Annotated in this window: 50 protein-coding genes (2 of these 50 only partly in view); 27 read left to right on the forward strand and 23 right to left on the reverse strand. The window is 72.6% G+C overall.

Annotated elements, in window-relative coordinates; genetic code table 11:
- The 4 genes in view from hutU to hutI are tightly spaced (at most 38 nt apart) and all read left to right on the forward strand, a layout consistent with a single transcriptional unit that may run on beyond the window.
- A protein-coding gene (gene hutU / locus PV343_RS23435; RefSeq protein ID WP_319148914.1) for a urocanate hydratase crosses the window boundary here: on the forward strand, positions 1-1,517 show its 3' portion. 148 nt of this gene lie to the left of the window's left edge; 1,517 of the gene's 1,665 nt are visible here — the last part of the coding sequence; the start codon falls outside the window, past its left edge; it ends in the stop codon at positions 1,515-1,517.
- Positions 1,514-2,731, forward strand: a complete 1,218-nt coding sequence (locus tag PV343_RS23440; protein ID WP_319148915.1) for an allantoate amidohydrolase — start codon at positions 1,514-1,516, stop codon at positions 2,729-2,731. Before hutU ends, PV343_RS23440 begins: the two co-directional genes overlap by 4 nt.
- The gene (locus PV343_RS23445) at positions 2,728-4,065 is read left to right on the forward strand and encodes a formimidoylglutamate deiminase (protein WP_319148916.1); all 1,338 of its coding nucleotides are present in this window, start codon (positions 2,728-2,730) and stop codon (positions 4,063-4,065) included. The genes PV343_RS23440 and PV343_RS23445 overlap by 4 nt, the downstream gene beginning before the upstream one ends.
- Positions 4,066-4,103: 38 nt before the next feature.
- Entirely contained in the window at positions 4,104-5,279 is a 1,176-nt protein-coding gene (gene hutI, locus PV343_RS23450) for an imidazolonepropionase (RefSeq protein ID WP_319148917.1), read from the forward strand.
- Between the two features lie 26 nt (positions 5,280-5,305).
- On the opposite strand, the gene PV343_RS23455 is transcribed toward hutI, so the two are convergent.
- Both PV343_RS23455 and PV343_RS23460 read right to left on the reverse strand, forming a co-directional pair.
- Positions 5,306-6,847 (reverse strand): RICIN domain-containing protein, encoded by a 1,542-nt coding sequence (locus tag PV343_RS23455; RefSeq protein ID WP_319148918.1) that lies wholly within the window; start codon positions 6,845-6,847, stop codon positions 5,306-5,308.
- Positions 6,848-7,157: 310 nt separating this feature from the next.
- Entirely contained in the window at positions 7,158-8,060 is a 903-nt protein-coding gene (locus PV343_RS23460) for an RNA polymerase sigma factor SigF (RefSeq protein WP_319148919.1), read from the reverse strand.
- 246 nt (positions 8,061-8,306) lie between these two features.
- Here PV343_RS23460 and PV343_RS23465 point away from each other — a divergent pair, with 246 nt between their 5' ends.
- The 6 genes from PV343_RS23465 to PV343_RS23490 all read left to right on the forward strand — a co-directional run bounded on the left by PV343_RS23465 (position 8,307) and on the right by PV343_RS23490 (position 13,746).
- The gene (locus PV343_RS23465; protein WP_020940471.1) at positions 8,307-8,684 is read left to right on the forward strand and encodes an STAS domain-containing protein; all 378 of its coding nucleotides are present in this window, start codon (positions 8,307-8,309) and stop codon (positions 8,682-8,684) included.
- Between the two features lie 304 nt (positions 8,685-8,988).
- Positions 8,989-9,558, forward strand: coding sequence for an ATP-binding protein (locus tag PV343_RS23470; protein ID WP_319148920.1), 570 nt, complete (start codon positions 8,989-8,991; stop codon positions 9,556-9,558).
- Between the two features lie 214 nt (positions 9,559-9,772).
- Complete coding sequence (locus tag PV343_RS23475) at positions 9,773-10,468, forward strand: LPXTG cell wall anchor domain-containing protein (RefSeq protein WP_319148921.1); 696 nt, start codon at positions 9,773-9,775, stop codon at positions 10,466-10,468.
- A 28-nt stretch (positions 10,469-10,496) separates the two neighbouring features.
- Complete coding sequence (locus PV343_RS23480; RefSeq protein WP_319148922.1) at positions 10,497-11,354, forward strand: hypothetical protein; 858 nt, start codon at positions 10,497-10,499, stop codon at positions 11,352-11,354.
- A 20-nt stretch (positions 11,355-11,374) separates the two neighbouring features.
- The gene (locus tag PV343_RS23485) at positions 11,375-12,442 is read left to right on the forward strand and encodes a hypothetical protein (RefSeq protein WP_319148964.1); all 1,068 of its coding nucleotides are present in this window, start codon (positions 11,375-11,377) and stop codon (positions 12,440-12,442) included.
- A gap of 2 nt (positions 12,443-12,444) precedes the next feature.
- Positions 12,445-13,746 (forward strand): hypothetical protein, encoded by a 1,302-nt coding sequence (locus PV343_RS23490; RefSeq protein ID WP_319148923.1) that lies wholly within the window; start codon positions 12,445-12,447, stop codon positions 13,744-13,746.
- A gap of 72 nt (positions 13,747-13,818) precedes the next feature.
- Here PV343_RS23490 and PV343_RS23495 read toward each other — a convergent pair whose 3' ends face one another.
- Positions 13,819-15,324 (reverse strand): oligopeptide:H+ symporter, encoded by a 1,506-nt coding sequence (locus tag PV343_RS23495; protein ID WP_319148924.1) that lies wholly within the window; start codon positions 15,322-15,324, stop codon positions 13,819-13,821.
- A 491-nt stretch (positions 15,325-15,815) separates the two neighbouring features.
- On the opposite strand from PV343_RS23495, the gene PV343_RS23500 reads away from it, so the two are divergent.
- Positions 15,816-16,493, forward strand: coding sequence for a response regulator transcription factor (locus tag PV343_RS23500; RefSeq protein ID WP_020940464.1), 678 nt, complete (start codon positions 15,816-15,818; stop codon positions 16,491-16,493).
- Positions 16,494-16,534: 41 nt separating this feature from the next.
- Positions 16,535-17,812: an ATP-binding protein gene (locus tag PV343_RS23505; protein ID WP_319148925.1), complete on the forward strand. Its 1,278-nt coding sequence runs from the start codon at positions 16,535-16,537 to the stop codon at positions 17,810-17,812.
- 37 nt (positions 17,813-17,849) lie between these two features.
- On the opposite strand, the gene PV343_RS23510 is transcribed toward PV343_RS23505, so the two are convergent.
- Positions 17,850-18,353 carry a GtrA family protein gene (locus tag PV343_RS23510; RefSeq protein ID WP_319148926.1) on the reverse strand — a complete coding sequence of 168 codons (504 nt, stop codon included), beginning with the start codon at positions 18,351-18,353 and terminating at the stop codon, positions 17,850-17,852.
- Positions 18,354-18,534: 181 nt separating this feature from the next.
- On the opposite strand from PV343_RS23510, the gene PV343_RS23515 reads away from it, so the two are divergent.
- The 3 genes from PV343_RS23515 to PV343_RS23525 are packed head-to-tail and all read left to right on the forward strand — an operon-like array spanning position 18,535 to position 21,388.
- Positions 18,535-19,674, forward strand: a complete 1,140-nt coding sequence (locus tag PV343_RS23515) for a 5-(carboxyamino)imidazole ribonucleotide synthase (protein ID WP_043475678.1) — start codon at positions 18,535-18,537, stop codon at positions 19,672-19,674.
- A complete protein-coding gene (purE, locus tag PV343_RS23520; protein WP_078614717.1) occupies positions 19,671-20,195 on the forward strand; it encodes a 5-(carboxyamino)imidazole ribonucleotide mutase in 525 nt (174 codons plus the stop codon). The genes PV343_RS23515 and purE overlap by 4 nt, the downstream gene beginning before the upstream one ends.
- A 5-nt stretch (positions 20,196-20,200) precedes the next feature.
- Entirely contained in the window at positions 20,201-21,388 is a 1,188-nt protein-coding gene (locus PV343_RS23525) for a dipeptidase (protein WP_319148927.1), read from the forward strand.
- Between the two features lie 186 nt (positions 21,389-21,574).
- Here PV343_RS23525 and PV343_RS23530 read toward each other — a convergent pair whose 3' ends face one another.
- Together PV343_RS23530 and PV343_RS23535 are read right to left on the reverse strand one after the other, a co-directional pair.
- Positions 21,575-21,961: a VOC family protein gene (locus tag PV343_RS23530; RefSeq protein WP_319148928.1), complete on the reverse strand. Its 387-nt coding sequence runs from the start codon at positions 21,959-21,961 to the stop codon at positions 21,575-21,577.
- A 15-nt stretch (positions 21,962-21,976) separates the two neighbouring features.
- Positions 21,977-22,336 (reverse strand): VOC family protein, encoded by a 360-nt coding sequence (locus PV343_RS23535; RefSeq protein WP_319148929.1) that lies wholly within the window; start codon positions 22,334-22,336, stop codon positions 21,977-21,979.
- A 125-nt stretch (positions 22,337-22,461) separates the two neighbouring features.
- Here PV343_RS23535 and PV343_RS23540 point away from each other — a divergent pair, with 125 nt between their 5' ends.
- Entirely contained in the window at positions 22,462-22,968 is a 507-nt protein-coding gene (locus PV343_RS23540) for a CGNR zinc finger domain-containing protein (RefSeq protein ID WP_319148930.1), read from the forward strand.
- Between the two features lie 110 nt (positions 22,969-23,078).
- Here the strand turns inward: PV343_RS23540 and PV343_RS23545 are convergent, their stop codons facing one another.
- Positions 23,079-24,422: a UDP-glucose dehydrogenase family protein gene (locus PV343_RS23545; protein ID WP_319148931.1), complete on the reverse strand. Its 1,344-nt coding sequence runs from the start codon at positions 24,420-24,422 to the stop codon at positions 23,079-23,081.
- Positions 24,423-24,602: 180 nt separating this feature from the next.
- On the opposite strand from PV343_RS23545, the gene PV343_RS23550 reads away from it, so the two are divergent.
- Positions 24,603-25,760, forward strand: a complete 1,158-nt coding sequence (locus tag PV343_RS23550; protein ID WP_319148932.1) for an acyl-CoA dehydrogenase — start codon at positions 24,603-24,605, stop codon at positions 25,758-25,760.
- A 197-nt stretch (positions 25,761-25,957) separates the two neighbouring features.
- Positions 25,958-26,320: a four-helix bundle copper-binding protein gene (locus PV343_RS23555; protein WP_020940453.1), complete on the forward strand. Its 363-nt coding sequence runs from the start codon at positions 25,958-25,960 to the stop codon at positions 26,318-26,320.
- 75 nt (positions 26,321-26,395) lie between these two features.
- On the opposite strand, the gene PV343_RS23560 is transcribed toward PV343_RS23555, so the two are convergent.
- The 5 genes from PV343_RS23560 to PV343_RS23580 all read right to left on the reverse strand — a co-directional run bounded on the left by PV343_RS23560 (position 26,396) and on the right by PV343_RS23580 (position 31,366).
- Positions 26,396-27,670 (reverse strand): ABC transporter permease, encoded by a 1,275-nt coding sequence (locus PV343_RS23560; protein WP_319148933.1) that lies wholly within the window; start codon positions 27,668-27,670, stop codon positions 26,396-26,398.
- The gene (locus PV343_RS23565) at positions 27,667-28,377 is read right to left on the reverse strand and encodes an ABC transporter ATP-binding protein (RefSeq protein ID WP_319148934.1); all 711 of its coding nucleotides are present in this window, start codon (positions 28,375-28,377) and stop codon (positions 27,667-27,669) included. The genes PV343_RS23560 and PV343_RS23565 overlap by 4 nt, the downstream gene beginning before the upstream one ends.
- Positions 28,374-29,846: a peptidoglycan-binding protein gene (locus PV343_RS23570; RefSeq protein ID WP_319148935.1), complete on the reverse strand. Its 1,473-nt coding sequence runs from the start codon at positions 29,844-29,846 to the stop codon at positions 28,374-28,376. The genes PV343_RS23565 and PV343_RS23570 overlap by 4 nt, the downstream gene beginning before the upstream one ends.
- Before the next feature lie 23 nt (positions 29,847-29,869).
- Positions 29,870-30,826, reverse strand: coding sequence for a hypothetical protein (locus PV343_RS23575; protein ID WP_319148936.1), 957 nt, complete (start codon positions 30,824-30,826; stop codon positions 29,870-29,872).
- A gap of 93 nt (positions 30,827-30,919) precedes the next feature.
- The gene (locus PV343_RS23580; protein WP_319148937.1) at positions 30,920-31,366 is read right to left on the reverse strand and encodes a hypothetical protein; all 447 of its coding nucleotides are present in this window, start codon (positions 31,364-31,366) and stop codon (positions 30,920-30,922) included.
- Positions 31,367-31,708: 342 nt separating this feature from the next.
- Here PV343_RS23580 and PV343_RS23585 point away from each other — a divergent pair, with 342 nt between their 5' ends.
- Positions 31,709-32,179: a DUF2690 domain-containing protein gene (locus PV343_RS23585; protein WP_319148938.1), complete on the forward strand. Its 471-nt coding sequence runs from the start codon at positions 31,709-31,711 to the stop codon at positions 32,177-32,179.
- Positions 32,180-32,242: 63 nt separating this feature from the next.
- Here the strand turns inward: PV343_RS23585 and PV343_RS23590 are convergent, their stop codons facing one another.
- On the reverse strand, positions 32,243-33,865 hold the full coding sequence (locus tag PV343_RS23590) for an LCP family protein (protein WP_319148939.1): 1,623 nt from the start codon (positions 33,863-33,865) through the stop codon (positions 32,243-32,245).
- 686 nt (positions 33,866-34,551) lie between these two features.
- Complete coding sequence (locus PV343_RS23595; RefSeq protein WP_319148940.1) at positions 34,552-35,868, reverse strand: LCP family protein; 1,317 nt, start codon at positions 35,866-35,868, stop codon at positions 34,552-34,554.
- Positions 35,869-35,987: 119 nt separating this feature from the next.
- Between PV343_RS23595 and PV343_RS23600 the strand changes: the two genes are divergently transcribed.
- Positions 35,988-36,536, forward strand: coding sequence for an acyl-CoA thioesterase (locus PV343_RS23600; RefSeq protein WP_319148941.1), 549 nt, complete (start codon positions 35,988-35,990; stop codon positions 36,534-36,536).
- A 5-nt stretch (positions 36,537-36,541) separates the two neighbouring features.
- On the opposite strand, the gene PV343_RS23605 is transcribed toward PV343_RS23600, so the two are convergent.
- Positions 36,542-37,915, reverse strand: coding sequence for an LCP family protein (locus tag PV343_RS23605; RefSeq protein WP_319148942.1), 1,374 nt, complete (start codon positions 37,913-37,915; stop codon positions 36,542-36,544).
- A gap of 251 nt (positions 37,916-38,166) precedes the next feature.
- Between PV343_RS23605 and PV343_RS23610 the strand changes: the two genes are divergently transcribed.
- On the forward strand, positions 38,167-39,201 hold the full coding sequence (locus PV343_RS23610) for a glycosyltransferase family 2 protein (protein WP_319148943.1): 1,035 nt from the start codon (positions 38,167-38,169) through the stop codon (positions 39,199-39,201).
- 75 nt (positions 39,202-39,276) lie between these two features.
- Here the strand turns inward: PV343_RS23610 and PV343_RS23615 are convergent, their stop codons facing one another.
- The 3 genes from PV343_RS23615 to PV343_RS23625 form a co-directional block, all read right to left on the reverse strand.
- Entirely contained in the window at positions 39,277-41,043 is a 1,767-nt protein-coding gene (locus PV343_RS23615) for an LCP family protein (protein ID WP_319148944.1), read from the reverse strand.
- Between the two features lie 229 nt (positions 41,044-41,272).
- Entirely contained in the window at positions 41,273-42,427 is a 1,155-nt protein-coding gene (locus PV343_RS23620; RefSeq protein ID WP_319148965.1) for an LCP family protein, read from the reverse strand.
- Between the two features lie 197 nt (positions 42,428-42,624).
- Positions 42,625-43,380: a TIGR03089 family protein gene (locus tag PV343_RS23625; RefSeq protein ID WP_319148945.1), complete on the reverse strand. Its 756-nt coding sequence runs from the start codon at positions 43,378-43,380 to the stop codon at positions 42,625-42,627.
- 476 nt (positions 43,381-43,856) lie between these two features.
- On the opposite strand from PV343_RS23625, the gene PV343_RS23630 reads away from it, so the two are divergent.
- Positions 43,857-44,939 (forward strand): NDP-sugar synthase, encoded by a 1,083-nt coding sequence (locus PV343_RS23630; RefSeq protein ID WP_319148946.1) that lies wholly within the window; start codon positions 43,857-43,859, stop codon positions 44,937-44,939.
- Positions 44,940-45,037: 98 nt separating this feature from the next.
- On the opposite strand, the gene PV343_RS23635 is transcribed toward PV343_RS23630, so the two are convergent.
- The 4 genes from PV343_RS23635 to PV343_RS23650 form a co-directional block, all read right to left on the reverse strand.
- A complete protein-coding gene (locus tag PV343_RS23635; RefSeq protein ID WP_319148947.1) occupies positions 45,038-46,048 on the reverse strand; it encodes a DNA-3-methyladenine glycosylase family protein in 1,011 nt (336 codons plus the stop codon).
- Positions 46,049-46,167: 119 nt separating this feature from the next.
- Positions 46,168-47,475, reverse strand: a complete 1,308-nt coding sequence (locus PV343_RS23640) for a coenzyme F420-0:L-glutamate ligase (protein ID WP_319148966.1) — start codon at positions 47,473-47,475, stop codon at positions 46,168-46,170.
- Positions 47,476-47,501: 26 nt separating this feature from the next.
- Positions 47,502-48,461, reverse strand: coding sequence for a 2-phospho-L-lactate transferase (gene cofD, locus PV343_RS23645; protein WP_020940439.1), 960 nt, complete (start codon positions 48,459-48,461; stop codon positions 47,502-47,504).
- Positions 48,462-48,494: 33 nt separating this feature from the next.
- On the reverse strand, positions 48,495-48,995 hold the full coding sequence (locus PV343_RS23650) for a cysteine dioxygenase (protein ID WP_319148948.1): 501 nt from the start codon (positions 48,993-48,995) through the stop codon (positions 48,495-48,497).
- A 630-nt stretch (positions 48,996-49,625) separates the two neighbouring features.
- On the opposite strand from PV343_RS23650, the gene PV343_RS23655 reads away from it, so the two are divergent.
- From PV343_RS23655 to PV343_RS23665, 3 genes are all read left to right on the forward strand, one after another.
- On the forward strand, positions 49,626-49,889 hold the full coding sequence (locus PV343_RS23655; RefSeq protein ID WP_003975777.1) for a WhiB family transcriptional regulator: 264 nt from the start codon (positions 49,626-49,628) through the stop codon (positions 49,887-49,889).
- Positions 49,890-50,080: 191 nt separating this feature from the next.
- Positions 50,081-53,770: a glycosyltransferase family 2 protein gene (locus PV343_RS23660; protein WP_319148949.1), complete on the forward strand. Its 3,690-nt coding sequence runs from the start codon at positions 50,081-50,083 to the stop codon at positions 53,768-53,770.
- Positions 53,767-55,287 (forward strand): DUF5719 family protein, encoded by a 1,521-nt coding sequence (locus tag PV343_RS23665; protein ID WP_319148950.1) that lies wholly within the window; start codon positions 53,767-53,769, stop codon positions 55,285-55,287. The genes PV343_RS23660 and PV343_RS23665 overlap by 4 nt, the downstream gene beginning before the upstream one ends.
- A 52-nt stretch (positions 55,288-55,339) precedes the next feature.
- On the opposite strand, the gene PV343_RS23670 is transcribed toward PV343_RS23665, so the two are convergent.
- The gene (locus PV343_RS23670; protein WP_319148951.1) at positions 55,340-55,723 is read right to left on the reverse strand and encodes a metallopeptidase family protein; all 384 of its coding nucleotides are present in this window, start codon (positions 55,721-55,723) and stop codon (positions 55,340-55,342) included.
- 400 nt (positions 55,724-56,123) lie between these two features.
- Here PV343_RS23670 and PV343_RS23675 point away from each other — a divergent pair, with 400 nt between their 5' ends.
- Together PV343_RS23675 and PV343_RS23680 are read left to right on the forward strand one after the other, a co-directional pair.
- Positions 56,124-56,498 (forward strand): DUF3499 domain-containing protein, encoded by a 375-nt coding sequence (locus tag PV343_RS23675; RefSeq protein WP_317443695.1) that lies wholly within the window; start codon positions 56,124-56,126, stop codon positions 56,496-56,498.
- A 152-nt stretch (positions 56,499-56,650) separates the two neighbouring features.
- Positions 56,651-57,460 carry the 5' portion of a phosphomannomutase/phosphoglucomutase gene (locus tag PV343_RS23680; protein WP_319148952.1) on the forward strand. 555 nt of this gene lie beyond the right edge of the window, so the window shows 810 of its 1,365 coding nt (coding positions 1-810); the start codon lies at positions 56,651-56,653; the stop codon falls past the right edge of the window.

Consider the following 57,460-nt stretch of genomic DNA (forward strand, 5'->3'; position numbering starts at 1 on the left):
CCGGCAAGGCCGCCCGTGACTGGCGTTCCTTCGACGCGATGGTGCGCACGCTGCGGACCCTCAAGCAGGACGAGACCATGCTGGTCCAGTCCGGCCGCCCGGTCGGCGTGATGCAGACCCACGAGTGGGCCCCGCGCGTCCTCATCGCCAACTCCAACCTGGTCGGCGACTGGGCCAACTGGGAGGAGTTCCGCCGCCTGGAGGCCCTCGGCCTGACCATGTACGGCCAGATGACCGCCGGCTCCTGGATCTACATCGGCACCCAGGGCATCCTCCAGGGCACCTACGAGACCTTCGCCGCCGTCGCCGCGAAGAAGTTCGGCGGCACCCTCGCCGGGACCATCACCCTCACCGCCGGCCTCGGCGGCATGGGCGGCGCCCAGCCGCTCGCCGTCACCATGAACGACGGCGTCGCCCTCTGCATCGACTGCGACCCGCGCGCCATCGAGCGCCGCATCGAGCACCGCTACCTGGACGTGAAGGCCGACTCGCTCGACCACGCGCTCCAGCTCGCCACCGAGGCCCGCGACCAGCGCAGGCCGCTGTCCATCGGCGTCCTCGGCAACGCCGCCGAGCTGGTCCCGCAGCTGCTCGCGATGAACGCGCCGATCGACATCGTCACCGACCAGACCTCCGCCCACGACCCGCTGGCCTACCTGCCGGTCGGCGTCGCCTTCGAGGACATGGCCGACGCGGCCGCCAAGGACCCGGCCGGCTTCACCACCCGCGCCCGCGAGTCCATGGCGAAGCACGTCGAGGCCATGGTCGGCTTCATGGACGCCGGCGCCGAGGTCTTCGACTACGGCAACTCCATCCGCGGCGAGGCCCAGCTGGCCGGTTACGACCGCGCCTTCGCCTTCCCCGGCTTCGTCCCCGCGTACATCCGGCCCCTCTTCTGCGAGGGCAAGGGTCCCTTCCGCTGGGCCGCCCTGTCCGGCGACGCGGCCGACATCGCCAAGACCGACAAGGCGCTCCTGGAGCTGTTCCCCGAGAACGAGTCCCTGGCCCGCTGGATCAAGATGGCCGGGGAGCGCGTCCACTTCCAGGGCCTGCCCGCCCGTATCTGCTGGCTGGGCTACGGCGAGCGCGACAAGGCCGGCGAGCGCTTCAACGACATGGTGGCCTCGGGCGAGCTGGCGGCCCCGCTGGCCATCGGCCGCGACCACCTCGACTGCGGCTCCGTCGCCTCCCCGTACCGCGAGACCGAGGCCATGCTCGACGGCTCCGACGCGATCGCCGACTGGCCGCTGCTCAACGCCATGGTCAACGTGGCCTCCGGCGCGTCCTGGGTCTCCATCCACCACGGCGGCGGCGTCGGCATGGGCCGCTCCATCCACGCCGGCCAGGTCACGGTGGCCGACGGCACCAAGCTCGGCGGCGAGAAGATCCGCCGGGTGCTCACCAACGACCCCGGCATGGGCGTCATCCGGCACGTGGACGCCGGCTACGACATCGCCGACTCGGTCGCGCAGGAGCGCGGGGTGCGGGTGCCGATGCGCGAGGGTGACGAGGCGTGAGCTTCCACAGCATGTGGGCGGAGCTGCTGCCGGTCGGCCGCAGCTCCGCCTCCGGCGGCTACCGCCGCTTCGCCTGGACCGGTGCCGACGCCGACTGCCGGGCCTGGTTCCGCGAGCAGGCCGAGACGCGCGGGCTGACCTACGAGGTCGACCGCAACGGCAACCAGTGGGCCTGGCTGGGCGACCCGGCCGCCGGGGACGCCGTCGTCACCGGCTCGCACCTGGACTCGGTGCCCGACGGCGGCGCCTTCGACGGGCCCCTCGGCGTCGTCTCCTCCTTCGCCGCCCTGGACGAACTGCGGTCCAGGGGAGCCGGGTTCACCAAGCCCCTGGCCATCGTCAACTTCGGTGACGAGGAGGGCGCCCGGTTCGGTCTCGCCTGCGTCGGCTCCCGGCTGACCGCCGGGGAACTGACCGTCGAACAGGCCCACCGGCTCACCGACGGCGAGGGCGTCACCCTGCCGCGCGCCATGGAGGCCGCCGGCTACGACCCCGACGCCATCGGGGCCGACCCGGAGCGGCTGGCCCGCATCGGCGCCTTCGTCGAACTGCACGTCGAACAGGGCCGCGCGCTGGACCTGTCCGGCGACCGGGTCGGCGTCGCCAGCGCCATCTGGCCGCACGGCCGCTGGCGGTTCGACTTCCGGGGCGAGGCCAACCACGCGGGCACCACCCGGCTCGTCGACCGGCGCGACCCCATGCTGTCGTACGCCGAGACCGTGCTCGCCGCCCGCCGGGAGGCCGAACTCGCCGGTGCCGTCGCCACCTTCGGCAAGATCTCCGTCGAGCCGAACGGCGTCAACGCCATCCCGTCCCTGGTGCGCGGCTGGCTCGACTCCCGCGCCGCCGACCAGGAGACCCTGGACACGGTCGTCACCGCCGTGGAGAAGGCCGCCCGCGAGTACGCCGCCGCCCAGGGCGCCGACCTGGACGTCGTCCGGGAGTCCTTCACCCCGGTGGTCGAGTTCGACCACGCGCTGCGCGACGAACTCGGCCGCATCCTCGGCAAGGACACCGGTCTGAAGGTGCCCGTCCTCGGCACCGGCGCCGGACACGACGCCGGAATCCTCTCCGGACGCGTGCCGACCGCCATGCTGTTCGTGCGCAACCCCACGGGTGTCTCGCACTCCCCGGCCGAATCCGCGGCCGAGGACGACTGCCTGGCCGGGGTGGACGCGCTCGCCGACGTACTGGAAGGACTGGCCTGCCGGTGACGACACGGACCTACTGGTCGGAGCACGCCTGGCTCGGCACGAACGTCGAGCCTGGGGTCGTGCTGGAGGTCGCGGACGGCCGCCTCGCCGCCGTCCGCGCCGGCGTGCCCGCCCCGCCGCCCGGCGCCGAGATCCTGCGCGGGCTGACCCTGCCCGGCCTGGCGAACGCCCACTCGCACGCCTTCCACCGGGCGCTGCGCGGCACGGTCCAGGTGGGCAGCGGCACCTTCTGGACCTGGCGCGAGGTGATGTACTCCGTCGCCGACCACCTGACCCCGGAGACCTACCACGCGCTCGCCCGCGCGGTGTACGCCGAGATGGCACTGGCCGGCATCACCTGCGTCGGCGAGTTCCACTACGTGCACCACGCGCCCGGCGGCACCCCGTACGCCGACCCCAACGCGATGGGCGAGGCTCTGATCGCGGCCGCCGCCGAGGCCGGCATCCGCATCACCCTGCTGGACACGGCCTACCTCTCCGCCGGCTTCGGCGAGCCGCCCAACACCCACCAGCGGCGCTTCTCCGACGGCACCGCGGACGCCTGGGCCGAACGCGCCGCCCTCCTGAAGGAGCGCGACCACGCGCGGATCGGGGCGGCGATCCACTCCGTACGGGCCGTGCCCGCGGGGCAGCTCGCCACCGTCGCCGAGTGGGCCGCACAGCGCCACGCCCCGCTGCATGTCCACCTGTCGGAGCAGACCGCCGAGAACGACGCCTGCCACGCCGCGCACGGCCGCACGCCCACCCGGCTGCTCGCCGACCACGGCGTCCTCGGCCCGCGCACCACCGGCGTGCACAACACCCACCTCACCGACGAGGACATCGCACTGCTCGGCGGCTCCCGCACCGGCACCTGCATGTGCCCGACCACCGAGCGCGACCTGGCGGACGGCATCGGCCCGGCCGTCGCCCTCCAGCGGGCGGGCTCCCCGCTCTCCCTCGGCTCCGACAGCCACGCCGTCGTCGACCTGCTCGAAGAGGCGCGCGCCATGGAGCTGAACGAGCGGCTGCGCACCCGCACCCGCGGCCACTGGACCGCCGCCGCCCTGCTGCGCGCGGCCTCCGCCGACGGACACGCGGCGCTCGGCTGGCAGGACGCCGGTGAGCTGACGGCGGGGGCGCTCGCCGACTTCACGACGATCGCCCTGGACTCCGTCAGGACGGCGGGCCCGCTGCCCCGACTGGGCGCCGAGACAGCCGTGTTCGCGGCGACCGCGGCGGACGTCCGGCACACCGTCGTGGGCGGCCGCCACGTCGTACGGGACGGGGTCCACACGCTCGTACCGGACGTGCCGTCGGCCCTGGCGGCCGCCGTCGAGGCCCTGCGGGGCTGACCCCCGCCGACCCCCATCCGGCCACCCTTGAGGACACCATGAGCAGCAGCACCGTCATCACCAACATCGCCACGCTGGTCACCAACGACCCCTCGCTCGGTGACGGATCGCCCCTGGGCCTGATCCAGGACGCGGCCGTCGTCATCGACGGCGACCGGGTCGTCTGGACCGGTGAATCCGGCAAAGCACCCGCCACCGACAACCAGGTGGACGCGGCCGGCCGGGCGGTGCTGCCCGGCTTCGTGGACTCCCACTCCCACCTGGTCTTCGCGGGCGACCGCACGCAGGAGTTCAACGCCCGCATGTCCGGCCGTTCCTACAGCGCCGGCGGCATCCGCACCACGGTGGCGGCCACCCGCGCCGCCACCGACGCGGAACTGGAGGAGAACCTCACCCGGTACCTGGCGGAGGCGCTCCGCCAGGGCACCACCACCTTCGAGACCAAGTCGGGCTACGGGCTCACCGTCGAGGACGAGTCCCGCGCCCTGCGCATCGCGGCCCGCCACACCGACGAGGTGACCTACCTCGGCGCCCACATCGTCTCCCCCGACCTCGCCGACGACCCGGCCGCCTACGTCGCCCTGGTCACCGGCGAGATGCTGGACGCCTGCGCGCCGCACGCCCGCTGGATCGACGTCTTCTGCGAGAAGGGCGCCTTCGACGGCGACCAGGCCCGCGCGATCCTCACCGCCGGCAAGGCGAAGGGCCTGCACCCCCGCATCCACGCCAACCAGCTCTCCTACGGCCCCGGCGTGCAGCTGGCCGTCGAACTGGACGCCGCGAGCGCCGACCACTGCACCCACCTCACGGACGCGGACGTCGACGCGCTCGCGCAGGGCGCCACGGTGGCCACCCTGCTGCCCGGCGCCGAGTTCTCCACGCGCGCCCAGTGGCCGGACGCCCGCCGCCTGCTGGACGCGGGCGTGACGGTCGCCCTGTCCACCGACTGCAACCCGGGATCGTCCTTCACCTCGTCGGTGCCCTTCTGCATCGCCCTGGCCGTCCGGGACATGGGCATGACCCCCGACGAGGCGGTCTGGTCCGCCACGGCCGGCGGCGCCGCGGCGCTGCGCCGTACCGACGTCGGCCGCCTCACCCCGGGCGCCCGCGCCGACCTGACCCTGCTGGACGCCCCGAGCCACGTCCACCTGGCGTACCGGCCGGGCGTACCGCTGGTCGCCGGGGTCTGGCGCGCCGGCGAGCGGGTCGTGTGACCGGCCGGGCCGGGGGTGCCTGCCGGTCAGGCGGCCCCGGCCCGCCAGCGCTGTGCCGTGCTCCCGTCCAGCGGGTCCAGCTCCAGGCCGTCACCGCCGTCCGGGGTGACCGCCGTCTCGATGGCGATCGCCGGGCGGATCGTGCCGTCGGGGTCGACGGTGAAGCGGAGGTTCCGGCCGTTGCGGCCGTAGACCGAGTCGCAGTCCCAGATGCCCACGCCCCGGTCGGTCGAGCCGCGGCTGTCCAGGCAGAAGTCGGAGTCGGCGGCCGAGCGCAGCACGCCCAGGCCGGCGTCGACGCGCCAGCGCTGGCTCGGGGTGGAGTCGCAGGGCGCCGTGACGACGTCGTTGCCCTCGTAGAGGTCGCCGTCCCGGATGTCCAGGCAGCGGCCCGTGGCCAGGTTCACCACCTCGGCGTAGCGGCTGCCCGGGGCGGAGAACGTGGGGGTGGGGCTCGGGGTCGGCCGGGGCGCCGGGGACGTGGCCGGCCGGTGCGTGGTCCTGCTCGGCGAGGGCGAGGCGCTGCTCCGGGACGGGGTCGGGGAGGGCGAGGCGGAGCGGGACGGCGGGACGGAGACCGTGGCCGTCACCGTGACCGGCGGGGGCGTCGGCGTGGCCGCCACCGGCTGCCGGTCGGGCCCGTCCGGCGTGGACAGCAGGAACACCAGCAGCGGCACCAGGGCCACGCCCAGGGCCGCCGAGGCCAGCAGGTAGCGGCGCTGGGCCGGCCAGTGCGTCGTCGGCGGGGGCGCCTGTGGCGCCGGGACCGGCTCGGACCGGTGCAGGTACGAGGCCCCGTCCCAGGGCAGCAGACCCTCCGCCAGTGTCTGCCGCGGCCTGTCCCGCAGCGCCGTCAGGTCCTCGTATGCGGCCGTGCAGTACGGGCAGCGGGCCCTGTGGGCGTCCAGGTCGGGGCTGGGGCGGGGGCCGTCCTGCCGTACCGCCTCCTCGATCAGACGGCGGAAGTCGGCGCAGCGCGGGTCGTCGGAGGCGGCCAGGCGCAGCCGCAGGCACGCCTGGGCCAGGGCCTTGAGCGCCTGCGGTGCGCCGTGCGCGACGTCCGCCGGGCCCAGCCCCAGGTAGGCGGCGGTGCGCTCCACGGGCTCCTGTTCGAGCACGCCGTACCAGAGCAGGCCCTGGGCGCGGGAGGGCAGCGTCTGGAACGCCGGGAGCAGTGCGGGGGTCGGTCCGTCGGGCAGGCCGGCGGAGTCGATGACCAGCAGCAGCCCGGGCCGCACGCCCGCGGAGCGCTCGTCGCGGGCCCAGCCGGCCGCGAGCCGGGCCGCCAGGAGCAACAGGTGGTGGCGCAGCGGCACGGTCGGCTCGGTGCCGCGGGCCGTTTCGCGGGCCGCCGTGGTGAAGGTCTCGGCCGTCAGCCGGCGCGCGGCGGACTCGCTCGCGGTCAGCAGCCGGGCGTGGGCGAGGACCGCCGGGTGGTGCCTGCGGCGCAGTTCCTGGAGTGCCGGGTACGCCACCGGGGTCGGGGCGCGCAGCAGTTCCGTCAGCCGCGTGTCCGGGGCCTGGGCGAGTCCGTCTCCCGCGTCGGCCCCGTCGCCGCCCTGGTCCATGCCGCCCCCTCCGTCACCGGAACCACTGCCGTACCAGCCGGTACGGGGGCCCATCGTGATGCAGGGGGCCGGTTCGGGAAAGAGGTTTCCCGTGGTAACCGCGTGACGGGTCCGTTCGCGGGTCCATGACAGCGGTTTCCCGCCGCGGACAGCGTTTCCGGTCACCCGCCCGCCGGACAGGGGACCGGGCGCATGGCGTTGGGGCGCGTGGGTACCGGCCACCCGGGGTAGTCCGGCCCGCACACGCCGAAGCGGCCCGGCGCCTTCGCCGAGCCGCCTCACGCGCCGCGTGCGGAGGAGGACCGCCCCCTCACTCCTCCAGGGTCAGCCCCTTGCGCAGCCGCACCAGCGTCCGCGACAGCAGCCGGGACACGTGCATCTGCGAGATGCCGAGTTCCTCGCCGATCTCGGACTGGGTCAGGCCCGCCACGAAGCGCAGCGACAGGATCTTGCGGTCGCGGGTCGGGAGCTCGGCGATCAGGGGCTTCAGGGACTCGACGTACTCGATGCCCTCGAGCCCGTGGTCCTCGTAGCCGATGCGGTCCGCCAGCGCGCCCTCGGAGTCGTCCTCCTCGGGCTGGGCGTCCAGCGAGGAGGCGGTGTAGGCGTTCGAGGCGGCCATGCCCTCGACGACCTGCTCGTTGGAGATGCCGAGCCGTGCGGCGAGTTCCGCGACGGTGGGGGCGCGGTCCAGCTGCTGGGCCAGTTCGTCCCCGGCCTTGGCCAGGTCGAGCCGCAGCTCCTGGAGCCGGCGCGGTACGCGCACGGACCACGAGGTGTCACGGAAGAAGCGCTTGATCTCGCCGATGATGGTCGGCATGGCGAAAGTGGGGAACTCCACACCGCGAGCGAGCTCGAAGCGGTCGATCGCCTTGATCAGACCGATGGTGCCGACCTGGACGATGTCCTCCATCGGCTCGCTGCGGGAGCGGAAGCGTGAGGCGGCGAACTTGACGAGTGCGAGGTTCAGCTCGACGAGCGTGTTGCGGACGTACGAGTACTCGTGCGTCCCTTCCTCCAGCGACTCCAGTCGCTCGAACAGGGTCTTGGACAGGGCCCGCGCGTCGACCGGGCCGACCTCGTCGAAGGGGGGGATCTCCGGGAGACCCTCGAGCGGGTCGAGGGCGTCGATCGGATCGATGGGATCCAGTTGGTCCGGTGGGGGTGTCGACGTCGCGATCGGGGTATGCGATGCGTCGAGCCGGGGTGACATGGGTGTCCTCCATCGTTCTCGGCTTATGGCTGCCGAAGCCAAAAGGTGCACTGCGGTGTGCGGCGCCTCCGAAGCCGGCGTGTAGGGGCGGGTGTCCCTACTAGCCCTACCTGCTTCCCCGAGCCGATCGCAAGTACGTTCTGTAATGGTATGTCCGATTGTGTGAGGTTGTTCGGGTGTCGGAGTGCGGAAGGAAGGCGTAATGTTCGAGGGCATCAGCAGCCACGACCTCGGGAGAGAGACGGCATGGACCACGGGACGGTCGGCAGTGCACAGTCGGGCCGGCTTCTGGTGGAGGTGCGGGAAGAGGGCTCCAGCGCCGTAGTGACACCGGCGGGTGAGCTCGATCACCACACCGCCGATCTTCTGCGCGAGCCGCTCGACGACCTCCTCGACAAGGGTTTCGCACGGCTCGTGGTGGATTGCTCACGCCTGGAGTTCTGCGACTCCACGGGGCTGAACGTCCTGCTCGGGGCCCGGCTCAAGGCGGAGGCCGCCGGCGGGGGAGTCCACCTGGCGGGAATGCTCCCCGTGGTCGCCCGCGTGTTCGAGATCACCGGAGCGGAGGCGGTCTTCACCGTCCACGACTCCGTGGAGGCGGCCCTGGCCGCCGAGGCCGACTGACCTCGCCACCCGGCCGTCCCCGCGAGGTGAATCCCGCGCGTCGCACGAGTCACGTCCCATGCGGGGGTGTTTCGCCGGATCCGTCGGGCAGGAGACTTCCTGAACCCCGGCGCTCCGCGGCGCGACCGGCCGCACCGGGAACCGGAGGACGGCCCGGATGCGACGTAAGTGCCGAGGGACGACCACGGAGGGACGACGGAGGAACCGCGTGCGGACCACGGGTGGACGGCGAATGGACCGTACGGTGCCGGAAGGCGCCGGACTTTTGAATTGTGAACTGGTGAATCGGTGAGGTGAAGCGCTGATGAGCACCACCCGGCCTTACTCGCCGGGCGACCGCGGCCCGGAGCCGAGCGGCGCTTCCGGGGCGTCCGAGGGGGGTGCGCCGGTGATCGGCGCGTCCGCGGGGACGGCCGAGCCGTCCGAGCCGTCCGTGGCGTCCGAGGGTGCGCAGGGTCCCCCCGGGCGGCAGACCCGCAGACTACGGCTGGACGGCGAGAGCGGGGTCGTCCCGCTCGCCCGCGACTTCACCCGCCAGGCGCTGTACGCCTGGGGATGGCTGCCCGCCGCCTCCGCGGACCTGCGGGCCGCCGCCGAGGACGTGCTGCTCGTCGTGTCCGAGCTGGTCACCAACGCCTGCCTGCACGCCGAGGGCCCGGACGAGCTCTTCCTCGCCCGTGACAACAAGGTGATCCGGGTGGAGGTGTCCGACCGCGGCAGCGGCCAGCCGGCACCCCGCACCCCGCACCGCGCCGGCCGCCCCGGCGGCCACGGCATGTTCATCGTGCAGCGACTGTGCCTCGACTGGGGAGTCGTCCGCACGACGGGCCGTTCGGGCAAGACCGTGTGGGCGGAGCTGGGCGCCCCGGCCTGACCGGGACGCCGCCGGTCCGGCCTGGACCGGCGGCCGCGCCACGGGAGCCCCCACCGGGGCCCCCGTCTCCACCCGAATCACCCTTCACGCACGCCGGATCGACACAACTCCGGCGTGTGACGCGTCTTCCTTCCTCACGACCCCCGGCGTACCTTGACGGCCGAATCTGATGTGCCGTCAGGTACCTCGCCGTGGATGAATGGGGTGGCCGACCGTGTCGTACCCGAAACGAACCGCCGCGCTCGTGTCCGCGGCGGCCCTGGCCGGCCCGGTGCTGCTGCTCACCGCACCGGCGGCCCGTGCCGACGTCGTGAACGTCGACTACCGGTGCAAGACGCCGATCGGCGCCAAGAGCGCCGTCTCGCCCATCGACATCAAGGGCGTCCGCAGCGGCAGCGGCTACCGGATCACCATGTCCTGGCAGAAGGGCGTCTCCTCCAGCCCGGTCGAGCTGGGCAAGGGCGCCATGAACCCGAGCGCCACCATCCGGCTCGGCGGCGCCGACAGCGGCACCCTGGCGGTCACCGGGCCCGCCAACGCCGCCGCGATCCCCGCCGACACCCCCATCAAGATCAGCGACCTGAGCGGCAGCTACACACCGCGGAAGACCGGCAAGGTCACCTTCACGGCGGCCACGCTCACCATCAAGGCGCTGGGCACGACGACCACCTGCAACCCCAGCAACAACCCGGGACCGTCCCTGACCCTGGACGTGACGGCGGCGGGCGGATCCGGCGCGTCGTCGTCATCTTCGTCGTCCTCCTCGTCGGGCGGCTCCGCCGGCGGGCTCCCGCAGACCGGCCCCGCGGACTCCGCCGTCGCCCTCGGCACCCTCGGTGGCACGGTCCTGCTCGCGGGCGCCGCCGGCGCGCTGTGGCTGACCCGGCGGAACCCGGCCGTACGCCGCTGAACCGCAGTCCACGACCGTGGAGCCGCCCATGCCGCCCGCCGCCCGTGTCCTCGGCCTCACCCTGCTCCTGCTGCTGGCGTCCGCACCGGCCGCCCGTGCCGCCGCGGCGGGCTGGTCGGTCGCGCCGACCGGCGCCGGGCGCCCCTCCTTCTACGCCGAGGGAACCCCGGGCACCGACCTCACCGACACGGTGTCCGTGACCAACCACGGCCGCGGGCCGCTCACCGTACGGCTGCGCGCGGCCGGCGTGCGGATCACCTTCGCCCGGGCCACCCTCCGCGTCCCCGCGCGCACCCGCGCCGAGGTGCCCTTCACCCTGACCGTGCCCGCGGACGCCGTCCCCGGCGACCGCGCGGGCACGATCACCGCCCGGGACGCGGCCGGCCGCACGGCGACCGTCGCGGTGCGGCTGCGCGTGGGCGGCCCCGCGCTGTCCGCGCTGACCGTCGAGCACGTGGCGGTACGCGGCGACCGCATCACCTACGAGCTGGTCAACCGCGGCACGACCGTCCTCGTGCCACGGCTCGCGGTCCACGCGGACGGAGTCCTCGGCCCGGTCCTCGACCGCCCCGCCCGCACCCTGCCTCTCCGCCTGCCACCGGGCACCCGCCGGACCCTCGGCGAGCCCTGGCCCGGCCGGCCCACGCTCGACGCCGTCGACCTGCGGCTGACGGTCACCGCCGCGGGCGGCGCCCACGCCACCGGGCACACCTCCGCCCGGTTCGTGCCGTGGGGCCCGGTGTCCGGCGCCCTCGGCGCGGCCGCGGCGGCCGCCGCGCTGCCGGCCGTACGACGGCACCGGCGGCGCCGCGACGCGGCCCGGGACGGCACGCCCGTACGCACCGGGGCCGGCGCACCGGCCGAGCCGACGGGAGCGGTGAAGTGAGCGGGGACAGGAGCGGCGACCTGCGCGGCAGTGCCCGGATCCCCGCCCTGGCGGCGGTGCTCGCGCTGCTCCTGCTGCCGCTCACCGGCCCCGCGGCCGCGGCGGACGGTCCCGCCGTGAAGCTGTCCGCGTCCCAGGCGGGCACGGGCGGCTCGGTGACCGCCCGGGGCAGCGGCTGGCGGCCCGGCACCCTGCTGATGCTGCTGATCTGCGGTCGGGCCACGCCGTCCCGCGGGGTGATCGGCGGCACCAACTCCTGCGCCAACGGCGACGGCCGGGCCGTGACCACGGACACCCGCGGTTCCTTCACCAGGAAGCTGCCGGTCGCCGAGCCGCCCGTGCCGTGCCCCTGCGTGGTGCACGTCGCCACGGTGACCGGCGCGAAGGCGGAGGCGGACGCCGTCCTCCAGGTCGCCGGGCACCCCGTCGCCCCGCTGCCCGCCGAGACCTCCGGCGGCCGTCTGTCGATCCTCTCCGACACCCGGCTGACCGGCTCCGGCGGCGTGCTGACCTGGTTCGGGGCCCCGCCCGCCCGCACCCTGGAGTTCACCGCCGGCAACGTCGGCACCACCCCCGTCAAGGACCCCGTCTTCCGGGTCGGCACCGCGCACGGCGTCTTCGCCCCCCAGTGGGACGAGCAGCAGTGGCACGGCACCCTCGCACCCGGCGGGAAGGCGCTGGTCAGACTGCCCGTCGAGTTGTCGGCCGGGGCGCACGGCGACTACACCGTGTCCCTCGGCTACCAGGGAAAGGTCATCGCCGAGCAGCCCTGGGGGGTGGACCGCCCCTGGGGCGTGACGCTGTTCTGGCTGCTGCTCTGCCTGGTCGTCCCGGCCGCCCTGTTCCGCGCCGGGATGGCCGTCGTGGACCGGGTACGACCGCGCGGGCCGGGCGGTGTCCGGCACCGGCGCCTGCCACGGTCCCTCCCGCGCCCGGCCCGCTCCCGCGCCTCCGGGCCCGAACCCGCTCCGACCCTGCCGTGGTTCACCCAGGACTCCGTCCCGGGCGGCCCGGCCGGCCGGCTCTCCGCACCGCACCACGACAGTCCGACGAGTCCTCCGACTCCCACCCCGAAGGGACCCACGTGAGCATGCGAAGGAGAGGCACACCGGCCCGCCGGACGGGCGCCGCGGGCGCCGCACTGGTGCTCTGCTCGGCAGGCGTGCTGCTGGGCGTGGCCGCGACGCCCGCACAGGCCGCCGAGGTGTCGTTCGCGACCCACTGCGTGCCGCCCGCCGGCATCGACCCGGTCGACGGCACCACGAAGGTCGAGATCACCGCGCCCGCCACCGCGAAGGTGGGCGACACCGTGGACGTCGTGTGGAAGTTCGTGCAGGCCGCGTCCAGGAACCCGGACATCATCGACCTGCCCGCCGACTCGGTGCAGCCCTCGGGCGTGCTGAAGGCGGCCGGGGCGCAGACCGCCGGCATCGCCATGCGGGGGCCGCGGCAGAACCCGGCGATCCCCAAGGGCGGCGCCATGGTGCTGTCCGACATGAAGGGCAGCCTGAAGCTGACGGCGGCCGGGGAGGTGACCCTGACACCGGACGCGTACACGGTCAACGCGATGTCCACGGACACCAAGTGCACGCCGAAGGAGACCGTGCAGAAGGCGGCGACGATCCAGGTGACGGCGGGCGGCGGCGGAACGCCCACCACCACACCCACCAAGACACCCACCGGAACGGCGACGCCGACGAAGACCCCCACCGCCACCCCGACGGGCACCGGCGGCACCGGGCAGACCGACTTCACCGGCAAGGAGGTGCAGATCCCGTACGCCTGCAAGACCCCCATCGGCGACAAGAACGCGACCTCACCGGTGCAGATCAACGCGAAGAGGAACAGCGGGAGCTACGACCTCACCGTGCGGTTCAAGAAGTCGGTGATGGACAGCCCCGCCGACATACCCAAGGACTCCGTGAAGCCGTCCATGGAGGTGGTGCTGGGCGGCGCCGACAAGGGCACCGTGCACGTCGAGGGCCCGGCCAACGCCGCTCCGATCAAGTCCGGCGACCCGATCGAGATCCCCGACCTCACCGGCACCTACAAGCCCGGCGCGAGCGGCACCTCGACCCTGTCCCCGGGTGTCCTCACGGTCAAGGCGCTCGGTACCACCACCACGTGCACGCCGACGAGGACCGAGGTCTCGCTCACCCTGGACACCACCCAGCAGCCGGGTGGCGCCTCGGGCGGCACGTCGACCTCCGGGGGATCGTCGGCCTCCGGAGGGTCGTCCTCGTCGTCCGGCGGCAGCGGCGGCGCGGGCGGCCTCGCCGAGACCGGCGCGGGCGACCACGGCGCCCTGAAGGCGCTGGGCCTGGTGGCGGGCACGGCGATCCTGCTGGGCGTGGCCGTGTTCACGTTCCTGCCCGGACGCAGGACGCGGTAGCCGGCCCCGCACACGACGGGAGGGCCGCCGCACCCCAGGGGTGCGGCGGCCCTCCCGGCCGGTTCCGGACGGCTAGCGCACGTCGCCCATCAGCCGGTTGACCTTCTTGCGGTACATCCACACGGCGACACCGGCGAGCACGGCGAGCACCGCCTCCAGGGCGACGAAGCCCGTCCGGTCGAGGTTCACCCCGCCGACGGCCGGGTTGGACAGCAGCGCGGTGATCGAGTCGCCCGCGGTGACCGCGAGGAACCAGACGCCCATCATCTGCGAGGCGTACTTCTTCGGCGCCATCTTCGTCGTCACCGACAGACCCACCGGGGACAGCGTCAGCTCACCGACGGTCTGCACGAAGTAGATCGCGACCAGCCACATCGCCGCGGCCTTGTGACCGCCCTCGGCGATCGACAGCGGGGCGAGGAAGAGGAAGAACGACGCACCCACCAGCACCAGGCCGGAGGAGAACTTCACGATCGTGCTGGGCTCCTTGCCGCGCCGGTTCAGCCACAGCCACAGCCAGGCGAAGACCGGGGCGAGCGCCATGATCATGACCGGGTTGACCGACTGGTACCAGGAGACCGGGAAGCCCCAGCCGAAGACCGAGTTCTCGGCCTTGCCGTCGGCGAACAGCGACAGGGTCGAGCCACCCTGGTCGTAGATCATCCAGAAGACGGCCGCGGCGACGAAGAACCAGACGTAAGCCGACACCTTCGACTTCTCGGCCGCGTCCAGGTCCTTGTCACGGCGGATGCGGGCGATGACGAGGATCGGGACGATCAGGCCGATCAGCGTGAGCGGGATCAGCGCCCAGTTCAGGGTGAAGTGACCGGTGAAGCCGACGACACCGTAGAAGACGGCGGCGATCGCGAGCCAGATCAGGCCCTTGCGCAGGGTGGCGGACTTCTCCGCGGGGGACATCGGCGTCGGGACGACGTCGCTCTGCGCGCTCAGGTGGCGGCTGCCGAGCAGGTACTGGGCCAGACCCAGCGCCATGCCGACCGCGGCCAGCGCGAAGCCGAAGTGCCAGTTGACGTTCTCGCCGACGGTGCCGATGACCAGCGGGGCGGCGAAGGCGCCGAGGTTGATGCCGATGTAGAAGAGCGTGAAGCCACCGTCACGGCGCGCGTCGTCCGGCCCGTTGTACAGGTGGCCGACCATCGTGGAGATGTTGGCCTTGAGCAGACCGGAGCCGATCGCGACGAGGCCGAGACCGACGAAGAAGCTGGCCGCGACGGGCAGCGCCAGGCACAGGTGGCCCAGCATGATGATCAGACCGGAGACGGCCACCGTCTTGCGGGGGCCGAGGAAGCGGTCGGCGACCCAGCCGCCGGGCAGGGCGAGCAGGTACACGAGCGACACGTACACCGAGTAGATCGCGGTCGCCGTGCCCGCGTTCAGGTGCAGGCCACCCGGGGCCACCAGGTACAGCGGGAGCAGGGCCCTCATGCCGTAGTAGGAGAAACGCTCCCACATCTCGGTCATGAAGAGAGTGGCCAGTCCGCGGGGGTGGCCGAAGAAGGTCTTCTCGGACCCGGGGGTGCCCGGGCGGACCGAGGCCTTCGTCAGGCTGGACGCCATGGTCGTTCCTTGCTGGTCAAGACGCGCGTTGGAGCGCTGCGCGCCCGGTGGGGGTGCGGCCGGCACCGGCAGGGTCGGTCGTCCACCCCCACGCCCAGGGGGAGTCCGCTCCGGATCGCGGAGCGGTGGACGGCGACCACCGGGATCCACGCCCCGGGACGCGTCGATGCGTCCGGAGCCCGGCCAGAGGTCATTCCTTTCAGGGCTGATCTTCATCAGCCCGCACACAAAAGAGACCTTCAGCGTCATTGCCCGCCAAAGGTCCCCGGTGTGCTACAGGCGTTCAGGTCACCATACGGCAGGACAGTGCCTGATATGGAAGGACTTGAGACGCGGATCACAGGTGTCGGGGGAACCGCGACGCCTGTTTCGAAGGTCTCCCCTACGATCCCACCTCTGGGGCAATGGTCCGTACCACCAGCCCGGCAAGGTAAGAATCCCTCGAAGCGATCACACCCCAGCACTGCGCGCGGGCGGTCTACCATCACCTCATGACCCGTGTACTGCTCGCCGAGGACGACGCGTCCATCTCGGAGCCGCTGGCCCGTGCCCTGCGCCGGGAAGGGTACGAGGTCGAGGTGCGCGAGGACGGCCCCACCGCACTCGACGCCGGAATGCAGGGCGGTGTCGACCTGGTCGTGCTGGACCTCGGCCTGCCCGGCATGGACGGCCTGGAGGTCGCCCGCCGGCTGCGCGCCGACGGCCACACCGTCCCGATCCTCATCCTGACCGCGCGCGCCGACGAGGTGGACACCGTCGTCGGCCTGGACGCGGGCGCCGACGACTACGTCACCAAGCCCTTCCGGCTCGCCGAACTGCTCGCCCGGGTCCGGGCCCTGCTCCGGCGCGGCGCCGCCGAGCCGCAGCAGCCGCCGGCCACCCACGGCGTGCGGATCGACGTCGAGTCCCACCGGGCGTGGATGGGCGACGAGGAGCTCCAGCTCACGGCGAAGGAGTTCGACCTGCTGCGGGTCCTGGTACGGGACGCCGGCCGCGTCGTCACACGGGACCAGCTGATGCGCGAGGTCTGGGACACCACCTGGTGGTCGTCGACCAAGACCCTCGACATGCACATCTCCTGGCTGCGCAAGAAGCTGGGCGACGACGCGGCGAACCCCCGCTACATCGCGACGGTCCGCGGCGTCGGCTTCCGCTTCGAGAAGAGCTGAGCCCCGCCCCGGGGCCCAGCGGTCACTACGGGTAACAGGACATGCGTCGACGTCTCATCCAGTCCACCCTCGCCGTCGTCCTCGTGGTGATCGCGGTCTTCGGGGTCTCCCTGGTGATCGTCGAGACGCGCACGATCAGCAACAGCGCCCAGGAGCGGGTGGAGTCCGAGGCGCTGCGGCTGGCCAGCATCGTGGACAGCCGCATCCTCGCGGCGGAGCACGTCAACGCCGACGTCCTGCGCAACCCGGTCAGCAAGGACCAGTACGCCGAGATCCGCATGCCCGGCCGGGACCCGATCCAGATCGGCACCCGGCCCCAGGGCGACGTCATCCACTCCACGCAGCGCGGCGAGGAGGGGGAGACGGTCACCGTCCAGGAGCCACGCTCCGCCGTCACCCGCGAGGTCGGCCGGACCCTGCTCATCATCGGCCTGGTGGCCCTGCTCGCGGTGATCGCCGCCGTGCTGCTCGCCGTCCGGCAGGCCAACCGGCTCGCCTCCCCGCTGACCGACCTGGCCGAGACCGCCGAACGCCTCGGCTCGGGCGACCCGCGCCCCCGGCACAAGCGCTACGGCGTCCCCGAGCTCGACCGGGTCGCCGACGTGCTGGACTCCTCCGCCGAGCGCATCGGACGGATGCTCACCGCGGAACGGCGGCTGGCCGCCGACGCCTCCCACCAGCTGCGCACCCCCCTGACCGCGCTGTCCATGCGGCTGGAGGAGATCACCCTCACCGACGACCCGGACACGGTGAAGGAGGAGGCCAACGTCGCCCTCACCCAGGTCGAGCGGCTGACGGACGTGGTGCAGCGGCTGCTGACCAACGCACGGGACCCGCGCACCGGCTCCGCCGTCACCTTCGACCTCGACGAGGTCATCCAGCAGCAGCTCGCCGAGTGGCGGCCCGCCTACCGCGGTGTCGGGCGGGCCATCGTCAGCTCCGGCAAACGGCACCTCCAGGCCGTCGGCACACCCGGCGCGGTCGCCCAGGTGCTGGCCGCGCTGATCGAGAACTCGCTCATGCACGGCGGCGGCACGGTCGCCCTGCGCACCCGCGTCACCGGCAACCAGTCCGTCGTCGAGGTCACCGACGAGGGGCCCGGGGTGCCGGCCGACCTCGGCGCCCGGATCTTCGAGCGCACGATCAGCGGGCGCAACTCCACGGGCATCGGCCTGGCCGTCGCCCGGGACCTCGCGGAGGCCGACGGCGGCCGGCTCGAACTGCTCCAGGCGCAACCGCCGGTCTTCGGCCTGTTCCTGTCCCGCACGCCCCCGGCGCGCAAGCCGGACGACGAGGACGACCGGCCGACCGTCCGCTAGGGGACGCGACCCGAGGCCGTCGTGATCCGGAGGGCCCCTACGGGACGCGCTGGCGCGGCGTGGGCTCGCCCGGCTCGTGCCGGAGCACCGGCTCGGCGCCGGCCACGGCTCCCTGGGCCGGCATCGCCCGGAACACCCACGAGCGGTACGACCAGAACCGGAACAGGGTCGCGACACCGATGCCGACGAACTTGAAGACGTTGCTCTGCAGCGGGGAGTCCCAGCCGAAGCCGTAGGTCGCCAGGTAGAGCACGCCGTTCTCGATCACCAGACCGATCGCGCTGAACACCAGGAACAGCGTGAGCTCCCTGGTGCGGCCGCCCTTGTCGCGGTCCCGGTACGTCCAGTAGCGGAAACCGACGTAGTTGAAGGCGATCGCGACGACGGTCGCGATGACGCTGGCGCGTACCACCGGCAGGTCGGAGACGTGCCGGACCAGGTTGAACACACCGAGATTCACCAGGACGCCGGCACCGCCGACCGCGCCGAACTTGGCCACCTCGCGTACGAGTCGTTGCAGCCTCGAGGAACCACGTTCCATGGCTGTAAAGCCCCCGTCCGTAGGTTTCGTCACCCAGCCATGCTAGCCAGGCGGCCACTCCCGCGCCCGTGGACGGGGCCACAGCTCGGAAACGGATCGGAAAGAGCCGGGAAAGCCCCGGGTAAGAGGGGGTGTGAGGGACGCAATCCGGTCCGGTCGCCGTGGCCGATACGCTAGGGGGGTGACGTTCCCGGTAGTCGGCATGGTCGGCGGGGGGCAGCTCGCGCGTATGACGCACGAAGCAGGCATCCCGCTGGGCATCAGGTTCAAGCTCCTCAGTGACACCCCTCAGGATTCCGCGGCGCAGGTGGTGAACGAAGTCGTCGTCGGCGACTATCGCGACCTGGACACGCTGCGCGAGTTCGCGCGCGGTTGCGATGTGATCACCTTCGATCACGAACATGTACCCACCGAGCACCTCAGGGCCCTGGAGGCGGACGGCATCCCCGTGCGCCCCGGCCCCGACGCCCTGGTGCACGCCCAGGACAAGGGCGTGATGCGGGCGAAGCTCGACGCGATCGGCATCCCGTGCCCACGGCACCGGATCGTCGCCGATCCGCAGGACGTCGCCGCGTTCGCGGCGGAGGGCGACGGCTTCCCCGTCGTCCTGAAGACCGTCCGCGGCGGCTACGACGGCAAGGGCGTGTGGGTCGTCGACTCCGAGGAGGAGGCCGCCGACCCGTTCAGGGCGGGCGTCCCGGTCCTCGCCGAGGAGAAGGTCGACTACGTCCGTGAGCTGGCCGCCAACGTCGTACGGTCCCCGCACGGCCAGGCCGTCGCCTACCCGGTGGTGGAGTCGCAGCAGGTGAACGGCGTCTGCGACACCGTGATCGCGCCCGCCCCGGACCTGGACGAGGACCTCGCGCTGCGGGCCGAGGAGATGGCCCTGTCCATCGCCAAGGAACTCGGCGTCGTCGGCCACCTCGCCGTCGAGCTGTTCCAGACCCGCGACGGCCGCATCCTCGTCAACGAACTGGCGATGCGCCCGCACAACTCGGGCCACTGGACCCAGGACGGCGCGATCACCTCCCAGTTCGCCAACCACGTCCGCGCGGTCCTCGACCTGCCGCTCGGCGACCCGCGCCCGCGCGCCAGGTGGACGGTCATGGTCAACGTCCTGGGTGGCGATTACCCGGACATGTACTCCGCGTACTTGCACTGCATGGCCCGCGACCCCAAGCTCAAGATCCACATGTATGGCAAGGACGTGAAGCCCGGTCGCAAGGTCGGACACGTCAACACCTACGGCGACGACCTGGACGACGTGCTGGAGCGCGCCCGTCACGCTGCCGGCTACCTGAGAGGCACGATCACCGAATGAGCCCTGTAGTTGGCATCGTCATGGGGTCGGACTCCGACTGGCCCGTCATGGAGGCCGCGGCCAAGGCCCTGGACGAGTTCGAGATCGCCTACGAGGTCGACGTCGTCTCCGCGCACCGCATGCCCCGCGAGATGATCACCTACGGCGAGCAGGCCGCCGACCGCGGCCTCAAGGCGATCATCGCCGGCGCGGGCGGCGCCGCCCACCTGCCGGGCATGCTCGCCTCCGTCACCCCGCTGCCGGTCATCGGCGTCCCCGTGCCGCTGAAGTACCTCGACGGCATGGACTCCCTGCTGTCGATCGTGCAGATGCCGGCCGGTGTCCCGGTCGCCACCGTCTCCGTCGCCGGGGCCCGCAACGCCGGGCTGCTCGCGGCCCGCATGCTGGCCGCGCACGACGAGGAGCTGCTCCAGCGGATGCGCGACTTCCAGCAGGACCTCAACGACCAGGCCACCGAGAAGGGCAAGCGGCTGCGCTCCAAGGTCGAGGGCCCGGGCAGCGGCTTCGGCTTCGGGAAGTGACGCCCGTGACCTCCCTGGACACAGCCCGCGACCTGCTGCGCGAGTTCCCCGTCGTCGACGGCCACAACGACCTGCCGTACGCGCTGCGCGAGCAGGTGCGCTACGACCTCGCCGCCCGCGACATCGCCGCCCGCCAGGACGACCACCTGCACACCGACCTGCCCCGGCTGCGCGAGGGCGGGGTCGGCGCGCAGTACTGGTCGGTCTACGTGCGCTCCGACCTGCCCGGCGCGGTGCCCGCCACGCTGGAGCAGATCGACTGCGTGCGCCGGCTCATCGAGCGGTACCCCGCCCAGCTACGGGGCGCGCTGACCGCAGCCGACATGGAGGCCGCCCGCGCCGAGGGCCGGATCGCCTCCCTCATGGGCGCGGAGGGCGGTCACTCGATCGACAACTCCCTCGGCACCCTGCGGGGCCTGTACGAGCTCGGCGTGCGCTACATGACGCTCACCCACAACGACAACGTGGACTGGGCGGACTCGGCGACCGACGAGCCGAAGGCGGGCGGCCTGACCGCGTTCGGCCGCGAGGTCGTCCGCGAGATGAACCGGCTCGGCATGCTCGTGGACCTCTCCCACGTCGCGGCGACGACCATGCGGGACGCGCTGGACGCCTCGACCGCGCCGGTGATCTTCTCGCACTCCTCCGCCCGGGCCGTCTGCGACCACCCGCGCAACGTCCCCGACGACGTCCTGGAGCGGCTGCCCGCCAACGGCGGCATGGCCATGGTGACGTTCGTGCCCAAGTTCGTGCTCCAGGCGGCGGTCGACTGGACGGTCGCGGCCGACGAGAACATGCGCGCGCACGGCTTCCACCACCTCGACACCACCGCCGAGGCGATGGCCGTGCACCGCGCCTTCCAGGAGCGCACCCCGCGCCCGGTCGCCACCGTCGCCACGGTCGCCGACCACCTCGACCACATGCGTGAGGTGGCGGGCGTCGACCACATCGGCATCGGCGGCGACTACGACGGCACCGCGTTCACCCCGGACGGCCTGAACGACGTCTCCGGCTACCCGAACCTGATCGCCGAACTGCTCGACCGCGGCTGGTCCCGGACCGACCTGGCCAAGCTGACCTGGCAGAACGCGGTGCGGGTGCTGGGCGCGGCGGAGGACGTGGCCCGGGACCTCCAGGCCACCCGAGCCCCGTCCCTCGCCACCATCGAGTCCCTGGACGGCGTCAAGGGCTGACCGCCCGGGACCCCCGGGCCGGGACGGCCCGGGGAGGAGCCGAGGACGGGCGGGCGGCACGGCCGCCCGCCCCGTCCCGCCACCCCGAACGCCCCCTTCCCGACGGTTAGCGGACCGCGGGACCGGGCGGCCGGGCGATCCGGTACAGGCGGAGACGGCTGGGCGACACGGCTCGGGCGCAGACGGTCAGGCGATCCGGCACAGGCAGAACGGATGGCCGGCCGGGTCGGCGTACACCAGGAAGTCCTTCTTCTCCCGGTCCTCCAGGTCCAGCGGACGGGCGCCCAGCGCGAGCACCCGCTCATGGGCCGCGTCGACCTCCGCCCAGGTCGCCCCCGCGTCGAAGTCCAGGTGGAACTGCTGCGAGTTCCGGTCCGCCCGGGGCCACTCCGGCGGGGTGTGGCCCTCGGCCCGCTGGAAGGCGAGCCGCGGCCCGTCCGGGACCCTCAGCACCACCCAGTCCTCGTCCTCCGGCTCCGGGGTGCCGCCGGCCACCGCCGCGTAGAAGTCGGCGAGCGCCCGCGGGTCCGGGCAGTCCAGGACGACGGAACGGAGACGGGCGACGGCGGACATGGGGACCTCCCGGAGTCAGCAGGCACAGAGACAGAACGGGTGCCCGGCCGGGTCGGCGTAAACCCGCCAGCCGCGCGAGCGGTCCTCGGGGTCCAGCGGCTTCGCCCCCAGCTCCAGCACCCCCTTCTCGGCCGCGTCCAGGTCCTCCACCACCAGGTCCAGGTGGAACTGCTGGGAGTCGTCCGGGGCGGGCCAGCGCGGCGCGACGAACCCGGACGCCCGCTGGAAGGCGAGCGCCTGCCCGCCGGGCACCTTGAGGTCGATCCAGTCGCCGTCGCCCTCGACGGCGCCGCCGAGCACCTCGGCGTAGAAGGCGGCGAGCGCGCGGGGGTCCGGGCAGTCCAGGACGACCACACCCAGCTTGGCGAGAGCCATGACTTCCTCCTCGGGGTACGGCAGCACCCGCGTTACCTTTGAATGCGGGTAACCGGTAACAGTTACCCCATGCTCACGCATGAGCGGTAACGGCCGCAACCGGATTCGGGAGGTAACTTGCACGCATGAGTGAGAGATCGCCCGCCCCCGCGGGCCTGGCGCTGGTCGAGTCCCTGGTGAACACCCTGGACATCGAGACGGGCCGCGACTCGCTCGACACCGCCGACGGCCGGGCGCGCTTCGGGCTCACCGAGCACGACCTGCCCGGCGCCCGGGCCCTGCGCGAGTCCCTGCGGGCCGTGCTGCTCGCCCACGCCGGCCACCCGCCGCACCGTGAGGTGACCCCGCTCGGCGACCTGCTCCGGCAGGCCCCGCTGCATGTCGCCGTCGACGACCACGACGGCTCCGCGCGCCTCGCGCCGGCCGACGCGGGCCCCCTGCTCTCCCGGGTCGCCGCCGCCGTCGCCGAGGCCCTGGTGGCGGGCACCTGGGCCCGGCTGAAGGCGTGCGAGGCCGACACCTGCCACTGGGCGTACTACGACCGCAGCCCCGCCGGGCGGGGCCGCTGGTGCTCGATGCAGGTGTGCGGGGCGCGCGCGAAGATGCGCCGCTACCGGGCCAAGGAGCTGTGAGGCGGCGGGGGTTCATCGGCCACGTATGTGCCCGATGGTGCAGAATGCGGGAAGACGCCGGTTCGGCCGACTGAGCCTCGGCCGAACCGGCGTCCTCGCGCCACGGGGGATCAGGCGGTCGGGCGGCCCATCGCCCGGTACGTCCAGCCGGCCCGCCGCCACAGCTCCGGGTCCAGCGCGTTGCGCCCGTCCAGGATCAGCCGCGCCGCGGCGACCTCGCCCAGCGCCGCCGGGTCCAGCTCGCGGAACTCCCGCCACTCGGTCAGGTGCAGCACCACGTCGGCCGCCCGGACCGCGTCGAGGGCCGACTCCGCGTAGCCGAGGGTCGGGAAGACCCTGCGGGCGTTCTCCATGCCCTTCGGGTCGTACACGGTCACCTGACCGCCCTGGAGGTGGATCTGCCCCGCCACGTTCAGCGCCGGCGAGTCCCGCACGTCGTCCGAGTCCGGCTTGAAGGTGGCGCCGAGCACCGCGACCCGCTTGCCGAGGAAGGGGCCGCCGCCCAGCGCCTGCCGGGCCAGCTCCACCATCTGGCCGCGCTGGCGCATGTTGATGGAGTCGATCTCCCGCAGGAAGGTCAGCGCCTGGTCGGCGCCCAGCTCACCGGCGCGCGCCATGAACGCCCGGATGTCCTTCGGCAGGCAGCCGCCGCCGAACCCGATCCCGGCACGCAGGAACTTCTTCCCGATCCGGTCGTCGTAGCCGATCGCCTCCGCCAGCTTCGCCACGTCACCGCCCGCGGCCTCGCACACCTCCGCCATCGCGTTGATGAAGGAGATCTTGGTCGCCAGGAAGGAGTTCGCCGCGGTCTTCACCAGCTCGGCGGTCGGGAAGTCGGTCACCACGAACGGCGTGCCCTCGCCGGTCGGGGTGGCGTACACCTCGCGCAGCAGCTTCTCGGCCCGCTCGCTGCGCACGCCCACCACGATCCGGTCCGGGTGCAGGGTGTCCTGCACGGCGAAGCCCTCGCGCAGGAACTCCGGGTTCCAGGCCAGCTCGGCGTCCCCGCCGGCCGGCGCGTGCTCGGCCAGGTAGGCGGCCAGCCGGTCGGCCGAGCCGACCGGAACCGTCGACTTGCCGACGACCAGGGCGGGCCCGCGCAGGTGCGGTGCGAGCGAGGCGACGGCGGCCTCGACGTACGACATGTCCGCCGCGTACTCCCCGTGCCGCTGCGGGGTGTTCACGCACACGAAGTGCACGTCGCCGAACGCCCCGACCTCCGCCCAGTCCTGGGTGAACCGCAGCCGGCCCGAGGAGCCCTCGATGCCCGCGACGTGCTTGCGCAGCAGTTCCTCCAGCCCCGGCTCGTACATCGGGGTCTCACCGCGCTCCAGCATCGCGATCTTCTCGGGCACGACGTCCAGACCCAGCACCTCGAAGCCGAGCTCGGCCATGGCCGCGGCGTGCGTGGCGCCGAGGTATCCGGTGCCGATCACGGTGATCTTCAGGCTCATGGGTGCTCCACATCGGGGGTACGTCGGGGATGCGGAGCCGAGCATAGTCGGGCCGCCCACCGGGCAAATTCCCCGCTGTCGCCAAGGTCACGTAGGCGTCCTGAGAGCCGCCCTCTAAAATTTGAGTTACTTAACGGTAATTAGCGTCAGTATCACTGCGTCTTTGGAGCGTGAGAGACCGTGGCCGGATCGGCTGACTTCGACCTGTACCGCCCGTCCGAGGAGCACGACATGCTCCGGGACGCCGTCCGTTCGCTGGTCGAGGCGAAGATCGCGCCCTACGCCGCGGCGGTCGACGAGGAGGCCCGCTTCCCGCAGGAGGCGCTGGACGCCCTCGTCGCCAACGACCTGCACGCGGTGCACGTCCCCGAGGAGTACGGCGGCGCCGGCGCCGACGCCCTCGCCACCGTCATCGTGATCGAGGAGGTGGCCCGCGCCTGCGTCTCCTCCTCCCTCATCCCCGCGGTGAACAAGCTGGGCTCGCTCCCGGTGATCCTCTCCGGCTCCGAGGAGCTGAAGAAGAAGTACCTGGGCCCGCTCGCCAAGGGCGACGCGATGTTCTCGTACTGCCTCTCCGAGCCCGAGGCCGGCTCCGACGCGGCCGGCATGAAGACGAAGGCCGTCCGCGACGGCGACCACTGGATCCTCAACGGCGTGAAGCGCTGGATCACCAACGCGGGCGTCTCCGAGTACTACACGGTCATGGCCGTCACCGACCCGGCCAAGCGCTCCAAGGGCATCTCGGCGTTCGTCGTCGAGAAGTCGGACGAGGGCGTCTCCTTCGGCGCCCCGGAGAAGAAGCTCGGCATCAAGGGCTCCCCGACCCGCGAGGTCTACTTCGACAACGTCCGCATCCCCGCCGACCGCATGATCGGCGAGGAGGGCACCGGCTTCGCCACCGCGATGAAGACGCTGGACCACACCCGCATCACCATCGCCGCCCAGGCCCTCGGCGTCGCCCAGGGCGCCCTCGACTACGCCAAGGGCTACGTCCAGGAGCGCAAGCAGTTCGGCAAGCCGATCGCCGACTTCCAGGGCATCCAGTTCATGCTCGCCGACATGGCCATGAAGATCGCCGCCGCCCGCGCCCTGACCTACCAGGCCGCGGCCGCCTCCGAGCGCGGCGACAAGGACCTCACCTTCCAGGGCGCCGCGGCCAAGTGCTACGCCTCGGACATCGCCATGGAGGTCACCACCGACGCCGTCCAGCTCCTCGGCGGCTACGGCTACACCCGTGACTACCCGGTCGAGCGCATGATGCGCGACGCGAAGATCACGCAGATCTACGAGGGCACCAACCAGGTCCAGCGCATCGTCATGGCCCGCAACCTGCCGTAGCGGTCACCGGTCGGTTCCCGGAAGGCGCCCCGCGGGGCGCCTTCCGTCGGTTCCGGGTACCTGTTCGGCGCATCGGCCGGCGGGCCTTCCGGCGGTCGCCTCCCGACCGGTCGGTCACATGCGGGGACGTGCGAGCGGGCGTAGGACGGAAGCACACGGGGTCCGTGCCGTGGTACCCCCTGCTCCGAGGAGGAGACATGACCCAGTCCGGAATGATGCCCCCCATGACCAAGCAGATGCAGGACTGCGTCGAGGCCTGCATGAACTGTCACACCATCTGCGAGGAGACCATGAGCTCCTGCCTGCAGATGGGCGGTCAGGCCCAGATGCAGATCATGCGTGCGCTCATGGACTGCTCCGAGATGACCCGTATGTGCGCCGACATGATGATGCGGCGCTCGCCGCTGGCCGCCGAGATGTGCGCGATGTGCGCCCGGGCCTGCGACATGTGCGCCGAGGCGTGTATGTCCATGCCCGACGACCCCCAGACGATGCGCTGCGCGGAGGCGTGTCGCCGCTGCGCCGAGATGTGCCGCGCCATGGCGGGCGCGAGCATGTGAGCCGTCGCCCGTGAAGCACCGGAGGGCATTCCAGGACCCGGTCCTGGAATGCCCTCCGGCGCTGTCGCCCGGGGGCTACTGCCGCAGCGCCTCCAGCGGCTCGATACGGGCCGCTCGCAGCGCCGGGTAGAGGCCCGCCAGGAGCCCCACGACGGAGCCGACGAGCGGGGCGGGCAGGACGGTGAGCGGGTCCACGATGGCGGTCCAGTCCTGGACCAGGGCGACCGTGACGACCGTGCAGACCCCGATCGCCGTCCCGATCAGCCCACCGAGGGTCCCCAGGGTGGTGGACTCGGTGAGGAACTGCGCCGCGATGTGCCGGGGACGGGCCCCCAGGGAGCGGCGCAGACCGATCTCGCCGGTGCGTTCGAGGATCGCCACCAGTGTGGTGTTGGCGATGCCGAGCGCCCCGATCACCAGGCAGATCGCGGCCAGCAGCAGGAACAGGCCGGACAGTGAGGTGTTCACGGCGTCCCGCAGGGCGTGCGGATCCGGCGGCGGGGCGGCGTGCAGCAGCCGCGGATGCTCCGGCAGCAGGGCCGTCGGAGCCTGGCGGGCGATGAGATGGGCCGCGCCGATCCGGGTCTGGATGATCATCTGGGCGGGCTGGTCGGTCGGCGGGCCGAACGCCTTGAGCGCCGTCGTGGTGGGCAGCATGACCCCCATCAGCGCCTCCGGCTTGCGTTGCGCGTCGGAGAGGATGCCGACGACCGTGTACGCGGTGTCGTTGATGAACACGACGGGCTGGTTGTCCAGCCGGGTGATCCCGAGGACGCGCGCCGCGCCGCTGCCGAGGACGCAGACCGCCTCCCCGCGCCGCTGGTGGAAGCGGTTGTAGAGCGAGCCCGCACGAAGGGTCGGCTGGATCGCCTCCAGTGCCCCGGGGGAAGCGGCGAAGACCGTCACTCCGGTGCTGGGGTTGTCGCTCGGCGGCAGCGGCTGGGTGCCCACCCGGGGGTTGTGCAGGGGTGCCCCCCACCACACTCCGGCCGCCACGACGCCGTTGAGCCGCTGGACGCGCTCGTCGGAGTCGCCGGGGAAATGGACCGCCGGTGTCTCGTCGGACTTGGGCACGACGTCGTCGACCGTCACCGTGGTGGCCCGCAGCACGTTGAACGACGCGCTGATCTGTCCGGCCGCGGTCGAGGTGAGGCCCAGCACGGCCACGAAGGCGCCGACGCCCAGGACCGTGCCGAGCATGGTGAGGACCGAGCGGCCGGGCCGCTGCACCAGGCCGGCCAGGGACTCGGCGAACATGTCGCGGACGAGCAGCCGCGACGGCGGTGCCGGAGGCGGCTGCCGGTCGCGCCCGGACCGCCGGAGCACGGCCCGGAACCGGCCCCCCGTCACGCCGCCTCCCGCCGGTCGGTGTCGGTGAGGATGCGCCCGTCGCGGATGGTCAGCACGCGCCGGGCCCGTTCGGCGACGGCGGGGTCGTGGGTGATGACCACGACGGTGAGGCCCGCCGCGTGGAGTTCTTCGAGCAGGTTCATGACGTGTGCCGAGGTCGCGGAGTCGAGGTTGCCGGTGGGCTCGTCGCAGAGGATCAGTTCGGGGCGGTTGACCAGCGCCCGTGCGATGGCGACGCGCTGGCGCTCGCCGCCGGACATGGTGGGCGGCAGGGCGTCGAGGCGGTGACCGAGACCCACGGTGCGCAGGGCCCGTACGGCGTGGTCGTTGCGGGCCCCGCGGTCGGTGGTGACGTAGAGCTGGGCGAGGGCCACGTTCTCCGTGGCCGTCCGGTGGGCCAGCAGGTGGAAGGACTGGAAGACGAAACCGACCCTGCGTCCGCGCAGCGCCGTGCGCTCGCTCTCCCGGATGGCGGAGACGTCGGTGCCGCTGAATTCGTAGCGGCCGGCCGAGGGACGGTCCAGCATGCCGATCAGGTTGAGCAGGGTGGACTTACCCGAGCCCGAGGGGCCCACGACGGCGACGAAGTCACCGCGTTCGACGTCGAGGTCGGTGGGGTGCAGGGCGTGCACGGCGACAGCGCCCGGATAGGTCTTGGCGACGCCCCGCAGCCGGATCACCGGCGGGGCGGTGGTCGGGTCGCTCACTGGCCGACCACCACGCGGTCACCGGCTTCCAGCCGTCCCGAACCGGTGGGCGTGACCTGCACCCTTCCGTCGGCGGACACGCCCACGGAGACGGACACCTTGTGCTGGGAGCCGTCGGGGCGGACCACGGTGACGCTGGTACGGGCGTCCGCGCCGGCGTTGATCGCCGCCTCGGGAACGGTGAGGACCGCGCCGGAGGTGGCGGCGGCCGTGATGGTCATCCGCACGTTCTGCCCGTCGAACCGGTTGTCCCAGGTGCCTTCGCGCGTGACCTGCACGGGCAGATAGGGGATCCCGCCGTTGGCGGGTGTGCCCGAGCCCTGCGCCGAGCCGTTGCCCGCCGGGTCGTCGGAGTTCTGCGCACCGGCCTTGTCGCCGGGGGTGACCAGCGCGCCCACCGAGGCCACGGTGCCGGTCGCGGTCAGGCCGAGCGACTCGGAGGCGATACGGATCTTCATGCCCTCCTTGACCAGTCCGCGGTAGGACGGGTCGAGGTAGCCGGAGAGCCGCAGTCCGCCGGTGGCCAGCGTGACCACTGGACCGTTCACCTTCTCGCCCACCGCAGCGGGCAGCCCGACGACCCTGACCGGCACCGAGGAGGCGAAGGCCATCTCGGAGGCCGGTACGTACGGTCCGCTCGCGCCCGTCCGGGCGCTCGGGCCGCCGGACGGGTCGGCGGCTGCGCCGGAACCGCCGGTGCCGGAGCCGCCGGTGACCGGCACCGGATAGCCCAGCCGCCGGTAGAGCGCGGTGACGGCCTTCCCGGTGGCGGTGCCGAAGGAGCCGTGCCGGTCGCCTCCGTGGTAGAGCCCGAGCCCGGCCAGCGCGTCCTGCAGCTGGGCGATGTCGTCACCGGACTCGCCGGGGAGCATGTCGCGGTAGCCGGGGATCCGGCCCGGGAGCACGTAGACGGGTCGGCCGGAGAACTCCACGAGCGGCCGGGCCGCCTGTACCGAGTCGCCGACGTGCGCCAGCTTGCGGGTGAGCACCGGTGATGAGCCGCCCGGATTGGTGCCGCCGCCGAGGGACCGGCTGTCCGCCACCGCGGTGGGGCTGATCGACAGGGTGGCCCCGCTGGTCACGTCGCCGCGCAGTACGACGGTCCGGGCCAGCCGCTCGGAGGTGACGGACGAGGTGATGACGCTGGCCTCGGGGGCACGGGTGTCCGCCGCGGCCTGGGCCGGGGACTTCACGAGCATCGCGCCGCCGAGGCCGCCGAGGGACAGCAGCACGGCCGCCGCCGCGACGGCGAGCACGGCCCGCCGACGGCGGGCCAGCGCGGAGGCGCGGGCCCCCGGGCCCGGAGTCCCGGAGCCGGGGCCGGCGGCCTGGTCGGCCGTGCCCGGGGTGCCGGGGCCGTCCGTCGCCGGGACCGGTTCGCCGTCGCCGGGACCGACCGGTGCCGAGGGCGTGGGCTGCGGTGTGGTCCGCCGGGGCTCGGCCACCGCGCTCTTCATCAGGTCTGCCATCAGCTCTCTTCCGCCGGGCCTGGTCAGGAGCCGGACGGCTTGCCGCCGGCCAGCACGGTCGCGACCCGCTTGGCCTGCCGGCGCAGTCCGTCCCGGGCCTGCTGGAGCTCTTCCGCGTGCTTCTCGATCTGTGCGTTCTGGTAGGCGCTCTCCACCGCGAACCAGACGCCGACGAGGTTGACCCGCTTGGCGCACTGCCAGTCGGCCACGGCGACGGTGATCTCCTGGGAGGTGGCCGTCGGCACGTCCCAGCGATCGTCGCCCGCGGCGTCGAACGTCTTCTTGTAGTTGGTGTAGCCCTGGGCGCTCATGCACTTCTTCCAGGCGGTCTGGGCCGCGATGACGCGGGGGTCAAGCTGCGAGTACTCGAAGGAGTGCGCCCGGATCTGCTCGGCCACCGGGGAGTGCCCGGCGCGCTGCTCCTCGTCGCCGCCGGTCAGGGCGCGGTCCGATTCGGCGACACAGCCGCCCTTGGGCAGGCGCCGGCCGTGATAGGTCGTGACGGGCCCCTGGGGGGAGGTCGCCGTCAGGACCGTGCGCACCTCCTGTGAGGGAGGGGTGCCCAGGTGCTTGGGCAGGCCGCGCGGGTCGTTCTGCGTCATGTGGAAGCCGAACTCCCGTGCCACCTGGGAGGATTCGGGCACGCCGTAGCGACGTGAGTTCTTGCTGAAGTTGGGCAGTCGCGCCTCGGTGGGCGTGTACCTCAGCCCGTAGCGGCTGACGCAGCGCTGTTCCAGCGTGATCATGGCGTCGGTCGTCTGCAGCAGGTCGCGCCCGGCCGGCATGTAGGCGTCCACGGGCAGGACGAGGTCCGCGGTGTCGGTCATGCGCGGGATCGACCCGACGCCGGGCACCTTGGAGACGGTCGGCTTCGGTGTCTTCGCCTCCTCCTGCGAGGAGTGCGAGCAGCCCGCGAGGAGGCCGGCGACGGCGGCGGCGCAGAGAAGTCCGGCGCCTCGCCGGGCAGCGTTGATCGTCATGTCTGTCTCACGTAGAACGGCCCTCGCTGCCGTTCCGTGGACGGAACGGCAGCGAGGGAGTGGGAATCAGGCAACCTTCGGGGGCCGCTCAGGTCAGCCGACGCCGATGCCGACCTCGGTGGAGGCGTTGTTGTTCCAGGTGTAGGACAGCTGGCCGCCCTCGCCGTCGTAGGACCAGTCGTAGTTGCCGTTGTAGCCGCTGTTGTACCAAACGGTGCCACCGCGGTTCTCGTAGTACTCCGACTCCATGGCGGTCGCGTTGTTCTTCACGGCCTGGCCGGAGCCGGTGCCGCTGCCGCTCTTGAAGGTGTAGCCGGCCAGGTTGGAGACGCTGCCGTCCCTGCCCCAGATCGCGCCCGAGCCGTCGTGGACGTAGAACAGGCACAGCGGCTGGTAGTTGCCGCCACCGAGCACCGAGTTGCCACAGCGACCGGTCGAGTTGCCGCTGGAGTGGTGGCTGCTTGCCTGAGCGGGCACGGCGAGACCGAGCACCGCGGCACCGGCTACGGCGGCGGTGAAGAGCTTGGTCTGGATGCGCACGAGGGCTCCTTGATGTCATGTCATGTGAAGTGAGGGCAACCCGAGTTGACGCGTCAGTCGATCATGTTTGTCGATGCGCCGTCAAACTTCTTTTCATGAAGGAGCGTTGACCGCCGTGTGGCCATAGTTTGCTCTTGCCATGACAATCGCGATGCGCCATGATCTCTCGGTCGATCAAATGATCGAACGGGGAGAGTGACGGGGGACAGGCGATGACTGGGCGCATGCTGCGCGACCACGGAAGCTGACCACCGCGGCTCTCGCACCACCGATTCCCGACTCCGGTCCGCCGACGCGACCCTGTGTGTGCCGTCGGCCGTACCGGCATGCCCAGGAGTAGACATGAATGTGAAGAAGAGGGCTCTGGCCCGTGTCGGCGTGCTGGCCGGCGGCGTCGCCCTGTCGCTCGTCGCCGCGACCGGCGGGGCGCAGGCCTACACGAACGACGGCACCAGCCCGGCGTCCACCGGCTGCGCCAACGACGGCACCACGGTCGCCTCCGCGCCCATGAAGAACAGCGCCGGCACCCACGGCACCATCGAGCTGCGCTACAGCCTGACCTGTCACACCGCCTGGGCCCGGCTGACCCTCGACTACACCCAGGGCGCGTGCGGCAACGCCTCGGCCGGTTACGCCTGCGCGGCGGCGACCGTCACCCGCAACAACGACGGCCGCACGTACAGCTGCACCATCACCCAGGGCCAGACCCAGTGCTACACCCCGCAGGTGTACGACAAGGGCATGACGTCCTACGCCAAGGGTTACATCGACATCGTCTCCGGTGAGATGCAGATCCGTACCACCGCGTACTGATCAGCCCTTCGCATCCCGCGTCCGGGGCCGCGACTCCTCAAGGAGTCGCGGCCCCGCCGCCGTTCACCAGGTGAAGCCCTTCTGGATGGCCATGCAGGCGTCCTTCTTGTCACCGTGCAGCACCGCCGCCGAGGTGGGCGCCGCCGTCGGCTCGGCCGCCGCCTTGTAGGCGTCGCCGGAGCGCCAGTCGGCACCGACGACCAGGGTGACGCCCGAGACGTCGGTCGACTTGCGCACCTGCTTCAGCGGCACACCGAGTGCCTTGGCCACCGCCTGGGCGTCGCCTTCGAGATCGGCGCTGGGGTAGAGCAGGGTGGTCTTGGCCTCCACCGCGGCCGTGGCGTCCTTGGCGGCCTCGGTGAACCCCTTGCCCTGCAGGACCTGGGCGATCACGCCGGCGCGCTGCGGGACCGGGGCCTGTCCGTCGGCTCCGGTGCCGTTGCGGACCTGCACCGCGATCCGGTCGTCCGGGGCGGCGGGATCCTTCGACTTCTGCTCGGTCCTGTGCTTCGCGCCGCGCCCGTCCAGCGGAGCGTCGTCGCGCACCATGGACAGGAGCTGCTCGGCGTCCTGCGGGTCGGGCACCAGGCGGTTGTGGTTCTGCGACCACTGCACGGTGGGCAGCGTCGTCATCGTGATCCGCTTGGTGGGGACCTTCTTGAACTCCTCCGACAGGTCGTACAGCTTCTTGATCGTCCCCAGGCTCTCGTCGACCTGGAGCGCCTTCGTCGCCGTCTCCGCCAGGCTGCGCATCTTGCCGGGGTTGCTCAGCGTGGCGTTCTCGCGGAGCTGGCGCACCATCGCGTTCATGTACATGTGCTGGGCGTGGGTGCGGCCGAGGTCGGTGCCGTCCTCGAAGCCGTAGCGCGTGCGCAACCACTGCAGGGCCTGCTGGCCCTCGACGTAGGTGGTGCCCTTCTTCAGCTTCAGGCCCGAGCCGTGGCCGTCGGAGGTGTGCGACCAGACGTTCTGCTGCACACAGACCGGGACGCCGCCGATGGCGTCCGCCATGTCCACCACGCCGGAGAAGTCGACCATCATGAAGTGGTCGATGTGGATCTTGGTGAGGTGCTGCCAGGTGGCGACCGTGCAACCGGGGCCGCCACGGCCCAGCGAGTCGTTCGCCATGACCAACGTGCTCGCCGGGTACACATGCCCGGTGTGCGGGTCGGTGCACTTGGGGATCGGGATCATCGTGTCGCGGGGGAGGCTGACCACGGACATGTTGCTGCGGTCGGCCGACACGTGCACCAGCATCTGCACGTCCGCCAGCGGCGGGCGGCCCACGTCCGCCTTGGAACCGCCGAGCTTGAGGTCCTTGGCGGTGTTCCGGCTGTCCGAGCCGATCAGCAGGACGTTCAGCGGCGTCTGGCCCGCCGCGTTCGGGGTCGCCTGCGGCACGTCGGAGTCGCCCAGGTTCAGCTTGTCCTTCTTGATGTTGGCGTTGAGGTGCTCGTAATAGAGGTAGCCCGCACCGGCGGTGCCGAGTATGACGACCGACAGCGTCAACGCCGACCAGCGCAGTATGCGTCGCTTGGGCCGCGGCGGCGCCTGGTCGGTGCGGCGCCGATGACCGCTGGTGCGCCGGCGGCCGCCCGCGACCTCCGCCTCGCTCTCCGCCTCGGGTCGGCGGGCGCGCCGAGCGCGCGGTACCACCCCTTCGTCGTCCACGCTGCTGCGCGTCATCTCCAGCCCTCCCGCCCTCGGCACCCATACCGCGGCTTCGTTGCGCGCCCGTCCCCCTCCGGGGAGGCCTGCGGCGCCCTGTCGGTTCTCTCTCGACCGTGTGCACGTCTTGCCGGGCACCAGGCCGAAGCGCGGGGTCGGCCCCGGGAGTTCCCGTGGCGCTGCCTCGCTCCTGCGCTCAGTTAGACGCAGAACAAAGCCCTGACGTCACGAGAAGCAATCAAACTTCGTCGGCCGGGGAATGCCCGGCGGCGGACGGCGCCTTCGCCGGCCGGTGGGCGGAACGCCCGAATCGGAGATGTCGACCCGGACTCCACTGGTCCGACGGATCGATGTGGTCCCCCCACACACGGCCCTGCGTGTCCACGGTCGCTTCGTCCTCCGTCGGGGCCGCATGACGAGTCGCCCCCCAGCCAAGACCCTCGGTTCAGTCGATCGAACGGTGCACGGCGTCGCGGCCGTTCAGCACCGGATCGCACACATTATCGGCACGGTGCGGCGCCTGGTCATAGCGGTGACAATCCCCACTCCCGTACAACCGGTCGATTGGCCCGATATCTGGGGAATGGGGATGGCGTCTTGAACCGTGTTTTACCCATTGCGGATAATGGGTTGTCAGAAACATTCCCTCTTGGGGAACTTGAACCGAGTGCGGTGCCCCGCCCGCGAGACGGGGCCGCACGCTTCTAGTTGCCGGAGACGGTGACCTTCTCGTCGTTCTTCAACTCGTTCACCAGCGTCTTCATCTTCGCCTTGTCCCAGACGAGGTTGCCGCCGTTGGAGCCCGAGATCGGCATGTTCAGCGAGGTGCCGTCACCGCCGCTGACGCCCTTCATGGCCCAGAACATGGACGCCAGGTCCCACAGGCTCATGTCCTTGTCCACGGTGAGCGAGTCCAGGCCCGCGCCCATGGTCGGGTAGAACGTGAACGGGTTGAGCACCGTGGACGGGGTGGCCACCTGGTGGGCCAGCGCCGCCAGGAACTTCTGCTGGTTCTTGGTGCGCTGCAGGTCCTGCGACGCGAAGGCGTGCCGGGTGCGGACGAAGGCCAGCGCCTCCTCGCCGTTCAGTGTCTGCTTGCCGGACTTGAAGTCCGCGCCCGAGTCCTTGTCCTTGAAGCCCTTGTCGATGGTGATCTCGACCCCGCCGACCGCGTCGACGATCTTCGCGAAGCCGCCGAAGCCGATCTCCACGTAGTGGTCGATGTGCAGACCGGTGTTGTACTCGATGGTGCGCACCAGAAGGGTCGGGCCGTCCTCGGCGTAGGCCGCGTTCAGCTTGGTGCGCCGGCCGGTGCCCGGGTAGACCTTTCCGGACGTCGACCCCTTGTACGACGGGATCTCCACGTCCGAGTCGCGCGGCAGCGAGAGCAGGGTGTCCCCGTTGTCGCCGACGTGCAGAATCATCATCGAGTCGGTGCGCTGGCCCTGCGCGGAACCCGTGTGCAGCTTCTTCTTGTCGTCGCTCGACATGCCCTTGCGGCTGTCGGAGCCGACGATCAGGTAGTTGGTGCCCGAGCCGGTCTCGGGCCGGTCGATGACCTTGGACAGGTCGACGTCCCGGTGCAGCTTGGAGTCGGCCCAGAAGTAGGTCGCCACCGATGTGACGATGAGCACGCTCGCCAGCGTGATCGCCGTCCACTTGATGCGGCGCCGCCAGTTCGGCGCGGGCCGCGGGCCCCGGGTGCGGGTGCCCTCCGGGCCGTCGGGGCCGCCCGGGCCGCCGCCGTAGACGTGGCCCGTGTTGTAGCCGCTGTCGTAGTCGCCGTAGCCGTCGTCGTATCCCTGGCCGTCGACGTACGACGGCTGCGACGGGACGCCGCCGCCGTAGGCGGGTGCGGCCGGGCCCGGGGTGCCGTACCCGCGCTGCCCGGGCGGCACGGCGGGGCCGCCGCGCTGCACCTGACGCATCACGCGGGCGCCTTCCGGCTGCGCCCCGGCGCTGCCGCGTCCGTAACGCGGGCCGCGGTTGTTGTCGGACCATCCCTCGGGCCAGTCATTCATGCGCCCCAGTGTGCAGGGCACCGCCGTATGCCTTACAAGGGATGTCGGAAAATCAGAGCGCCGCTGTTGCGAAGCTGACACAAATTCCGCGAATGTCGCTTCGGCATAAGGTGGGGGCCATGACAGACCAGGCCCCTGACGCGGATCAGGACATCCCGGGCAAGCCGACGTCCGCTTCCCGCACGACGCTCAGCCACATCATGACCCACAACGACACCAACCTGCTGGGTACGGTGCACGGCGGGGTGATCATGAAGCTGGTCGACGACGCGGCGGGCGCGGTGGCCGGCCGGCACTCCGGCGGTCCCGCCGTCACCGCCTCCATGGACGAGATGGCCTTCCTGGAGCCGGTGCGCGTGGGCGACCTGGTGCATGTGAAGGCCCAGGTCAACTGGACCGGCCGAACCTCCATGGAGGTCGGCGTCCGGGTGCTCGCCGAGCGCTGGAACGAGTCCGCGCCCGCCACCCAGGTCGGCTCGGCCTACCTGGTCTTCGCGGCCGTCGACGCCGACGGCAAGCCGCGCCGGGTGCCCCAGGTGATACCGGAGACCGAGCGCGACCGCCGCCGCAACCAGGAGGCCCAGATCCGCCGCACCCACCGTCTCGCCCGCCGCCGCGCGATCCGCGAGCTGCGCGAGAAGCGGGCGGCGGAGGGCTTCGAGGACTGACGCCCTCACGCGTGCCCCGAGCACACCACCTCGTTGCCGCGCAGCACGTTCGCCTCCGGCCGTGACGGGTCCTCGAACCGCACCTTGTGCACGCCCTTGAAGTCGGCGCCCGCGGTCACCTTGAGCAGCGGTCCCTGGCCGGGCACCGGACGCAGCTCGCTGCCGGGCAGGGCCGCGGCCAGGGAGCGGGCCGAGCGGTCCCATCGGGGGTCGTAGGAGATGACCGTGCGGGCCACGTGGGCGGGCGCGGTCACCGGCTGGTGCGTGGCGGCGAAACCGGCCGCCGCGAGCGCGGCGTCGACGCGCTTGGCCAGCCCCATGGTGCCGGTGCCGTTCGCCACCTGCACCCGGATCTGCCGCGGGTCCACCTCCACGGGTGCGGGGACCGGGCCGCGGTGCGGGCGCTCCGCGGTCAGCGGCCTGTCGTCGCGCAGCGCCTGGAAGAGGCCGGCCGACCTGGCCGCGTCCCACTTCAGCGTCGAGCCGATGCCCTTGACCGCGAAGTTCAGCTGCGCGATGGGCACCGTGGTGAACTCGGAGGAGGAGGGGGAGAAGGACCGCATCGCCCGGCCCAGGTCGAGCAGTTCGTCGGTGCCGAAGCCCTCGTCGGCGCGGACCGAGCCGAGCACCGCCCGGGTCACGTCCCGGAACTTCATCGGGTTCAGCAGCACCCCGGAGGAGGTGGCCTTCTCGATCAGCGCGGCCAGGAACCGCTGCTGCCGCTTCATCCGCCCCAGGTCGCTCGCGCTGTCGAGGTGCCGGGCGCGCACGTACTGCAGCGCCTGCCCGCCCAGGAGGGTGTGGGTGCCGGGGGAGAGGTCGAGCCCCGTGTACGAGTCCTTCAGCGGTGTCGTGGTGCAGAGCTGGACCCCGCCGAGGACGTCCACGGTCTTCATGAAGCTGGTGAAGTCGACCTCCAGGTAGTGGTCGATCTTCACGCGGGTCATGTTCTCGACCGTGCGCACGGTCAGCTGCGGCCCGCCCTCGGCGTAGGCGGCGTTCAGTTTGATCGGGTGCGGGCCGTGCGGCCTGCGGGTGGTCGCGTCCACGTGCGCGGGAGCCTCCGCGTACGAGTCGCGCGGCAGGCTCACCACCGTGGCCCGCTCCCGGTCCTCCGAGATGTGCACGATCATCATCGTGTCCGTGCAGTGACAGGGCTGCCCGCCCAGGTGGTAGGCGCGCCGCTGCTGCTCGCTGATCCGGTCCCGGCCGTCGGTGCCGACCAGCAGGATGTTCATGCCGTGGCCGGCGCTGGGCCGGTTCTTCATGTCCTTGAACGCGTCGACGCGGGCGATGCCCGAGTCGAGACTGGTCACGACCGCGTGCCCGATGCCGGCGGAGGCGAGCACCACGACGGACAGCGTGGACACCGCCCGCATGGCCCAGCGCGGCCGCCGCGGCGGCCGGACGGACCGCGCGGGCCGCTCGGGCGGGCGCGGCACCCTGCGGGGTGGCTGCGGACGCCGCTGGGGACGCTCAGGGGACCGAGACGGGCTGGGCAAGGAGGACACCTCCGGACGAGGCCGTACGTGGGATCCGTGAGCACGGTAGGCCGATACGATCTCCATCCCGCGTCCCGGCCCCGGCGGCGCGCACCGGTGTCCCCCGTTCGCGGTAACGTGAGCGTCCTATGAACGCCAAGCCCGACGTGCCGCTCCCCGCCGTTTCTGTGATCATGCCCGTCCTCAACGAGGAGCGGCATCTGCGCGGGGCCGTCCAAGCGATCCTCGCGCAGGAGTACGCCGGCGAGATGGAGGTCGTGATCGCCCTCGGTCCGTCCACGGACCGCACGGACGAGATCGCCGCCGAGCTCGTGGCCGAAGACCCGCGTGTGCACACCGTCCCGAATCCGACCGGCCGCACGCCCGCCGCCCTGAACGCGGCGATCAAGGCGTCCCGGCACCCGATCGTGGTCCGTGTCGACGGCCACGGCATGCTCTCGCCGAACTACATCGCCACCGCCGTCCGGCTCCTGGAGCAGACCGGCGCGCAGAACGTCGGCGGCATCATGCACGCCGAGGGCGAGAACGACTGGGAGCACGCGGTCGCCGCCGCGATGACCTCGAAGATCGGCGTGGGCAACGCGGCCTTCCACACCGGTGGCCAGGCGGGTCCGGCGGAGACGGTCTACCTCGGCGTCTTCCGGCGCGAGGCCCTGGAGCGACAGGGCGGCTACAACGAGGAGTTCATCCGCGCCCAGGACTGGGAGCTGAACTTCCGCATCCGGGAGGCGGGCGGGCTGATCTGGTTCTCGCCCGAGCTGCGGGTGTCGTACCGGCCGCGTCCCTCCGTGCGGGCGCTGGCCAAGCAGTACAAGGACTACGGCCGCTGGCGGCACGTCGTCGCCCGCTACCACTCCGGCTCCATCAACGTGCGCTACCTCGCCCCGCCGACCGCGGTGTGCGCGATCGCGGCGGGCCTCGTGGTGGGCGCGGCCCTGACCCCGTGGGGTCTGGTGATCCCGGGCGGCTACCTGGCGGCGATCGTCGCGGGTTCCCTCCCGGCGGGCAAGGGCCTGCCGGCGAAGGCGCGCCTGCAGATCCCGGTGGCCCTCGCCACCATGCACATGTCGTGGGGCTGGGGGTTCCTCACGAGCCCGAAGGCGCTGGCGAAGAAGGTCATCGCGTCGAGGCGGCCGTCCGTGCGGACGGAGCACTCGGTCTAGGGTTCCCCTGCGCGACAAGACAGCGGCCTCCAGGACCCGTTCAGGTCCCGGAGGCCGTCGCCGTTCATGCCGGACTCAGCTGGCGCACTGCTGCTTGTCCGCCGTGGACTTGTCGACCGAGGGTGCCTTGGCGGGAGCGGTGAGCGAGACGCCCGCACCCTTGAAGTCCTTGCCCAGGGTCAGTGTCATCGTCGGCAGGCCCTGGGCGTTGGTCACACTCTTGCCGGGCTTGAGCGCGGTGCCGGGCAGACCCATGAGGTGGGCCAACTCCCGTGCCTGGGAGGCCTGGTCGGGCGCGTACTCGAGCGTGGTCTTGCTCAGGCTCGCCGGCGCGTTGCCGCCGTTCTCGGACTTGAGCACGCCTTCCTTGGTCTGCAGCCACTGCAGGGTGTCCTGCGCGCTGCCGGCCTGGGCACCCCCGTTGAGGACGCGCACCCGGACCTCGGAGGGCGCGGACCTACTGCCCTTCAGACGCGCGGCGGCCGCGTCCTTCGCGGCCTTCTTCTCCTTCTTCACCTCGGTGAAGGAGACGTCGTTCTTGATCGCGTCGAAGACCGGCGGGGCCGCGGTCTGATTGACGATCACCGTCTTGTGGTAGCGGCCGTCGGCGGGGTTGTCGAGTACGGGGACCGTCACGAAGGAGATGTTCTTCGGCGGCACCTTCTTCAGCTCGAGCGCGACGTCCTTGAGCGTGCTCACGGAGCCGATCCCCTTGTCGACGGTGAGGGCCTTGGTGGCCGCCTCCGCCAGGTCCAGCAGCTTGGACGGGCTGGTGAGGGTGTCGCTGGAGGACATCTTGCGCATCAGCGAGCCCATGAACTGCTGCTGCACCTTGATGCGGTCCAGGTCGCCCTCGTTGCCCCAGCTGTGCCGGGTGCGGACGAAGGCCAGGGCCTGCTCGCCCTCGACCTTGGAGGGGCCGGCGGGCAGCTTGAGGTGCGAGTCCTTGTCGTTGACCGCGTGGGCGAGGCACACGTTGACGCCGCCGACCGCCGTGGTCAGCGTCTTCACCGCGTTGAAGTCCACCATCATGAAGTGGTCCGGCATGATCCCGGTCAGCTCGCCGACCGTCCGCATGGTGCAGCCCGCGTCGCGGCCCCGCTGCCCCAGGCTGATGTTGAAACGGTCGTTCTGCGTGCCGGGGATGACCTTCTCGCTGCCGTCCGCCTGCTTGGTCGGGCAGTCCGGCACGTTCACGATCAGGTCGCGCGGGATGCTCAACGCGGTCGCGTTCGTACGGTCCTTGGAGACGTGCAGCAGGATGTTGGTGTCGGCGTGACCGAGGCTGTTCGGGTCGCCGTAGCCGACGTTGCCCTTACCGGTGCGCTTGTCGGTGCCGATGATCAGGATGTTGAAGGCGTCGTCCTTGCTGAAGCCGTCCTTGGCCGCGTTGCCGACGTCCGTCGTCGTGACGTTTCCCTCGAGGTGCTTGAGGTACAGGTAACCGGCGGCGCCGACGGCGATCACCACGAACGCGGTGCCGCCGGCGGTCCAGGCCAGGATCTTCTTGGCCTTGCCCTTCTTCTTCACCGGCCGCCGGTTGCGCCGCCCCTGCGGCTGCTCCGGCTCGGTGCTGCGGCGGCGGCGTGGCGCCGGCACGTCCGCGCCGCGCGCCTGAGGCATCTCCCGCGTCCCGTTCGCCGCCGCGTCGCCGCGCCCGCGGGCCGGGCCTCTGGCACCACGGGCGTCGGATCCACGGTGATCGGGTCTACGGGGCCCGGGCACCGGCGACTGCGCTGCGGAAGTGCTCAGTCGCAGTTCGTATTCGCCGGTGTTCGGATTGAGTACCCACTGGTCTGCGGGGTCGATGTTCTCCGCCCGCCCACGGCTCTGCGCGTCCACGGTTGTCCGAATCCTCCGTCGGGGCCACGCGGCGCCTTCCCCCAAGGCGCTCGGGTCTCGGTGAATCAGTGCGCGACCCCAGGACGGACCTCGTGGCCGGGTGCACCGGATCGCTCACACTATCGGCCCAGTTCAACGGGAAGCGACGCCGATGACAAATTGCACATCCCTACAACCGGGCAATCCATGCCATTTTCCTGAACACAAGTTCGCTGTTTTGGTCAGCGCATTACTCGCAGGCGTGCTCGGCGGCCGTGTTCCCGCGGAAGGTGGGGGTGGGCGAGGGGCTCCGCGCGGGCTCCCGCGGACCTCCCTGCGAGGGGGTGGCCGAGGGGCTGCCGGAGGGCCCGTCGTCCGCGCTCCGCGGTGCGGTGTCCCGGGCCACCACCACCGGCTGGTCCGACCGCAGCCGCGCGAACAGCCGCTCCGCCTCGGGTTCCACAAGCTGGTCGCGGTCGGAGTCGTAGACGTACGACTCACGCGGCACCGTCAGGAACTGCACATGTTCCGTGGGGATGTCGCGCAGCCCGCGGACCAACTGGTACAAGCCGCGCAGACTCGCCAGTTCCGGATCGGTGGTGAGCGAGGAGGTCGCCGCGTCCAGCACCGGGTAGAGCTTCACCGGGTTCAGCAGCACGTCGTTGCTCTGCACCTTGTTGACCAGCGCGCCGAGGAACCGCTGCTGCCGCTCCATGCGTTCGGTGTCACTGCCGTCGCCGAGCGACTTGCGGGCCCGGACGAACCCGAGGGCCTGCTCCCCGTCCAGGGTCACCGGGCCCGCCGGCAGCTTCAGCCGGGCGGCCTTGTCGTCGATGGGCTCCTTCAGGCACACCCGCACCCCGTCGACCGCGTCGACCATGTCCTTGAACCCCCGGAAGTCGACCACCATGTGATGGTCGACCCGGATGCCGGTCAGCTTCTCGACGGTCCGGATGGTGCAGGCCGAACCGCCCAGCTGGAAGGCGTGGTTGAACATCGCGAACACCGGTGCGCCCCGGCTGCCGTCCTGCCGCCGGCAGCCGGGGATGTCCACCATCAGGTCCCTGGGCAGCGAGACGGCCGTGGCACTGCGCCGGTCGGCGGCCAGATGCAGCAGGATCGTGGTGTCGGACCGCTCGCTGCCCAGGTCCCGCCCGTACTCCCGGTTGCCGTCCCCGGCCCGGGTGTCCGAGCCGATCAGCAGGATGTTCTGCGCGCCCCGCACCAGCGCGGTGGGCCGCTCCCGCTCGTAGCGCGCGAGTTCGGCGGCGGCCCTCTCGTCCGGGGTGATGTTGGCGCTGAGCTTCGCGTACACCGCCCAGCCGGTCCCGGCCGCCGCCGCGACGAACACGACCACGCCCAGCGCGGTCCCGTGCGTCCAGCGCCGCCGGCGCCGGCGCGCCAGCCCCTCCCCGGTCGCCGACGAGCCGTGCCCTTGACCGGAGCCGGGACCGGGATCCGGACCGGGGGACCGGCGAACGCTGTCGGACACGGTGCGGGCCCCCTCACGGCGTACGAGCGTCACGTCCTGCTCCTACGACCATGGCGGGGACGGTGGGGTAAGGCCCCCTCAGCTACTCCGAGTGGGGGACCCCCGCCGCCTCAGTGCCGCGCGGCGGTCACCCGCTCGTTCTCGATCCGCTTGGCGAGCACCTCGCCGTCCGCCCGGTCCAGGTTCCGGCACAGCACCACGGACCCGCCGACGGCCAGCGGCGCGTACAGTCCCGCGCTCAGCCCCTCCCACGTGTCGTACGACAGCCCCGACAGCAGCCGCGATCCCGGACCGGTCAGATCCAGCGCGGGCGCGTCGGCCAGGGCGCGCTCGACGACCTCGGCCGCGCTCAGCTCGGCCCCCGCGACGATCAGCGCCGGCGCCTCCGGGTCCACCGGCGCGAACGGCGCGAACCTGTCACCCTGACCGGGCACCTCCACGGCGTAGTCGGCGAAGCCGGCCGGCGGCTGCGGGAAGCGGCCGCCCAGCGGGCGCAACGCGAGGGCGACCCGCTCCCCGCGGCAGGCCCGTGCCGCCTCCAGCGCGTCCGGGCCGCTGACGACGACGTCGGCGGCGGCCGGGTCACCGGCCACGTCCGCCACCGCCCCCACCGACGCACAGGCGAGCAGCCACACGGCCGTCTGCCAGTGCGCGGGCAGCAGCAGCGCGACCCGGTCGCCGGGACCGGCGGACAGGTCGCCCTGGAGCAGGTTCGCGGTCTTGGCCACCCAGTTGGCGAAGGTGGCGACGGACAGTTCCACGCGTTCGCCCGTGGCGTCGTCGTAGAAGGTCACCAGGGGACGGCCGGGGTCCGCGGCGAGCGCGGAACGCAGCAGGTCGGCAGGGGTGCGATCGGTGGCGTTCACGCGCGCAAGGTTACGCCGGGGCGGACGGCCGCACGGGGCGACGGTGCCACCGGTCCGGCGGCCCGGGCCGGGGCGGGCCGCCGTCCATGTCCCCCGGCTTCGGGCCTCCTCGGTCATCCGCAGTAGCCACCGCTACCACGCCAGGAGCACGGGTTCCCGAGGCGGGACATACCTGGCGCCGGGCGGTGGCAATCTGTGCCCAAAGGGGAAGAACGTACGACTGAACGTGATCTCCGGCCACCGGGACGGATACGCCACCGAGTGTCCGGGCCGGCGGCTCCGCGCCGGCGCGTTCGCCGCCGTCGGGGGCGGGTGGGGGAGGCCCGGGGGGGCCGACGGGGGGTCGGACGGGGGAATCCGGACGCCGATCTCGCGGGACACCGCGCGGCCATCGAAGGCACCGTCGCACGGTCTGCATACACTGACCGGCCGAAACGAGTAGTTCGGCCGGTCCCGGCAGGAAGCAGAGACGACAGGTGACAGAAGCGATCCTCCTGGTCGGCGGCAAAGGCACCCGGCTGCGCCCGCTCACGGTGCACACGCCGAAGCCGATGGTGCCGGCGGCCGGGGTGCCGTTCCTCACGCATCAGCTGGCGCGAGCCAGAGCGGCGGGCGTGGAGCACATCGTCCTCGCGACGAGTTATCTCGCCGAGGTCTTCGAGCCCTACTTCGGCGACGGCGCCTCCCTCGGTCTGCACATCGAGTACGTCACCGAGGAGGAGCCGCTCGGCACGGGCGGTGCCCTCCGCAACGTGGCCTCGCGACTGCACTCGGGCCCCGACGACCCGGTGCTGATCTTCAACGGCGACATCCTGACCGGCCTGGACATCAGGGCCCTGGTGGACACGCACGAGTCGACCGGCGCGGACGTCTCCCTGCACCTGACCAAGGTGACGGACCCGCGCGCGTACGGCCTCGTCCCCACCGACGGTTCGGGCCGGGTGCTCGCCTTCCTGGAGAAGCCGCAGACGCCCGAGGAGATCGTCACCGACCAGATCAACGCGGGGGCGTACGTCTTCCGCCGCTCGGTCATCGACAGCATCCCGGCGGGCCGCCCGGTGTCCGTGGAGCGCGAGACGTTCCCCGGCCTGCTGTCGGCCGGGGCCCACCTCCAGGGCATGGTCGACTCCACCTACTGGCTGGACCTGGGCACCCCCGCGGCCTTCGTCCGCGGCTCGGCGGACCTGGTCCTGGGCCGCGCGCCGTCCCCCGCGGTCCCCGGCCGCTGCGGCGACTTCCTGGTGCTGCCCACCGCGACGGTCGCCCCGGAGGCGAAGCTGACGGGCGGCACGGTGGTCGGTGAGGGCGCGTCCGTCGCCGAGGGCGCGCGGGTCTTCGGCTCGACCATCCTGCCCGGCGCCGTCATCGAGTCCGGCGCCGTCATCACCGACTCCCTCATCGGCAGCCGGGCCCGGGTCGGCGAGCGCTCCGTGCTCACCGGCACGGTCGTCGGCGACGGCGCGGTGGTCGGCCCCGACAACGAACTGCGCGAGGGCGTACGGGTCTGGTGCGACGCCCGCATCCCCGCGGGAGCGGTCCGCTTCTCCTCCGACCAGTAGCCGCACGGGCCGGCCGGGGGTGCGGCCTCAGGGCCGCGCTCCCGCGCCCCAGGCCGCTCGGGCCGAGCCGTGAGCGGCGGAAGCAGCCCCCGTCCGCCTCACAGCAGGCCGATGTCCACCCGGGGCATCTTCGGGGCCCTGCGCGCCGGCGTGTTGCCGCTGAGCAGGATCAGCCGGGCCGCGCGGTGCCGCTGCCCGGCGTAGGGCTCCAGCAGGCGCAGCATCTCGGCGTCGTCGGCGTGCCGGTCGCCCGCCAGCGCCCAGCCGACGATCCCCGGCAGATGCAGGTCGCCGGTCGTCACCTCGTCCGCCGCGCCGTGACTGCGCTGCACGACCTCCGCCGACGTCCAGGGACCGATCCCCGGGACGACCTGCAGCCGCGCCCGTGCCTCGGCCGCCGGCATCCCCACCGCCTGCTCCAGCCGCGCGGCGACCCGCACGGCCCGCAGGACGGTGGACGCCCGCTTGTCGTCCACGCCGGCCCGGTGCCACTCCCAGGAGGGGATCAGCGCCCAGGTCCGGGGCGCGGGCATCACCCACATCGGCCGCTCGCCGGTCCCCGCGGGACCCGGCGCCGGCTCCCCGAACCCGCGCACCAGCCGCCGCCACGCCCGGTAGGCCTCGTCGGTGGTGACCTTCTGCTCCAGCACCGACGGGATCAGCGACTCCAGCACCAGCCCGGTCCGCGTCAGCCGCAGTCCCGGCCGGCGGTGCCGGGCCAGCGCCACCACCCGGTGCCGGGGCACGAACGCGTCCGGCTCGTCGGCGGCACCGAGCAGGTCCGGCAGCCCGTCCAGCAGCCACTCGGCGCCCGGTCCCCACGCCTCGCCCCGCACCTCGCCGCCCGAGGCGTGCACCCGCAGCGTCCCGGGGCCGGCGGGCGTACGGGCGGCCCGCCACACGGACCCGTCCCGGCCCGCCCGGAACGTGGGGTCGCCCGGGCCGCGCCGCAGCGGACCGAGTACCAGGCCGAGGTCGAGCGGCCCCTCGGGCACCCACCGCCGGACCCGGGCCGGGGCCGTGACCTGTCTCGGCACCCCGGCGGGCACGGCGACCTCCCCGCCGCGCACGGTCGTGCGCGTGGGCCGCGGGGCGAAGCGTCCTGCCACGGATGAGGTCCTGAAGTCCTGGGATGTCGGTGCTGCGGGGTGTCGGTACGAGCGGTGCGTCCGGTGCTACGGGGACCGCCCTACGAGACTAGGGGAGACCGGGCGGTCCCACGGGACACTCACCGCACCTCGATGAACGCCTCCGCGTCCCGCTCCGGCCGCGGCCTCGGCTCCTGTGCCGGATGCCCGACCGCCACAGCGCCCATCGGGTCCCAGCCGGCCGGGAGGCCCAGCACCTCGCGCACCACGTCCCGGCAGAACATCGTCGACGACACCCAGGCCGACCCCAGCCGCTCCCCGGCCAGCGCGACCAGCAGGTTCTGCACGCCCGCGCCGGTCGCGACCACGAACATCTCCCGCTCGGCGCCGTCGCGCCGCGCGTCGCCGTAGGTGTGCGAGCCGTCCATGACGAGGCACGGCACGACCAGGTACGGCGCGTTGCGCAGCACGTCCCCGCGCCGGACCCGCCTGGCGACGGACTCCTCGCTCTTGCCGTCGCGGCGCAGGTCCGCGATCCAGGCGTCACGCATCGCGTCGAGCAGCCGGACCCGGGACTCCTCCGACTCCAGCAGCACGAACCGCCAGGGCGTGGTGTGGTGCGGGGCGGGCGCGGTCACCGCGGCGGCCACCGCGCGCCGGACGGCGCCGGGGTCCACGGGTTCGTCGGTGAAGGCCCGTACGGTACGGCGCTGGGTGACGGCCTCGCGCACCGCCTCGGACGTGCCCAGCCGGAACATGTCGTCCCGTGCGGTCCGCACCAGCGCCCGCGCTCCCTCGCCGTGCTCGGCGGACACGGCGCGGGCGAGCCCGCGCACCACGGCGACCGGCCGTCCCGCCGCCTTGCCCTTGACCAGGTCGCCGGCGGCGGCCAGCTCGTCGGCGGTGGCGACGACGGTGGCGGCGAGCGGGTTGCCGTACGCGTCCGTGCCGCCGCGCAGATCGTCCAGCACCCGCACCCCGGCGGCGCCGATCGCCACATCGGTGAGTCCCGCGCGCCAGGGGCGCCCGAAGGTGTCCGTGACGACGACACCGACGTCGACCCCGAGCGCGTCGCGCAGTCCCTCGCGGATCGCGCGCGCGGAGGCGTCCGGGTCCTCGGGCAGCAGGAGCACCGTGCCGGCGGGGGTGTTGGAGGCGTCGACCCCGGCGGCGGCCATGACCAGGCCCTGCCGGTTCTCGACGATGCGCAGGGTGCCGCGCCGGGCCACCACGCGCACCGTCTCGGCGTCGATGGCGGCCTCCCGGTCGTCGGCCCGGACGATCCGGCCCTCCGCCTTGGAGACGATCTTGGAGGTGACGAGCAGCACGTCCCCGTCGGCCAGCTCGGGCCCGGCCGCGGCGATCAGCTTGGCCAGGTCGTCGCCCGGCTGCACCTCGGGGATCCCGGACAGGGCGCGGACCGTGTACTCCGGGCGCTCGTCGCTCATGCCCTCAGCGCTCATGCCCTCCGCGCTCATGCCCCGCGCACCTCCTCGGCCAGCGCCAGGGCCTCCCGGGCCATCTGCGCGGCCGCGTCCAGGTCGGTCATCATCAGGGGCACGGCCCGGCAGCGGATCCCGTCCGCCTCGACCCGCTCGACCACGCCCGCGTCGACGGTGTCGACCAGCCAGCCGTCCAGCAGCCCGGAGCCGTAGTGCTCGGCCACCGCCGCCGCCGTGGACTCCACGCCGACCGCGGCGAGCACCTTGTCCGCCATCCCGCGCACCGGCGCGTCCCCGACGATGGGGGAGAGGCCCACCACCGGCACGCCCGCCTCCGCGATCGCCTCCCGGATGCCGGGCACGGCGAGGATCGTGCCGATGGACACGACCGGGTTGGACGGCGGGAAGAGGATGACGTCCGCCCCGGCGATGGCCTCCAGGACACCAGGCGCGGGCTTCGACTGCTCGGCGCCGACCGGCACGACCGCCTCGGCCGGGACCGAGGCGCGCAGCCGCACCCAGTACTCCTGGAAATGGACCGCCCTGCGTTCGCCGTCCAGATCGACGGCCACATGGGTCTCCACGCGGTCGTCGGTCATCGGGATCAGCCGCACGCCGGGCTTCCAGCGCTCGCACAGCGCCTCGGTGACCGCGCTCAGCGGATAGCCGGCGCCGAGCATCTGCGTCCGCACGATGTGCGTGGCGAAGTCCCGGTCACCGAGCCCGAACCACTCGGGTCCGACGCCGTAGGCCGCCAGTTCCTCCTTGAGGTGGAAGGTCTCGTCGGTCCGCCCCCAGCCCTGCTCCTCGTTGATGCCGCCGCCCAGCGTGTACATCACCGTGTCGAGGTCCGGGCAGACCTTCAGCCCGAAGAGGTGGATGTCGTCGCCGGTGTTGCCGATCACCGTGACGTCCGCGTCCGGCACGGCCCGCTTCAGACCGCGCAGGAACCGTGCACCACCGATGCCGCCTGCCAGAACCACAATGCGCATGCGCCAAGTCTCGCAGGCGGCTACGACAAAGTGTCAGGCAGTCACCGGCCGCGCCTCGCAGTGCGGCGCGGTGGCCGCGTGCATCGGCATCTCGGTCAGACCCGGGTGGTAGACGTGCAGGCTGACCGCCGGCTCCATCGCGTCGTTGACCACCTCGTGCACGTATCCCGGCGCGAAGACCCGCTGCGCGCCGGGCGCGAGTGCGCGCGCGCCCCGCGGGGTGTGCTCGGTGAGGGTGCCCTCCAGGACGGTCAGCACCCCGGAGGAGCGGCCGTGGTCGTGCCGCCCGCTGCCCTGTCCGGGCACCCAGGACAGCAGCCACACCTCGTAGCCGGGGCCGGTGCGCAGCCGGTGGTACCAGCGGGTGGTGGTGTCGTAGCGGACGAGGTGCGCCCACTGGGAGCGGTCGGCGGCGATGTCGCGGGCCAGGCCCGCGAACTCGGCGACGGTGGCCGGGTGCTCGCGCGGGGGCTGGAGGAGGTGCGGGACCTCGAGGATGTCGCCGGCGATCTGGAGGTCGCTGTCGCTGTTCATGGAGGTGGTTCCTCGGCATAAGAGTGGGGTGCCCGGGCGGGGGCTCTGCGAAGGAGGAAGCGGTCGAGCCGTGGGACTCGACGCGGCCGGAGCGGTGGCTCGAAAGGAGCGGTGGCTCAACAGCCGGAACAGCGACAACAGCTACAGCGGACGAGGACAGCACCGTGGGACCCGGCGGTGCGGGTCGAGGTGGATGCCAAGTTCGCGAGCATGCCCACTAGGACAGCGGTTCACACCCGCACTGTCAACTCGCCGCCCGAAATGTGGGACATGTTTCACCTCATCCGGTTCATCTGTCAGGTGAAAGGTTTGTTCACCCGGAACCCGGGACACATGGCGCACATCCGAGCGCACAAGCACTCGCGGAACGCGATCGAACGCAGGGGCGTCCTTCTTCGTACAGAGGTTTGTGCGGGGTCGTCGCCCTCTCGAACCTCGTGGGTGTGTCAAGGTTTATGCCGATTTGAACACTTTCCGCATGGCCTTGGTTCCGCAGAGTGAATAACGGGCTCAATAGCAGATCTCGGCTTGACTCGCCCGGAGCAGCACACTTGTAATTTCACTCGTGTCGTTCAGCCGAAATCGGTAACGGCTACGCACGGGGACGTGAAAGACAGACGAGGGGCGCACATGACCGAGCTGGTGCAGCAACTGCTGGTCGACGACGCGGACGAGGAACTCGGCTGGCAGGAGCGCGCGCTGTGCGCCCAGACCGACCCCGAGTCCTTCTTCCCCGAGAAGGGCGGCTCCACCAGAGAGGCCAAAAAGGTCTGCCTCGCCTGCGAGGTGCGCTCCGAGTGCCTCGAGTACGCCCTCGCCAACGACGAGCGCTTCGGCATCTGGGGCGGACTGTCCGAGCGTGAGCGCCGCAGACTGAAGAAGGCCGCTGTCTGACCGCGCGGAGACCGCCCGCGGACAGCGGAAACCGACAAACCTCGCGAACGGCCCGTCGCCGGTGGGTTATCCACAGGCGACGGGCCGTCGACATGGTCAGCCGATAGTGTGGGCGCTCGTCCGAGACGCCCCGCTGTCCCCTCGGGACACGGGCGTCCACCGCAGTCCATCGAACCGGGGCCCGTACCTCGATGTCCGTGCACAGCCACAGCCATGCGGCAGCCCAAGACGGCGCCGCCACCCCAGAGTTCCCGCGTCATGTGGTGACGGCGGTCCTCGTCTCCCACGACGGTGCCCGCTGGCTGCCCCACGCGCTCGCCGGGCTGCTCGGCCAGGAGCGCCCCGTCCAGAACGCGGTGGCGGCCGACACCGGCAGCGCGGACGACTCCGCCCGGCTGGTCACCGAGGCCCTCGGCGACGACCGGGTGCTGCACCTCGCCCGGCGCACGGGCTTCGGCCAGGCGGTCGAGGAGGCGAGCCGCATCGCGCCCGTCCTCGGCCCGGACGAGCTGCCGTACCTCAAGCGCCCCAGCGGCTGGGACCCCGTCACGCGCAGCTGGCGCGACGACGCCTACGACCTGCCCGAACTGCCGCACGGCGAACCCGTGCAGTGGCTGTGGCTGCTGCACGACGACTGCGCACCCGAACCCGACGCCCTCGCCCAGCTGCTGCGGGTCGTCGACAACGAACTGGAACTGGGCCGCGACGACGTGGCGGTCGTCGGCCCCAAGCTGCGCGGCTGGTACGACCGCAGGCAGCTGCTGGAGGTCGGCGTCTCCGTCGCCAACTCCGGCCGCCGCTGGACCGGCCTCGACCGCCGCGAACAGGACCAGGGCCAGCACGACCACGTCCGCACCGTGCTGTCCGTCTCCACCGCCGGCATGCTCGTGCGCCGCGACGTCTTCGAACAGCTCGGCGGTTTCGACCGCAGGCTGCCCCTGATGCGGGACGACCTCGACCTGTGCTGGCGCGCCACCGCCGCCGGCCACCGCGTCCTGGTCGCGCCCGACGCGGTCGTCCGGCACGCCGAGGCGGCCTCTCGTGAGCGCCGCACCGTCGACTGCGTGGGCCGCACCGCCGCCTCCCCGCACAAGGTCGACAAGGCCGGCGCCGTCTACAGCCTCCTCGTCAACACCCGCGCCGCGGCCCTGCCCTGGGTCCTGTTCCGGCTCCTCCTCGGCACCTTCGTCCGCACCCTCGCCTACCTCGTCGGCAAGGTGCCGGGACAGGCCGTCGACGAGATCCGCGGCCTGCTGGGCACCCTGCTGCGGCCCGAGCGGATCCTCGCCGGACGGCGCCGCCGCGGGCCCGCGCAGATCGACAAGGGCGAACTGCGCCGGCTGTTCCCGCCGCCCGGCGCGACCGTCCGCGCCACCGTCGAACAGTTCGCGGGCAACTTCTCCAACAGCTCGGACACCGACACCTCCTCGGCCGGCCGGCACGGCGGCGCCGTCGAGTCGGGGCCCGGCGGCGACGACGCCGACTTCCTGGAGATCGAGCAGTTCGCCCGGCTGAAGCGGATCGCCCGCAAGCCCGGCCCGGTGCTCTTCCTCGTCCTGCTGCTCGTCTCGCTCGTCGCCTGCCGAGCCCTGCTCGGCGGCGGCGCGCTCTCGGGCGGCGCCCTGCTGCCCGCCCCGGCCGGCGCCGGCGACCTCTGGTCCCGCTACCTGGACGCCTGGCACCCGGTGGGCCCCGGCGGCACCCCCGCCGCACCCCCCTACCTCGCCGTCGTCGCGAGCCTCGCCTCCCTGCTGTTCGGCTCCACCGGACTCGCGATCACCGCCCTGCTGATCGGCTCCGTGCCGCTGGCCGGGCTCACCGCCTACTTCGCCTCCCGCCCCCTGGTCACCTCACGGCTGCTGCGCGCCTGGGCGGCCATCGCCTACGCCTTCCTGCCGGCGGCCACCGGCGCCCTGGCCGGCGGCCGCATCGGCACCGCCGTCCTCGCCGTGCTGCTGCCGCTCATCGCGCGCGCGGGCGTCGCGGCGAGCGGCCTCACCCGTGCCTCCGGCGCGCGCGGCAGCTGGCGCGCGACCTGGGCGTACGCGCTGCTGCTGACCGTCACCACCGCGTTCACGCCGATCGTCTGGCCCATCGCCCTGATCCTCGGCCTCGGTGTGCTGGTCCTGCGCCGCGGCGACCTCGTCGCCCACGGCCTGCGCTTCCTCGCCCAGCTCGGCACCCCGCTGCTCATCCTCGCCCCGTGGTCGCTCACCCTGCTGCCCACCGGCTTCTTCGCGGAGGCGGGCCTGCCCTACGGCGCCTCGTCCGCCTCCGCGCTCGACCTGCTCGGCGCGAGCCCCGGCGGCCCCGGCACCGTGCACGGCCTGATGCTCGTCGGCGTCGTCCTGGCCGCCCTGGCCGCACTGCTGCGCTCCGAACGCCGGCTGGGCATCCTGACCGCCTGGGCGGTCGCCCTGGTCGGCCTCGTCTTCGCCGTCCTGTCCAACCACTCCACCTGGGCCGGACCGGCCACCCTCGTCTACGGCATCGCTCTGCTGGCCGCCGCCGCGCTCGGCGCCGACGGGGCACGCTCGCGCGTGGCCGAGCAGAACTTCGGCTGGCGCCAGCCGGTCGCCGCCCTCATCGCCTTCGCCTCCGCCGCCGGCCCGCTCCTGGTCGCCGCCGGCTGGATGCTCGGCGGCGCCGACGGCCCGCTGGAGCGCCGCGACCCGGTGCAGGTGCCCGCGTTCGTCGCCGAGGACGCCGCCACCCGCGACCAGGCCCGCACCCTGGTCCTGGACAGCGACTCCGCCGCACACGTGCGCTACACCCTGGTCCGCGGCTCCGGCGGCCGCATGGGAGACGCCGAACTGGCCGCGGCCGACGGGGAGAACGCGCGCCTGGACAAGGTCGTCGCCAACCTCGTCGCCGGCTCCGGCGCCGACCAGTCGGGGCAGCTCGGCGGCTTCGCCGTCCGCTACGTCCTCGTCCACAAGGGCGCGCCTCGCGAGGTCACCCGCGTCCTGGACGCCACGCCCGGACTGAGCCGGCTCAGCCAGCAGGACGGCAGCGCCCTGTGGCGCGTCGACCGGCAGGTCTCGCGGGCCACCATCGTGCCCGCCGGCGGATCGGGCACCGCCCTGTCCGTGGCCGCAGGGCCGGTGGAGATCCACACCACCGTCCCGTCCGGCCCCGGCGGCCGCGTCCTGCGCCTGGCCGACGCCGCCTCCGACGGCTGGACGGCGACCCTGGACGGCAGACCGCTCACCCGCACCACCGTCGACGGCTGGGCCCAGGGCTTCCAGCTCCCCTCCGCCGGCGGCACGCTGGACGTCGTCCACGACGACCCGATCACCCACACCGCCTGGCTGTGGGCGCAGGGCGCGCTCGCCGTCGTCCTCGTGGTGCTCGCCCTGCCCGGCCGCCGCCGGGACGTCGACGACGACCTCCCCGAGGAGCAGCCGCTGCCCGTCCAGGCCGCCGCCGGCGAGGGCCGCCGCGCCCGCCGGCTGCGCGCCCAGGCCGAGGAACCCGCCCCCGGGGACCAGCAGGACCCCGGCGCGGCGCCCGCTCCCCAGCACGAGCACGAGCACGAGCACGGGCACGGGCACGGGCACGGGCAGGAGCCGGAGGCACCGGCCGCCGTCCCGCAGCAGCAGTCCTACGGAGACTGGGAGTACGCGGGCACCGAGTACGGCGGCTACGGCGACGGCCAGTACCAGGACGCCGGGCACTACCAGAACGCCGGCTACGACCAGCAGGCGTACCCGTCCGACCCGTACCCGTCCGGCCAGGCGGGCCAGTACGACCCCTACGCCTACGGCACCGGCGCGGGCGAGCAGGCGCCGTACGACCCGACGGCGTACCAGCAGGGCTACGACCCGGCCCAGCACCCCTACGGCACCGGCAGTGAGCGCCCCGACGGGAGCCAGCAGTGAAGCGCACCACCCTGTCCCTGATCGCCGGCACGGCGGCGCTGGCCGCCGTCACCGCCTTCGCCGCGCTCGACGCGCCGGCCGCGTCGAGCGCGGGCGCCGCCAAGGCGGCCGCCGAACTGCCCGTGGAGCGCACGAGCCTGCTGTGCCCCGCGCCCAGCGTCTCCGACATCGCCGACACGTCGTACACGTCGTTCACCCCGGTCACCAAGGGCACGACGGGCACCGGCAAGGCCGAACTCCGGTCCGCCGCCGAGCAGTCGGCCGACGGCACGGGTGACGGCACGACCGGCAAGGGCAAGACGGGCAAGGGCAAGAAGAAGGCCGACGAGACCGTCCTCGCGCCGAAGGCGCCCGGCACGCCCGCCACCGGCGACACCTCCGGCGCGGACGCGCCCGCCCTGGTCGGCACCGCCGAGGGGAAGTTCGCCCCCGGCTGGACCGTCCAGGAGACCACCGAGGTCGCCGCGGGTACCGGCCGCGGCCTCCTGGGCGTCAACTGCACCGCCCCGGACACCGAGTTCTGGTTCCCGGGCGCCGCCACCTCGGCCGACCGCACCGACTACGTGCACCTCACCAACCCGGACGACTCCGCCGCCGTCGTAGACATCGAGCTCTACGGCAAGAACGGCGCCATCAAGTCCCCGGTGGGCGACGGCTTCACCATCCCGCCGCACGCCGGCAAGCCGGTCCTGCTCTCGACCCTCACCGACGAGCGGCAGACCGACCTGACCGTGCACGTCAGCGTCCGCAGCGGACGGGTCGGCGCGGCGGTGCAGGCCCTGGACGACAAGGTGGGCGGCGACTGGCTGGCCGCGGCCGACGACCCGGCCGGCAGCCTGGTCCTGCCCGGCATCCCGAAGGACGCCACCGACGTCCGCCTGATCGCCTTCACGCCCGGTGACGCCGACGCGGACCTGAAGGTCCGGCTGGCCTCGCCCGACGGCATGATCACCCCGGCGGGCAACGAGACCCTGCACGTCAAGTCCGGCATGACCACCGCCGCCGACCTCGGAGCCGTCACCCGCGGCGAGGCCGGCTCCCTGGTCCTCACCCCCACCGACCAGTCCGTGCCGGTCGTCGCGGCGCTGCGGGTGATCCGCGGCAAGGGCGCCAAGCAGGAGACCGCGTTCATCCCGGCCACGGCGCCCGTCGGCACGCGCGCGACCGCGGCCGACAACAGCGGCAAGAGCACGACGCTCTCGCTGACCGCGCCCACCGCCACGGCGACGGTCAAGGTCACCGCGTCGGCGGGCAGCGAGGGCGGCGCCCCGGCGACGAAGACCTACACGATCAAGCGGGGCACCACCCAGGACATCGCGGCACCGGCCCCGTCCTCGGGGAAGGGCACCTACGCGCTCACGGTGGAGACTGTCTCCGGCGGCCCGGTGTACGCCGCCCGCACCCTGTCGGCCACGGAGGGCGGCGTCCCCGGCTTCACCATCCAGACGCTCCCGAGCGACCGGGGCCTGGTGGCGGTGCCGGAGGCGGACGAGGACCTGGCGGTCCTGCAGAAGTAGGCGGCCCGGGGGTGCCGGGGGCGCGTCATGGCCCTGGCGCCCCCGCCGCGTCCTAGTCCTCGCCGTAGCGGGGGTCCACCGTCTCCGGGGTCAGTCCCAGCAGTTCCGCCACCTGTTCCACGACCACCTCGTGCACCAGCGCGGCCCGCTCGTCGCGCCCCTTGGTCCGGATCTCCACCGGCCGCCGGTACACCACGACCCGGCCCCGCCGCCCCTCGCGCGCGGGCGCGATCCCGCCCAGCGGCACGGCCTCGTCGCTCCACGCCTCCGTGCCGCGCCCGTCGAGGCGGGGCACCTCGAGCACCACGAAGTCGACGTCGGCGAGCTGCGGCCACCGCCGTTCCAGGCGCTCCACGGAGTCCTGCACCAGGTCCGCGAACACCTCGGCGCGGCTGGCCGCCAGCGGCACCTGCGGCGGCGCGATCGGCCCCCGCATGCCCCGCCCGTGACGATCACGGCGGCGGGGCCCGGGGCCGGCGGCACGGGGCGGTACACGGTTGTCCATCACTGGTGAAGCGTAGTCCCCGCACGCCCCGCCCGCCCGGCCCCACGCGGCGACCGGCCACCTGACCGCTCCTGTCGCGGGATGACCATTCCGGCCAAGCTCTGGCTCGATTCCGTAACCCCCCGAGACCGTCGAACTCAAGGCAATTGACGGTGTTTGTACCGAGTCATGACCGGAGGGAGGACCGCCGAAGATCACCCGCGGCGCCGTACGCGCAGGTCAACAGCCCTTGTCCAGAAGGGGGTGTGGGCTGTTTCACAGCACGACACGGTGGAGTGACCTGGGGCAGAGTCGTCGCGGCCCGCTCAAGAGTGCGGTACCGTCCAACGTCGTGAGCCCTGTACGTCGCTGTTCGCGCACCGCCTGCGGCCGACCCGCCGTCGCGACGCTGACGTACGTCTACGCCGACTCGACCGCGGTCCTCGGCCCGCTCGCCACCTACGCCGAACCCCACTGCTACGACCTGTGCGCCGAGCACTCCGAGCGCCTCACCGCCCCCCGCGGCTGGGAGGTCGTCCGCCTGCTCGACGGATCGGCGCCCGCGCGGCCCAGCGGTGACGACCTGGAAGCGCTCGCCAACGCCGTGCGCGAGGCGGCCCGCCCCCAGGAGCGGGCGGCCGAGGCCGGCGGCGGCGCACGCACCGTGGACCCGATGGAGGTCGCCCGCCGCGGCCACCTGCGCGTCCTGCGCTCCCCGGACAACTGAGCCCGGACAACTGAGCCCCACGCGAAGGCGTTCCACCCCGCCCGGTGTCAAGCCCCGGACGCGTCCAGGCGTCCAATTGGTGTCCGCACACCCGAGCCTTACCCATGACGGGTAGTTTGTGGGCACCCATAGGACTTTCAGGAAGGTTGGCCGTGGCTGCTGATCTGTCGCAGATCGTGAAGGCGTACGACGTACGCGGAGTGGTCCCGGACCAGTGGGACGAGTCGCTGGCCGGCCTCTTCGGCGCCGCCTTCGCCGAGGTGACGGGCGCGGCGGCGATCGTCGTCGGCCACGACATGCGCCCCTCGTCCCCCGGCCTGTCCCGCGCGTTCGCGCTCGGCGCCGCGGCGCGCGGGGTCGACGTCACCGAGATCGGCCTGTGCTCGACGGACCAGCTGTACTACGCCTCGGGCGCACTGAACCTGCCGGGCGCGATGTTCACGGCCTCCCACAACCCGGCGCAGTACAACGGCATCAAGATGTGCCGGGCCGGAGCCGCCCCCGTCGGCCAGGACACCGGCCTCGCCGAGATCCGCGAACTCGCCGAGCGCTGGCTGGAGTCGGGCGCCCCGGAACCGGCCGCCGAGCCGGGCACCCTCACCACCCGCGAGACGCTGGACGACTACGCGGCGCACCTGCGCTCCCTCGTCGACCTGACCTCGATCCGCCCCCTGAAGGTCGTCGTCGACGCCGGCAACGGCATGGGCGGCCACACCGTGCCCACGGTCTTCGCCGGACTGCCCCTGACCCTCGTCCCGATGTACTTCGAACTGGACGGCACCTTCCCCAACCACGAGGCCAACCCGCTCGACCCGGCCAACATCGTGGACCTGCAGAAGCGGGTCCCCGCGGAGGGCGCCGACCTCGGCATCGCCTTCGACGGCGACGCCGACCGCTGCTTCGTCGTCGACGAGAACGGCGACCCGGTCTCCCCGTCCGCGATCACCGCGCTGGTCGCCGCA

Origin of the sequence: Streptomyces sp. WI03-4A (genome assembly GCF_033792105.1) — a bacterium.
Lineage (GTDB): Bacteria > Actinomycetota > Actinomycetes > Streptomycetales > Streptomycetaceae > Streptomyces > Streptomyces collinus_A.

Coding starts and splice junctions, on each gene's coding strand:
- PV343_RS23495 (WP_319148924.1), bottom strand. CDS start 15,324: ATGGCGTCCAGCCTGACGAAGGCCTCGGTCCGCCCGGGCACCCCCGGG.
- cofD (WP_020940439.1), bottom strand. CDS start 48,461: ATGCGCATTGTGGTTCTGGCAGGCGGCATCGGTGGTGCACGGTTCCTG.
- PV343_RS23500 (WP_020940464.1), top strand. CDS start 15,816: ATGACCCGTGTACTGCTCGCCGAGGACGACGCGTCCATCTCGGAGCCG.
- PV343_RS23570 (WP_319148935.1), bottom strand. CDS start 29,846: ATGGCAGACCTGATGAAGAGCGCGGTGGCCGAGCCCCGGCGGACCACA.
- PV343_RS23470 (WP_319148920.1), top strand. CDS start 8,989: ATGAGCACCACCCGGCCTTACTCGCCGGGCGACCGCGGCCCGGAGCCG.
- PV343_RS23510 (WP_319148926.1), bottom strand. CDS start 18,353: ATGGAACGTGGTTCCTCGAGGCTGCAACGACTCGTACGCGAGGTGGCC.
- PV343_RS23610 (WP_319148943.1), top strand. CDS start 38,167: ATGAACGCCAAGCCCGACGTGCCGCTCCCCGCCGTTTCTGTGATCATG.
- PV343_RS23535 (WP_319148929.1), bottom strand. CDS start 22,336: ATGGCTCTCGCCAAGCTGGGTGTGGTCGTCCTGGACTGCCCGGACCCC.
- PV343_RS23655 (WP_003975777.1), top strand. CDS start 49,626: ATGACCGAGCTGGTGCAGCAACTGCTGGTCGACGACGCGGACGAGGAA.
- PV343_RS23650 (WP_319148948.1), bottom strand. CDS start 48,995: ATGAACAGCGACAGCGACCTCCAGATCGCCGGCGACATCCTCGAGGTC.
- purE (WP_078614717.1), top strand. CDS start 19,671: ATGAGCCCTGTAGTTGGCATCGTCATGGGGTCGGACTCCGACTGGCCC.
- PV343_RS23555 (WP_020940453.1), top strand. CDS start 25,958: ATGACCCAGTCCGGAATGATGCCCCCCATGACCAAGCAGATGCAGGAC.
- PV343_RS23670 (WP_319148951.1), bottom strand. CDS start 55,723: ATGCGGGGGCCGATCGCGCCGCCGCAGGTGCCGCTGGCGGCCAGCCGC.
- PV343_RS23590 (WP_319148939.1), bottom strand. CDS start 33,865: ATGACGCGCAGCAGCGTGGACGACGAAGGGGTGGTACCGCGCGCTCGG.
- PV343_RS23575 (WP_319148936.1), bottom strand. CDS start 30,826: ATGACGATCAACGCTGCCCGGCGAGGCGCCGGACTTCTCTGCGCCGCC.
- PV343_RS23455 (WP_319148918.1), bottom strand. CDS start 6,847: ATGGACCAGGGCGGCGACGGGGCCGACGCGGGAGACGGACTCGCCCAG.
- PV343_RS23660 (WP_319148949.1), top strand. CDS start 50,081: ATGTCCGTGCACAGCCACAGCCATGCGGCAGCCCAAGACGGCGCCGCC.
- PV343_RS23490 (WP_319148923.1), top strand. CDS start 12,445: ATGCGAAGGAGAGGCACACCGGCCCGCCGGACGGGCGCCGCGGGCGCC.
- PV343_RS23545 (WP_319148931.1), bottom strand. CDS start 24,422: ATGAGCCTGAAGATCACCGTGATCGGCACCGGATACCTCGGCGCCACG.
- PV343_RS23640 (WP_319148966.1), bottom strand. CDS start 47,475: ATGAGCGACGAGCGCCCGGAGTACACGGTCCGCGCCCTGTCCGGGATC.
- PV343_RS23595 (WP_319148940.1), bottom strand. CDS start 35,868: ATGAATGACTGGCCCGAGGGATGGTCCGACAACAACCGCGGCCCGCGT.
- PV343_RS23540 (WP_319148930.1), top strand. CDS start 22,462: ATGAGTGAGAGATCGCCCGCCCCCGCGGGCCTGGCGCTGGTCGAGTCC.
- PV343_RS23460 (WP_319148919.1), bottom strand. CDS start 8,060: ATGTCACCCCGGCTCGACGCATCGCATACCCCGATCGCGACGTCGACA.
- PV343_RS23600 (WP_319148941.1), top strand. CDS start 35,988: ATGACAGACCAGGCCCCTGACGCGGATCAGGACATCCCGGGCAAGCCG.
- PV343_RS23480 (WP_319148922.1), top strand. CDS start 10,497: ATGCCGCCCGCCGCCCGTGTCCTCGGCCTCACCCTGCTCCTGCTGCTG.
- PV343_RS23465 (WP_020940471.1), top strand. CDS start 8,307: ATGGACCACGGGACGGTCGGCAGTGCACAGTCGGGCCGGCTTCTGGTG.
- PV343_RS23505 (WP_319148925.1), top strand. CDS start 16,535: ATGCGTCGACGTCTCATCCAGTCCACCCTCGCCGTCGTCCTCGTGGTG.
- PV343_RS23530 (WP_319148928.1), bottom strand. CDS start 21,961: ATGTCCGCCGTCGCCCGTCTCCGTTCCGTCGTCCTGGACTGCCCGGAC.
- PV343_RS23605 (WP_319148942.1), bottom strand. CDS start 37,915: ATGCGGGCGGTGTCCACGCTGTCCGTCGTGGTGCTCGCCTCCGCCGGC.
- hutI (WP_319148917.1), top strand. CDS start 4,104: ATGAGCAGCAGCACCGTCATCACCAACATCGCCACGCTGGTCACCAAC.
- PV343_RS23585 (WP_319148938.1), top strand. CDS start 31,709: ATGAATGTGAAGAAGAGGGCTCTGGCCCGTGTCGGCGTGCTGGCCGGC.